This window comes from Gillisia sp. JM1 (assembly GCF_000424645.1).
Lineage (GTDB): Bacteria > Bacteroidota > Bacteroidia > Flavobacteriales > Flavobacteriaceae > Gillisia.
Genome location: NZ_KE384218.1, coordinates 1,812,808 through 1,870,478, shown reverse-complemented (window position 1 = coordinate 1,870,478; position 57,671 = coordinate 1,812,808). Strand labels below are relative to the sequence as shown.

The 57,671-nt window shown below is 34.8% G+C and carries 59 protein-coding genes and 2 pseudogenes (2 of these 61 only partly in view); 40 read left to right on the top strand and 21 right to left on the bottom strand.

Features of this window, described 5'->3' with window-relative positions:
- From H033_RS0111680 to H033_RS0111620, 11 genes are all read left to right on the top strand, one after another.
- Positions 1-502, top strand: partial view of an SDR family oxidoreductase gene (locus H033_RS0111680; protein WP_026838481.1) — the 3' portion only. It extends 260 nt beyond the left edge of the window; only the last 502 of its 762 coding nucleotides appear in the window; the start codon falls outside the window, past its left edge; its stop codon occupies positions 500-502.
- 174 nt (positions 503-676) lie between these two features.
- On the top strand, positions 677-2,179 hold the full coding sequence (locus H033_RS0111675) for a M20/M25/M40 family metallo-hydrolase (protein ID WP_026838480.1): 1,503 nt from the start codon (positions 677-679) through the stop codon (positions 2,177-2,179).
- Positions 2,180-2,360: 181 nt separating this feature from the next.
- On the top strand, positions 2,361-2,642 hold the full coding sequence (locus H033_RS20125) for a hypothetical protein (protein WP_051227897.1): 282 nt from the start codon (positions 2,361-2,363) through the stop codon (positions 2,640-2,642).
- Positions 2,643-2,787: 145 nt separating this feature from the next.
- Complete coding sequence (locus H033_RS0111665; protein ID WP_196809437.1) at positions 2,788-3,051, top strand: hypothetical protein; 264 nt, start codon at positions 2,788-2,790, stop codon at positions 3,049-3,051.
- A gap of 53 nt (positions 3,052-3,104) precedes the next feature.
- Positions 3,105-3,482, top strand: coding sequence for a hypothetical protein (locus H033_RS0111660; protein ID WP_026838478.1), 378 nt, complete (start codon positions 3,105-3,107; stop codon positions 3,480-3,482).
- Positions 3,483-3,639: 157 nt separating this feature from the next.
- Entirely contained in the window at positions 3,640-4,371 is a 732-nt protein-coding gene (locus H033_RS0111655; protein WP_026838477.1) for a flavodoxin family protein, read from the top strand.
- Between the two features lie 441 nt (positions 4,372-4,812).
- A complete protein-coding gene (locus H033_RS0111645; protein ID WP_026838476.1) occupies positions 4,813-6,558 on the top strand; it encodes a thiamine pyrophosphate-dependent enzyme in 1,746 nt (581 codons plus the stop codon).
- A 213-nt stretch (positions 6,559-6,771) separates the two neighbouring features.
- Complete coding sequence (locus H033_RS0111635; protein ID WP_026838475.1) at positions 6,772-7,647, top strand: cyanophycinase; 876 nt, start codon at positions 6,772-6,774, stop codon at positions 7,645-7,647.
- A 55-nt stretch (positions 7,648-7,702) separates the two neighbouring features.
- Positions 7,703-8,062 (top strand): carboxymuconolactone decarboxylase family protein, encoded by a 360-nt coding sequence (locus tag H033_RS20120; protein ID WP_051227895.1) that lies wholly within the window; start codon positions 7,703-7,705, stop codon positions 8,060-8,062.
- Between the two features lie 251 nt (positions 8,063-8,313).
- Positions 8,314-9,840, top strand: coding sequence for an FMN-binding glutamate synthase family protein (locus H033_RS0111625; protein WP_026838474.1), 1,527 nt, complete (start codon positions 8,314-8,316; stop codon positions 9,838-9,840).
- A 394-nt stretch (positions 9,841-10,234) separates the two neighbouring features.
- Positions 10,235-11,386, top strand: a complete 1,152-nt coding sequence (locus H033_RS0111620) for an ISAs1 family transposase (protein WP_081661816.1) — start codon at positions 10,235-10,237, stop codon at positions 11,384-11,386.
- 908 nt (positions 11,387-12,294) lie between these two features.
- Here H033_RS0111620 and H033_RS0111615 read toward each other — a convergent pair.
- Together H033_RS0111615 and H033_RS0111605 are read right to left on the bottom strand one after the other, a co-directional pair.
- The gene (locus tag H033_RS0111615; protein WP_026838473.1) at positions 12,295-13,014 is read right to left on the bottom strand and encodes a cysteine hydrolase; all 720 of its coding nucleotides are present in this window, start codon (positions 13,012-13,014) and stop codon (positions 12,295-12,297) included.
- Positions 13,015-13,707: 693 nt separating this feature from the next.
- On the bottom strand, positions 13,708-14,094 hold the full coding sequence (locus H033_RS0111605) for a DoxX family protein (RefSeq protein WP_026838472.1): 387 nt from the start codon (positions 14,092-14,094) through the stop codon (positions 13,708-13,710).
- 111 nt (positions 14,095-14,205) lie between these two features.
- Between H033_RS0111605 and H033_RS20115 the strand changes: the two genes are divergently transcribed.
- Genes H033_RS20115 through H033_RS21020 form a run of 3 tightly spaced genes read left to right on the top strand, consistent with a single transcriptional unit; the run spans position 14,206 to position 14,999 of the window.
- Positions 14,206-14,403, top strand: a complete 198-nt coding sequence (locus H033_RS20115) for a hypothetical protein (protein ID WP_034886193.1) — start codon at positions 14,206-14,208, stop codon at positions 14,401-14,403.
- A gap of 2 nt (positions 14,404-14,405) precedes the next feature.
- Positions 14,406-14,624 (top strand): hypothetical protein, encoded by a 219-nt coding sequence (locus H033_RS21025; protein ID WP_051227893.1) that lies wholly within the window; start codon positions 14,406-14,408, stop codon positions 14,622-14,624.
- Positions 14,625-14,675: 51 nt separating this feature from the next.
- On the top strand, positions 14,676-14,999 hold the full coding sequence (locus tag H033_RS21020; RefSeq protein ID WP_155827798.1) for an AraC family transcriptional regulator: 324 nt from the start codon (positions 14,676-14,678) through the stop codon (positions 14,997-14,999).
- A gap of 55 nt (positions 15,000-15,054) precedes the next feature.
- Here the strand turns inward: H033_RS21020 and H033_RS0111595 are convergent, their stop codons facing one another.
- Both H033_RS0111595 and H033_RS0111590 read right to left on the bottom strand, forming a co-directional pair.
- Positions 15,055-16,299 carry a cation:proton antiporter gene (locus H033_RS0111595; RefSeq protein WP_081661840.1) on the bottom strand — a complete coding sequence of 415 codons (1,245 nt, stop codon included), beginning with the start codon at positions 16,297-16,299 and terminating at the stop codon, positions 15,055-15,057.
- 33 nt (positions 16,300-16,332) lie between these two features.
- Positions 16,333-17,226 carry an IS1595 family transposase gene (locus tag H033_RS0111590; RefSeq protein WP_026838470.1) on the bottom strand — a complete coding sequence of 298 codons (894 nt, stop codon included), beginning with the start codon at positions 17,224-17,226 and terminating at the stop codon, positions 16,333-16,335.
- An 809-nt stretch (positions 17,227-18,035) separates the two neighbouring features.
- Here H033_RS0111590 and H033_RS22100 point away from each other — a divergent pair.
- From H033_RS22100 to H033_RS20100, 5 genes and pseudogenes are all read left to right on the top strand, one after another.
- Positions 18,036-18,581: a hypothetical protein gene (locus H033_RS22100; RefSeq protein ID WP_026838469.1), complete on the top strand. Its 546-nt coding sequence runs from the start codon at positions 18,036-18,038 to the stop codon at positions 18,579-18,581.
- Between the two features lie 108 nt (positions 18,582-18,689).
- Positions 18,690-19,784: pseudogene (locus H033_RS22095) on the top strand (flavohemoglobin expression-modulating QEGLA motif protein).
- Complete coding sequence (locus H033_RS0111560; RefSeq protein ID WP_026838466.1) at positions 19,781-20,827, top strand: glutathione synthetase; 1,047 nt, start codon at positions 19,781-19,783, stop codon at positions 20,825-20,827. Before H033_RS22095 ends, H033_RS0111560 begins: the two are co-directional and overlap by 4 nt.
- A 332-nt stretch (positions 20,828-21,159) precedes the next feature.
- Positions 21,160-22,221 carry an IS110 family transposase gene (locus H033_RS0111555; protein ID WP_026838465.1) on the top strand — a complete coding sequence of 354 codons (1,062 nt, stop codon included), beginning with the start codon at positions 21,160-21,162 and terminating at the stop codon, positions 22,219-22,221.
- A 175-nt stretch (positions 22,222-22,396) separates the two neighbouring features.
- Positions 22,397-23,233 carry a succinylglutamate desuccinylase/aspartoacylase family protein gene (locus tag H033_RS20100; RefSeq protein WP_231367634.1) on the top strand — a complete coding sequence of 279 codons (837 nt, stop codon included), beginning with the start codon at positions 22,397-22,399 and terminating at the stop codon, positions 23,231-23,233.
- A gap of 43 nt (positions 23,234-23,276) precedes the next feature.
- Here the strand turns inward: H033_RS20100 and H033_RS0111545 are convergent, their stop codons facing one another.
- Positions 23,277-24,443 carry a lactonase family protein gene (locus H033_RS0111545; protein ID WP_026838464.1) on the bottom strand — a complete coding sequence of 389 codons (1,167 nt, stop codon included), beginning with the start codon at positions 24,441-24,443 and terminating at the stop codon, positions 23,277-23,279.
- Positions 24,444-24,698: 255 nt separating this feature from the next.
- On the opposite strand from H033_RS0111545, the gene H033_RS21015 reads away from it, so the two are divergent.
- Positions 24,699-24,986 (top strand): hypothetical protein, encoded by a 288-nt coding sequence (locus H033_RS21015; RefSeq protein ID WP_051227889.1) that lies wholly within the window; start codon positions 24,699-24,701, stop codon positions 24,984-24,986.
- A 125-nt stretch (positions 24,987-25,111) separates the two neighbouring features.
- Here H033_RS21015 and corA read toward each other — a convergent pair whose 3' ends face one another.
- Complete coding sequence (corA, locus tag H033_RS0111535) at positions 25,112-26,194, bottom strand: magnesium/cobalt transporter CorA (RefSeq protein ID WP_026838463.1); 1,083 nt, start codon at positions 26,192-26,194, stop codon at positions 25,112-25,114.
- Positions 26,195-26,313: 119 nt separating this feature from the next.
- Here corA and recQ point away from each other — a divergent pair, with 119 nt between their 5' ends.
- The gene (gene recQ, locus H033_RS0111530) at positions 26,314-28,422 is read left to right on the top strand and encodes a DNA helicase RecQ (RefSeq protein ID WP_026838462.1); all 2,109 of its coding nucleotides are present in this window, start codon (positions 26,314-26,316) and stop codon (positions 28,420-28,422) included.
- A gap of 4 nt (positions 28,423-28,426) precedes the next feature.
- Here the strand turns inward: recQ and H033_RS0111525 are convergent, their stop codons facing one another.
- The gene (locus H033_RS0111525; RefSeq protein WP_026838461.1) at positions 28,427-29,212 is read right to left on the bottom strand and encodes a tRNA pseudouridine synthase A; all 786 of its coding nucleotides are present in this window, start codon (positions 29,210-29,212) and stop codon (positions 28,427-28,429) included.
- Positions 29,213-29,314: 102 nt separating this feature from the next.
- On the opposite strand from H033_RS0111525, the gene H033_RS0111520 reads away from it, so the two are divergent.
- On the top strand, positions 29,315-29,797 hold the full coding sequence (locus H033_RS0111520) for a DoxX family membrane protein (RefSeq protein WP_026838460.1): 483 nt from the start codon (positions 29,315-29,317) through the stop codon (positions 29,795-29,797).
- A gap of 127 nt (positions 29,798-29,924) precedes the next feature.
- Here H033_RS0111520 and H033_RS0111515 read toward each other — a convergent pair whose 3' ends face one another.
- Positions 29,925-31,439, bottom strand: coding sequence for a DEAD/DEAH box helicase (locus H033_RS0111515; RefSeq protein WP_026838459.1), 1,515 nt, complete (start codon positions 31,437-31,439; stop codon positions 29,925-29,927).
- Positions 31,440-31,693: 254 nt separating this feature from the next.
- Here H033_RS0111515 and H033_RS22090 point away from each other — a divergent pair, with 254 nt between their 5' ends.
- From H033_RS22090 to H033_RS21615, 6 genes are all read left to right on the top strand, one after another.
- Positions 31,694-31,846: a hypothetical protein gene (locus H033_RS22090; RefSeq protein ID WP_231367606.1), complete on the top strand. Its 153-nt coding sequence runs from the start codon at positions 31,694-31,696 to the stop codon at positions 31,844-31,846.
- Positions 31,847-31,975: 129 nt separating this feature from the next.
- On the top strand, positions 31,976-32,380 hold the full coding sequence (locus H033_RS22085; protein ID WP_231367605.1) for a Crp/Fnr family transcriptional regulator: 405 nt from the start codon (positions 31,976-31,978) through the stop codon (positions 32,378-32,380).
- A gap of 71 nt (positions 32,381-32,451) precedes the next feature.
- Positions 32,452-33,624 (top strand): IS4 family transposase, encoded by a 1,173-nt coding sequence (locus tag H033_RS0111500; protein ID WP_196809452.1) that lies wholly within the window; start codon positions 32,452-32,454, stop codon positions 33,622-33,624.
- 351 nt (positions 33,625-33,975) lie between these two features.
- On the top strand, positions 33,976-35,409 hold the full coding sequence (locus tag H033_RS0111495; RefSeq protein WP_026838288.1) for a transposase: 1,434 nt from the start codon (positions 33,976-33,978) through the stop codon (positions 35,407-35,409).
- Positions 35,410-35,689: 280 nt separating this feature from the next.
- Positions 35,690-36,043 carry a hypothetical protein gene (locus tag H033_RS21010; RefSeq protein ID WP_051227887.1) on the top strand — a complete coding sequence of 118 codons (354 nt, stop codon included), beginning with the start codon at positions 35,690-35,692 and terminating at the stop codon, positions 36,041-36,043.
- A 61-nt stretch (positions 36,044-36,104) separates the two neighbouring features.
- A complete protein-coding gene (locus H033_RS21615; RefSeq protein WP_155827796.1) occupies positions 36,105-36,263 on the top strand; it encodes a hypothetical protein in 159 nt (52 codons plus the stop codon).
- Positions 36,264-36,335: 72 nt separating this feature from the next.
- Here H033_RS21615 and cysM read toward each other — a convergent pair whose 3' ends face one another.
- From cysM to H033_RS0111455, 6 genes are all read right to left on the bottom strand, one after another.
- Positions 36,336-37,220, bottom strand: coding sequence for a cysteine synthase CysM (gene cysM, locus H033_RS0111485; RefSeq protein WP_026838457.1), 885 nt, complete (start codon positions 37,218-37,220; stop codon positions 36,336-36,338).
- Positions 37,213-38,007 carry a serine O-acetyltransferase gene (locus H033_RS0111480; protein ID WP_026838456.1) on the bottom strand — a complete coding sequence of 265 codons (795 nt, stop codon included), beginning with the start codon at positions 38,005-38,007 and terminating at the stop codon, positions 37,213-37,215. Before H033_RS0111480 ends, cysM begins: the two co-directional genes overlap by 8 nt.
- 427 nt (positions 38,008-38,434) lie before the next feature.
- On the bottom strand, positions 38,435-40,693 hold the full coding sequence (locus H033_RS0111470) for an FUSC family protein (RefSeq protein WP_231367604.1): 2,259 nt from the start codon (positions 40,691-40,693) through the stop codon (positions 38,435-38,437).
- Positions 40,694-40,867: 174 nt separating this feature from the next.
- Positions 40,868-41,272 (bottom strand): hypothetical protein, encoded by a 405-nt coding sequence (locus H033_RS0111465; RefSeq protein ID WP_026838454.1) that lies wholly within the window; start codon positions 41,270-41,272, stop codon positions 40,868-40,870.
- Between the two features lie 190 nt (positions 41,273-41,462).
- Positions 41,463-42,215, bottom strand: a complete 753-nt coding sequence (locus H033_RS0111460) for an SDR family oxidoreductase (RefSeq protein WP_026838453.1) — start codon at positions 42,213-42,215, stop codon at positions 41,463-41,465.
- Between the two features lie 907 nt (positions 42,216-43,122).
- On the bottom strand, positions 43,123-43,842 hold the full coding sequence (locus tag H033_RS0111455; protein ID WP_026838452.1) for an SDR family oxidoreductase: 720 nt from the start codon (positions 43,840-43,842) through the stop codon (positions 43,123-43,125).
- 272 nt (positions 43,843-44,114) lie between these two features.
- On the opposite strand from H033_RS0111455, the gene H033_RS0111450 reads away from it, so the two are divergent.
- The 5 genes from H033_RS0111450 (at position 44,115) to H033_RS20080 (ending at position 47,277) form a co-directional block, all read left to right on the top strand.
- Positions 44,115-44,489: a hypothetical protein gene (locus H033_RS0111450; protein ID WP_026838451.1), complete on the top strand. Its 375-nt coding sequence runs from the start codon at positions 44,115-44,117 to the stop codon at positions 44,487-44,489.
- 79 nt (positions 44,490-44,568) lie between these two features.
- On the top strand, positions 44,569-45,186 hold the full coding sequence (locus H033_RS0111445) for a YqaA family protein (RefSeq protein WP_026838450.1): 618 nt from the start codon (positions 44,569-44,571) through the stop codon (positions 45,184-45,186).
- An 88-nt stretch (positions 45,187-45,274) separates the two neighbouring features.
- Complete coding sequence (locus H033_RS0111440; RefSeq protein ID WP_026838449.1) at positions 45,275-46,042, top strand: DUF1206 domain-containing protein; 768 nt, start codon at positions 45,275-45,277, stop codon at positions 46,040-46,042.
- 280 nt (positions 46,043-46,322) lie between these two features.
- A complete protein-coding gene (locus H033_RS22500) occupies positions 46,323-46,520 on the top strand; it encodes a DUF1206 domain-containing protein (RefSeq protein WP_155827844.1) in 198 nt (65 codons plus the stop codon).
- Between the two features lie 13 nt (positions 46,521-46,533).
- Complete coding sequence (locus H033_RS20080) at positions 46,534-47,277, top strand: DDE-type integrase/transposase/recombinase (RefSeq protein ID WP_196809436.1); 744 nt, start codon at positions 46,534-46,536, stop codon at positions 47,275-47,277.
- 10 nt (positions 47,278-47,287) lie between these two features.
- Here H033_RS20080 and H033_RS20075 read toward each other — a convergent pair.
- Positions 47,288-48,180, bottom strand: a pseudogene (locus H033_RS20075) (IS1595 family transposase).
- Positions 48,181-48,546: 366 nt separating this feature from the next.
- On the opposite strand from H033_RS20075, the gene H033_RS22080 reads away from it, so the two are divergent.
- Positions 48,547-49,044 carry a DUF1206 domain-containing protein gene (locus tag H033_RS22080; RefSeq protein ID WP_231367603.1) on the top strand — a complete coding sequence of 166 codons (498 nt, stop codon included), beginning with the start codon at positions 48,547-48,549 and terminating at the stop codon, positions 49,042-49,044.
- Entirely contained in the window at positions 49,041-49,229 is a 189-nt protein-coding gene (locus tag H033_RS22075) for a DUF1206 domain-containing protein (RefSeq protein WP_316928648.1), read from the top strand. Before H033_RS22080 ends, H033_RS22075 begins: the two co-directional genes overlap by 4 nt.
- A 5-nt stretch (positions 49,230-49,234) precedes the next feature.
- Here H033_RS22075 and H033_RS0111420 read toward each other — a convergent pair whose 3' ends face one another.
- Complete coding sequence (locus tag H033_RS0111420) at positions 49,235-50,344, bottom strand: DEAD/DEAH box helicase (protein WP_034886192.1); 1,110 nt, start codon at positions 50,342-50,344, stop codon at positions 49,235-49,237.
- Between the two features lie 157 nt (positions 50,345-50,501).
- Here H033_RS0111420 and H033_RS0111415 point away from each other — a divergent pair, with 157 nt between their 5' ends.
- On the top strand, positions 50,502-50,657 hold the full coding sequence (locus H033_RS0111415) for a YqaE/Pmp3 family membrane protein (RefSeq protein ID WP_026838447.1): 156 nt from the start codon (positions 50,502-50,504) through the stop codon (positions 50,655-50,657).
- A gap of 64 nt (positions 50,658-50,721) precedes the next feature.
- Here H033_RS0111415 and galE read toward each other — a convergent pair whose 3' ends face one another.
- Positions 50,722-51,753: a UDP-glucose 4-epimerase GalE gene (gene galE, locus H033_RS0111410; protein WP_026838446.1), complete on the bottom strand. Its 1,032-nt coding sequence runs from the start codon at positions 51,751-51,753 to the stop codon at positions 50,722-50,724.
- 179 nt (positions 51,754-51,932) lie between these two features.
- Here galE and H033_RS0111405 point away from each other — a divergent pair, with 179 nt between their 5' ends.
- The 4 genes from H033_RS0111405 to H033_RS0111390 all read left to right on the top strand — a co-directional run bounded on the left by H033_RS0111405 (position 51,933) and on the right by H033_RS0111390 (position 55,683).
- Complete coding sequence (locus H033_RS0111405) at positions 51,933-52,217, top strand: DUF3817 domain-containing protein (RefSeq protein WP_026838445.1); 285 nt, start codon at positions 51,933-51,935, stop codon at positions 52,215-52,217.
- A 1-nt stretch (position 52,218) separates the two neighbouring features.
- Positions 52,219-53,529 (top strand): mechanosensitive ion channel family protein, encoded by a 1,311-nt coding sequence (locus H033_RS0111400; protein WP_026838444.1) that lies wholly within the window; start codon positions 52,219-52,221, stop codon positions 53,527-53,529.
- Between the two features lie 20 nt (positions 53,530-53,549).
- Complete coding sequence (locus H033_RS0111395; RefSeq protein WP_026838443.1) at positions 53,550-54,641, top strand: endonuclease/exonuclease/phosphatase family protein; 1,092 nt, start codon at positions 53,550-53,552, stop codon at positions 54,639-54,641.
- 112 nt (positions 54,642-54,753) lie between these two features.
- Positions 54,754-55,683, top strand: a complete 930-nt coding sequence (locus tag H033_RS0111390; RefSeq protein ID WP_026838442.1) for a mechanosensitive ion channel family protein — start codon at positions 54,754-54,756, stop codon at positions 55,681-55,683.
- On the opposite strand, the gene H033_RS0111385 is transcribed toward H033_RS0111390, so the two are convergent.
- From H033_RS0111385 to H033_RS0111370, 4 genes are all read right to left on the bottom strand, one after another.
- Positions 55,680-56,069, bottom strand: coding sequence for an acyl-CoA thioesterase (locus tag H033_RS0111385; RefSeq protein WP_026838441.1), 390 nt, complete (start codon positions 56,067-56,069; stop codon positions 55,680-55,682). The genes H033_RS0111390 and H033_RS0111385 overlap by 4 nt on opposite strands.
- A 10-nt stretch (positions 56,070-56,079) precedes the next feature.
- The gene (locus tag H033_RS0111380; RefSeq protein ID WP_026838440.1) at positions 56,080-56,505 is read right to left on the bottom strand and encodes an NUDIX domain-containing protein; all 426 of its coding nucleotides are present in this window, start codon (positions 56,503-56,505) and stop codon (positions 56,080-56,082) included.
- A gap of 178 nt (positions 56,506-56,683) precedes the next feature.
- Positions 56,684-57,427, bottom strand: coding sequence for an SOS response-associated peptidase (locus H033_RS0111375; protein ID WP_026838439.1), 744 nt, complete (start codon positions 57,425-57,427; stop codon positions 56,684-56,686).
- A 55-nt stretch (positions 57,428-57,482) separates the two neighbouring features.
- A protein-coding gene (locus tag H033_RS0111370) for an NAD-dependent succinate-semialdehyde dehydrogenase (protein WP_026838438.1) crosses the window boundary here: on the bottom strand, positions 57,483-57,671 show its 3' portion. 1,164 nt of this gene lie beyond the right edge of the window; only the last 189 of its 1,353 coding nucleotides appear in the window; its start codon lies off the right edge, out of view — the gene reads right to left on this strand; the stop codon is at positions 57,483-57,485.

Below are 57,671 nucleotides of genomic sequence, written 5' to 3'. Positions count from 1 at the left end.
AATTTTAGTAACCAACACGGGTGGTCCCGCATCCGGAGCATTTGAACAGTTCAATTTAGAGGATTGGAAACACCTTTACAATTTATTGTTCTTAAGCGCTGTTGATATTATTCAACAGGTGTTGCCGAGTATGAAGGAGAAAGGTTTTGGACGTATTTTAACCATAACATCTGTTGCTGTTAAACAACCTGCCGACAACCTTATTTCCTCAAATGCTGTACGAACAAGTTTATTAGGTTTGGTAAAAAGCCTGTCTAACGAAGTAGCTACTTATGGCATCACAGTAAATAATTTGATGCCAGGATACACTCATACAAACCGGCTCGAAAGTTTAATTGAGAAAAATCCAAAAGTAAACGAGGTAAAAGATTCCATTCCGATGAAGCGGTTTGGAAAACCCGAAGAGTTTGCCGCTGCTTCCGCATTCTTAGTAAGTGAACGGGCAAGTTATATTACAGGGCAGTCATTAGCAGTTGATGGCGGGTGGATTAAGGGAAGCTAAACTATAAACTATAGTACCAAGTTCTCCGAAATGTTGAACCGTTTTGAAATATATTTTCACTAAATAAAGGCTTTCAAAAAGATAAAATACAAATTCACGAGAGTCAAATCTGGAAGAGAAAATGCATATTTTCTTACTAGAAAGCTTCATGTCAAACAAACAACAAAATCATTTATGAGAATCACTTATCTATCCTTTTTAGTTTTCTTTCCATTTATAATTTTGGCGCAAGGCAATACAGTCACCATAAATGATCAAGATTTTAAGAACAGCTTATTACTACATAAAGAATTAGTAAGCATCCCTAACCTTCCTGAAAATAATGAATTGATGCTTAAAAATATCAATTGGGTTGCTAATCAGTATAATAAATTAGATTTTAAAACCAGCCTATTAGAAACGAATACCCTTCCAATATTACTGGCTGAAAAAGTATATAACCCGAAATATAAGACGGTTCTGTTCTATTTTCACATTGATGGGCAGCCTATAAACCGCGATTCCTGGGATCAAGAAGATCCATTCATACCTATGTTAAAGGAAAAAAATTCAAATGGAGAGTGGCAAAATATTGAATGGGATGCTTTAAATGGAAATATAGATGAGGAATGGCGAATCTTTGCACGAGCAGCAGCCGATGATAAAGCACCTATAATTATGCTCTTATCTGCACTTAAGATTCTTAAAGACAAGAATGATTATCCAAAGTTCAATGTGAAAATAATTTTTGACCCAGAAGAAGAATACGGTTCTGATGCATTATTATCGACTTTAGATAAATATAAAGAGCGATATGCTTCTGATATTTTTATAGTGATGGATGGTCCAGCTCATAATTCTAATAAACCAACGCTCACTTTCGGATGTAGAGGAATTGCAACTTGTTCAATTACCACTTTTGGTTCCAAACTACCTCAGCATAGTGGACATTTCGGAAATTATGTGCCAAACCCTGTCTTCAGCTTGGCCAAACTTTTATCAAGTATGAAAGATGAGGATGGGAAAGTTTTGATTAAGGATTATTACGAAGGCATCAACATAGATAATGAAGCAGCTGAATTATTAAAAGCTGTCCCATTCGATTCCATTGCTTTCAACAATGAATTAGGAATCCATGCTTCTGAAAAAGTTGGCAGAAATTACCAAGAATCCCTGCAGTATCCCTCTTTAAACGTTAGGCAAATTGGTACATCATGGACAGGAGAAGGATTAAAAACGGTTATACCAGAATATGCAGTAGCAAGTATAGATGTTCGGTTAGTACCGGAAATAGATGGCAAAGTTCAGTTGCAAAAGATTAAAAAACATATAGAACAAGAAGGATACTATGTTATAGACAGAGATCCTACGGATGAAGAAAGAAGAACCTATCCAAAAATTGCAAAGTTCAATGCATCCCCTGGTCTGAATGCCTTTAGAACTAGTCCTGATCTTGATTTCGGAAAAAAAATCAGAGCACGATTTACTGAAGACTTTGGCTATGAGCCTATTGTAATGAGGATGATGGGCGGTACTGTTCCTATTGTACCGTTAATAGATGAATTGAATGTGCCTACCGTAATTGTTCCAATGGTAAATATGGATAATAATCAACATAGTCCAAATGAAAATATAAGACTTGGAAACATGAGACAAGGAATAAAAATATGTCTCTCTATTTTAGAAATGCAGCTATAATATTTCATGCCGATATTTGGCTGATATTTTGGAAAATTAAACCTAAGTCGGTTATTTCAAATAATAAGCATTTGTATAAAAAAGTGATATTTTAGAGATTAATTAAAAAAAACTAAGTCTACACTTTCGCGTCCCTACTCCATGCTACTTGCGAACCAAGACCGTTGAGAAAAATAATATAATGAATAACAAATTGAAAATTATCAGAACTTGGAAAGGCTGGACTACCATAAAAAATGCTTCCATCTATGAAGACATGTTAATTAATGAGGTGTTCCCAACTGTGAAAAAGAATGGAGTAACTGGCTTAGAAAAAGTTAGTATTTCTACAAAAAACAAAAAGGATGAGGTAGAATTCTTTCTGATTCTTCAATTTGATTCTCTTAATTCCGTAAAATCATTTGCATGTGAAAATTATGAAAAAGCTTATATTCCTGATGATGCAAAGCAAGTAAATAAATAATCCTCGAGGCAGAGCCATCGAGGTATTCAACGGAAGAAAGTTTTAACATTTTATGAAAACCAACCGTTTTCAAACTTTCCTCTAATACCTCCGATGCAGAGCATCGGGGAATTCTAATGATATAAAAAAGCCTTATGGGAAGGATGTGAATAGAATTCACCGTCTTTTAAAAAACGATGTGCCTCTTAACGAGTATCTTTTACTTTCTAATCCAGCATTTTATCATTTTAACTTAAATGCTGAAACTTCGGGGTTTATAATATTAGAAAACAATTCTTATGATATCAAAATTCTTCCTTATTTCTATAAGGACTTGAAGTCTTATAAACTAGAAAATTCTCGGGAGAAGCCTGAAAATTCAAAAATTGAATTAAAAGAAAAGCTGATCTCACTATTGAGAGAAAATTAGCGGTACCTATAGAGTACCTACATAATTTAATTCGTAATTTCAGATATCGCAAATTGTGGGACGAATCACTTACAGATATAAAATTTGATGGGGCAAAGGTCAATCGTATAGGCTCCGGGCATACCTGTATAATTGGTGATCTAAAAATGGATTTTAAGACTATAGAAAACAGGCATTATAAAGCAGAACAAGCCTACGGAGAAAGGACGGAGAACCTGCCAATGACTAAGGCTTATAAATTTTATATTCTATTGGATGCAGTTGATTCAAATACAACTAATGTTCGCGTGATCAATATTATAAAATTGACCTGGCTTGGATGGCTAATGAAGAAATCAGTTTTTAAAAAGATAAAGAAAAATTGGGCGGGAAAATTAAAAAATCTAGAAGAATTAGGGCAAAAATCTCAAACTAATTCAATTAAACCATAAAATATTCACAAATGGGTAATTTTTTAGTCATTAAACCGACTTAATAAAAGAATATTAACCAATCAATTATGAAATGAGCATAACGCGAATACGATACAAACATCGATGAAAGATATGAGAACTGTAAATGATCATTATAAACAATAAATATCTATATATGAAAAATGAATTTACAGGAATAAAAGCAATCTACGTAAATTGTACTTTAAAAAAATCCCCGACAAAAAGTCACACCCGTGATTTGATGGAGGTTTCAGTTAAAATTATGGAATCCGAGGGAGTAAAGGTAGATGTCATACGTTTAGCAGATTATGATGTACCGGTAGGTGTTCAACCTGATATGACCAAGGAGGGCGAACAAAAAGACGACTGGCCAAAATTGTATGAAAAAATAATTTCTTCAGATATACTGGTGATAGGTACTCCTATTTGGCTAGGAGAGCGTTCATCTATTGCTTCCAAATTAATAGAACGTTTATATGCAATGAGCAGTTTTCAGAATGATAAGGGACAATATGTTTATTATGGTAAGGCCGGGGGCTGCATGGTTACCGGGAATGAAGATGGTATAAAACATTGTTCCATGGGAATTCTATATGCGCTTCAGCATTTGGGGTACAGTATTCCGCCGCAAGCAGATGCCGGTTGGATTGGGAAAGTAGGCCCTGGGCCAAGTTATGGTGATACCGAATGGAATGGAGAAAAGAAAAATCCACCTGTAGGCTATGATTCAGAATTTACAAATCGTAATACAACGTTTATGACCTATAACTTATTGCACTTGGCTAAAATGTTAAAAGATAATGGAGATTATCCGGCTTATGGAAATTCCAGAAAAAAATGGGATGATGGTACCCGCTGGAATTTTGAAAATCCTGAATATAGATAGAAGTTTATAAAACCGTCCAGAACTTCAAATCCTGCTTTTAGAGACCAATCAATACACCGATTATACCCTGCTTTTTCTCAGAATAATTATAGCGATCCTCTTATTTTCTAGAAAAAAAGGTTTAGTTACCAATCCTAAAGAGCGTGGTAAAAGTGGGGACATGTCCAAATCAATGGCATTTTTGCTGGGAATTATTGAAATGATTACTGCTATTTTCTTGACTTTTGGTATTTTTACTCAGATAGGCGCAGGCCTTATTATCGTCTCTATGCTTGGTGCAATCTATATGAAAATATACGTCTAGAATACGCGATTATACTGAACAAGGGTTTGGATGGCACTATGACCTCTTAATCCTATTAAGTGCTTTAGTGCTTTTTACCACCTTTGAAGGTGCTTAAGTAATCCTTTAAAACTTAATCTTTTTTAAATAATAATTATATGGCTAAAAATGTATCTGAACAATTATTGGACATTCTGGTAAATGTTGGCGTAAAACACGTATACGGAGTTACGGGGGATGCCCTTAATTTTTTTGTAAAAGCGATTGAAGAACGTGAAGATGTGGACTGGATAGGAATGAAGCATGAAGGGAATGCCTCTTATGCAGCCTTTGGTGAAAGTCAGACATCCGGGAGACTAGGTGTATGTGCCGGAACGGTGGGGCCAGGAGCCCTTCATTTAATCAATGGGCTTTACAATGCCAAAAAAGAACGGACCCCAGTTATTGCGATTACTGGGCAGGTGGACCAAAGACAACAAGGCACCAGCTTTTTTCAGGAAGTGGATTTAAAAAAGGTGTTTGATGATATTTGTGATTATCAGGCCATTATTAAAACACCAGAACAAGCTCCTATGATTATTCAACGAGCAATTAAGATTGCATTGGCCAATAATTCGGTTTGCAGAATAGAATTACCGGCAAATGTGGCAGAGATGAAAGCTGAAAATCAACAATTTATACATCCTATAAAAAAATATTCCTCACGTCTGGTTCCCCGGGAAGAAACAGTTATAGAGGCTGCTTCGCTTTTAAATAAGGCAAAAACAGTAGGTATTTTAGCAGGGGATGGTTGCCGTGAAAGTCGGGATGCAGTACTGGAACTATCTAAAAAACTGAAAGCACCTATAACCCATAGCCTTCGTGCCAGCGATATTTTTGACCACGATACAGAGAATGTGGTTGGGCTTTCCGGACTCATAGGAAACCCTTCGGGTTACAATGCGGTGATGAAGTGTGATTTGCTGCTCATGTTGGGAACCGATTTTCCCTATATCGACTTTCTGCCACATGACACTGAAACCATTCAAGTAGATATAAGACAAGAAAATATTGGAAATAGGACGGCTGTAGACTTAGGGGTTTGGAGCGATATCTCCTCTTTTTTAGAAATGCTCCTTCCGAAAGTACATGAAAAAGATGATTCTGATTTTAATGAAAAATTGAAACAAAGTTTTAACGATTGGAGAAATAACATGAAAGATCAAGCTTCTCCAGAACGTGATAATGAACCTTTGCATCCGCAAATCTTTGCGGGTTTCGTGAATGAACATGCATCCAATGATGCTATTTTCACAGTAGAAACCGGAACTTCCGCAATTTGGGCTGCTCACCATATTTCTTTTCATAGCCAGAGACGTGTAATTGGCTCTTTTAACCACGGTTCTATGGCAGTAGGCTTGCCCGCGGCCATTGGAGCGCAATTTGCCAATCCCAATCGGGAAGTTTGGTGTCTAAGTGGAGATGGGGCTTTCAACATGGCAATGCAGGATTTTATAACAGCCGTTAAATACAACCTACCTGTAAAAGTGCTCATCTTTAATAATTCTGAACTTAGTTTTGTAAAACTGGAAATGGAACAGGTAGGATTGGCTCCAAGCCTGGACGCGTTACATCAGAGCAATGTTAATTTCGCTGAATACGCCAGACTATCTGGTGGGGATGGCGTGAGGGTAGAACATGCCAAGGACATTGAAGCAGCTATTATTCAGGCAAAAAATAGTAAAAAAGCATTCATTATAGACGCTGTGGTTAGTAGCGGTGCGTTATCCTTACCTCCTCATATAGGTCTTAAAGAAGCAGTAGGTTTTGGAACCTCGAAATTAAAGGAAGTAGGACAGGTGATAAGCGGTGATAAAAGCCAGTGGGAAAATTTGAAAAAGGAGCTACAATCCTATTTTGATTAATTTAAATTATACTATGAATAATAGATTTCTTGATGTGCATAAAGTAGTTCATGAAATGAGTAGGGAGACCTGGAGAAATCTTAAGGATTTATATTTTAAAAACCCACAGGTAATTTTTCAAAAAAAGTTGTCAATGTTCCCTCTATAAAAATGATATTTTTAAATAAAATCTTTAACTCAAAAAAGGTCAACCTATTTTAGGACAAAACAGAGATGGAACCAAAAGGAAAAATCGTGGCAATAGGCGGAAATGAAGAAAAAGGAAGTGATCTCCTACCCTATAACAAAAATCAGTCTCAGCGGTTCGTGTTCTTTGAGCAGGGGATTCTAAAGCGTATACACGATGAATTGTATGGTATCGGCACGCGCATTGAAGTCGTAACGACAGCTACTAGTATTCCCGACGAACTGTACCAGGCTTACCTGCATGGGTTCATGATATTAGGCTGTGACAATGTGGGGCACCTTGACATCAGGAATAAAAAGCAAGCTAATAGCCAGGAGATGCTGCAGCGATTAAAAAATGCTGATGCCGTGATGTTTACAGGTGGCGATCAGCTAAGATTAATCGCTGCTTTCAGCAACTCAGAAGCCCTAAAACTGATGACTCACCGCTACTTCCACGAGGAGAAATTCTTAATTGCTGGCACCAGTGCTGGTGCCATGGCTCTGTGCCAGGTTATGATAGAAGGTTCTACTGAGGTAAAGCCCCTAATAAAAGGTATTGTGTCAGTGGGTTCAGGACTCGGCTTACTGCACAGCGTAATCATCGATACTCACTTTGTAAAACGAAGACGCATCCCCCGTATGATTGAAGCGATTGCCATGCACCCGAAATTGTTGGGTATTGGCCTGGGGGAAGACACCGGTATCCTTATCTCAAAAGGGAATGAAATAGAGACGATAGGTTCCGGTCTGGTAGTGATCCTGGACGGCCGAGAGCTTCAGGAAAATAATTTCTCTCAGCTTAAAGCTGGAGAACCCCTTTGCATGGAACACCTTATCATGCATGTACTCCCTAATGGCAGGAGCTATTTTATTGATAAGGCTGGGAAAAAAGTTGGAAATCGAACGCTCCGGAATGGCTAAGCAGGGAAAACTCTGAAGGGAAAGGAAACTTTTAAGTAAAATACTGGAATAGGGAATGGCAGCAAATCATCTGTGGAAATGTATCTTCTTATGTAATAAAATAATTCAGCCCAACGAGTCCGAGGGTGCCTTGAAAGAAATATATTCCCAGCTAGAAAAGCAGCGTGGGCAAATAGCCGAAGTGCATAAAATTCAAAGCCTTAGGCCAGAAAGTATTGTAAAACATATGGATTTGTATATGGAGATTATGTATTCCAAATTTGAACTTTCTAGGACCCAAAGGGAAATGATGGCTGTTGTGGTCTCTAAAACCAATAATTGCAACTATTGTATAAAGCACCATGCCAGTGCCCTTCAGATGTATTGGAAGAATGAAAACAAGATTGAACGCCTGAAAAAAAAATTCTCAGTATAGAGCTTTCTGTCGAAGATCTGGCGCTGTGTCTTTTTTCTTGAAGCCTAACCAAAACCTTTTATAATCGATGCGATTACGAATCCGGGCGAGCTTTCCCTGCCGCCAGATATTACTTTAGAAGAAGCTTGGGGTTTTGGCAAATTCAAAGTCAAGGAAATCCTGTTGGCTGTTATAGGCACAGAAAAACAACCTTATGGACGAGTTTAAAATTCTAAAAAAAATATAACCTTAATTCTTACAAAATTTTATTTATGAGAGAAGCTATAAAATTTACCTTCATCGCCCTACTAATTCTTGGTGTCATAGTTTTTACGGGCATTTTTCCCATTTGGGGATTTTCAATTATGGGTATTGCCGTATTTGCATTAGGTATCTACGACCTTACGCAAACAAAACATACCATTCTTCGAAATTTCCCTGTTATTGGCCATATGAGATATCTATTGGAATTGATTGGCCCAGAGTTGCATCAATATTTTGTAGAGAGTGATACGGACGGAAAACCGATAGATCGAAACCACCGATCCTATATATATCAACGGGCAAAATTGGAAAAAGAAACACATCCATTTGGAACCGAACTCAATGTGGAAGCCGAAAATTTTAAATGGATGGAACATAGTATCTATCCTGCTAAAATATTGGATGCGCCACCACTTATTACCGTTGGTGGCCCAACCTGTACGCAACCTTATTCGGCCAGTTTATTGAATATTTCTGCTATGAGTTTTGGTGCAATTAGCAAGAATGCCGTTTTGGCGTTGAATAAAGGTGCGAAAGCCGGAAACTTTTTTCATGATACGGGCGAAGGTGGGATTTCAGAATATCACCGTCAAGGCGGAGACCTTGTTTATGAAGTGGGAACGGGATATTTTGGATGCCGAACCGAAGACGGTAATTTTTCCGCAGAAAAATTCAAGGAAACGGCCGCTTATCCCGAAGTCAAAATGATCGAGATTAAAATTTCGCAAGGAGCAAAACCGGGACACGGCGGAGTTTTACCCGCGGCTAAGAACGATGAAGAAATTGCAGAAATACGTGGTATAGAACCACATATCGATGTGATTTCGCCTCCAGGACACAGCGCTTTTAGCGATGCCAAAGGACTTTTAAGGTTTGTACAGCAAATGCGTGAGCTTTCCAACGGAAAGCCTATAGGTTTTAAATTGTGCATCGGTAAAGAAGAAGAATTTATCGAGATCTGCGAAAAAATGGTAGAGACGGGAATAAAACCAGATTTTATCACCGTTGACGGTGCAGAAGGTGGAACTGGTGCGGCGCCTATAGATTTTACCAACTATGTTGGTATGCCTTGGGAAAAGGCTCTTATTTTTGTGGTTGACCAATTGAATGGGTATGGACTTAAAAAAAACATTAAGGTATTAACAGCAACCAAAATAATAACCGCCTTTGATATTTTTAAAGCGCTGTGTCTTGGCGCCGACGTTTGTAACTCGGCTCGAGGAATGATGATCGCTTTGGGATGTATTCAATCGCTTAAATGCGATACCAATAAATGTCCAACGGGCGTTACAACCAACAATCCATCGCTAATGCGCGGTCTAGTGGTCGAGGATAAATGGGAACGGGTAAAAAACTATCATTACAGAACGCTTCATGATTTCTTAGAGCTCTTTGCAGCGGCAGGTTGTACAAGCTGCGATCAACTTCATAGAAAATTTATTCATAAGAAAATTGGAGATGAAATATTTTCCTATGAACAGCTCTATCCAACGGTTTCCGATAGTGCTTATGTAATAAAAAATAGTGGGAAATAAACTTAAATAATTGCAGCGTGGGCAAATAGCCGAAGTCCATAAAATACAAAGCTTGAGGCCGGAAAGTATTGTAAAGCAATTGGAGCTTTATATGGAGATCATGTTCAGTAAATCTGAACTTTCCAGTCTTCACATTTAATATATAATTGTTGGATGGTCAAACTCCAGTTTTGAAGTGTGCTGGTCAATTTCTGGTCAATGTTCTTTGTGTCCATAAACACCAGTTTTAACAATACCATTTCACTAGTGAATCCTCTGGTCTTGGTCACCTTTCACACTTGTAGATGGAAGTCCTCAGGGCAAACGCATTAAAAAAAGTTTAAGTTAATTGGGTAAAAAAGAGTGCCAATCACTTAAAAAACCAGCAGAATATTTGCTGTTTTCAGTTTAAAATATTGTATATTATACTGATAATCAATATTTTACACATTTAAAAACCGCCCAAAAACTAAAGACCATATTTGGTCAAATACCCGACTTTAGACGTTCCCACAAGCAACTTTATGATTTGGAAAGCATCCTTCTCATCGGGATCATTTCAGTAATCTGTGGGGCAGATTCATGGAACGAAATGGAAAACTATGCCAACTCAAAAGAAGAATTCCTTAGCAGCTTCCTTGATCTGCCCAATGGCATCCCTTCGCACGACACATTTAATCGCGTTTTTTCCAATATTGACAGTGATCAATTTGAAAAGTGCTTTATACAATGGGTCAGTGATCTTGCACAACTCCAGCCCAGGGAAATCATTGCCATAGATGGCAAAACAATCAGGGGTGCCAAAGCTGGCGGTAAAAAATCCCCGGTGCACATGGTCAGTGCTTGGGCAAACGACAATAATTTGGTCTTGGGACAAGTCAAGGTTTCTGAGAAGTCAAATGAGATTACTGCCATTCCAGAATTATTAAAGGCCTTGTCCATAGAAAACACCATTGTAACCATTGATGCCATGGGATGTCAGACAGAAATAGCCAAGGCCATCGTCAATAAAAATGCAGACTATATCTTGGCCGTAAAAGACAATCAACCTCAGTTGCTGGAGCATATTGAAGATGAATTTAGATTTGGGAAAACCATGGAATCAAACCTTGTCCAAGAACTGGACCATGGCAGGATAGAAACCAGGACATGCAGTGTGATCGACAACTTTCAGTTTATTGAAAAGACCAATAACTGGGAAAACCTGACAAGTGTTATAAAAATAGAAAGCAAACGTGAGTTTAAAAACTCAGAAAAGCCTGCACAACATGCAATAAGATATTATATTTCAAGTATAAAGGCCAGCTCCCAAGATTTCCAAAAGGCCATTCGTTCCCATTGGTCCATAGAAAACAAGTTGCACTGGACTTTAGATGTTGCTTTTTCAGAAGATGCTTCTAGAAAAAGAACAGGCAACTCCACTCAAAATTTCTCGATACTCAATAAAATCGCATTGAATTTGTTGAAAAATGAAAAATCATCCAAAATAGGCGTTAAAAGCAGAAGGCTCAAAGCGGGATGGGACAACCACTATCTGATAGAAGTGCTGAATCTAATGAAAGTTTAATGCGTTTGCCCTGTGGAAGTCCTCTATATCATCGGCGGTCGACGCATTTTTTGCTACATTTAGTGGCATCATATCTATTAGTAGGTTGCTTTTGGGAATGGCAAGTGTTGGCGAACTTCCAAGTTTGTGGCAATTCCCAAAAGTATCCTAGAGCGCAACTACTGTGGGCTATAGCTGCCGAAGCAGGCTTTTTTTTATTGGGCGATTTTAAAATTGTGGCAGGAATATCATCACAGGGAGCATTAATTGTTTTTTATCGCTGTAAATATTGCACTTATTGTACTTCGGTTTAAAGCAACCGCCGAATTGTCTCATAGGTCAGCTAGTGAATTCCTCTTCAATAATAGGAGAAGAGATAGTAGGTCTCTTCTTCTATATTTTTTAAACTAAATCTTATTCCTTTAAAATACCTTTAGTATAAAGACTTATACTACAAAAGCTGGATCTAGTGCGAAATCTTTTTCTGCCCTCCTGTTTATACTTTTAAAGCTCAAAGTCCTTTATTTTGGCATCAGGATTAAATTCGTCCATTTTATTCCCATTTCCAGCTTTTAGCGGCCATTCTTTGTTGGCTAAAAGCAGCTTTTCCTATTGCTACTACATCAATTTCATTATTTGTTATAACCTGATTGGCCAGTTCCGAAGTGTTAATGTTTCCATTTTCGAAAACAGGTAAATTTGTCCTTTTTTTTGCCAGTCAGGCAAGAGAAGTCACTTTACCATCAAACGCAGGTGCATCAGCATGATTTTCAGTAACATGCAAAAAATCTATCCCAAAGGACTGAGCTATTTAAAAATGATCTCAGCATCTTTTTCAACATCTGCCCATTTGTGCTTAAAAAGAAGCAAATTTTAAACTCCAATGCTCTTATGCAATCTACTGCTGTCTAAAGACGAAATTCCTGTGATCAAGAAAGTCTTGCAGATTTTAATGCTTCCTCAAATTCCTCTGTGGTGAAAACATGACTGGTAATCATTCTCAGGTTTATAAGGGCAGCTTTAAAAGAATCGATTCCCGGAAATTTTGCACTTGCACTGGCATCTGCAATCACACCTACTTCAAAACCTTCTTCCAACAGGTGCCTGGTATGCGATTCTACACATAAATTGGTAGACATTCCTGCCATTAATACCTTTTCAATTTTATATTTTCTGAGTTGCAGGGAAAGATCTGTAGTCTGTGGACCATAAATTTTATGAGGATTGCAAATAACAATATTTTCCTTTTCCAGATGTATTTTAAATTCATCTAAAAAATCGGCTCCGGAGTTCTCAAAACCCTCCATATCCAGTCTGCCCTTTCGTTCATACATTCCTTTAGATTCCATAAATTTCTCTAGTGCGCCTCCAAATTTCCAACCTTTATCTGAAGGAAAGAAATAATGTGGGGAGATAAAGACTTTGATACCATATTCTCCGGCAAGTCTGAAAACTGTACTCATATTTTCGATCGTATTGTTCTCTTTAACACTTTCCTTTACTACCGGCCAAGCCACGCCATCGTCTCTCAAAAAATCGTTTTGAGGATCTGTAATAACAATTGCTGTATTTTTATCTATCTCAAAACCTGGATCAGGTAATCCATTTTCTTTGGCTGCTTTTATGGTTTCCCATTCTGTACTTTTCATAATTTTCTTTTTTTATTATAATTCATTATCACTTCTTATAAATATAAAGATTACAGGAGAAAAAAACTATCTAAAATTGTTAAACTGTAGGAATTCAATCTTAATGTAGGTTTAAGGAATTAATTTTCTCCTGTTCTAAACGGCAATTCTCAAGGTCTTCTAGGTCATAACTGTGTTTAGATGATACTCATAAGGAGTGGCTTTGTGACATGTCTATTTCCACAACGCCGTAGTCAATTATACACATGGCACCATCACTCCGAAATAACCAATATATTCTGCCACCATGATTTTAGTATTCATTAAAGCATTAAATCGTTTTGAACATAAAACTAAAATGAACACTATAATTTAGTTTGTAAATAAGATCTTTAAATTTCTAGTTTACTACAAAGTCTCTTATTCGGTCATTTTCATGCGTAACTGTTTATAATCATGTAGCCTTTGTTAAGAACGAGTCAAAATTTACTACGTCGTTTATTTTCTCTATTAAACCCGTGTCATCTTCATCCATATCAACATTTATAAATTCAAAATCTATGTTGTAGATTTTCTCTTCTGCAATCCGGACACCAATCTGCCCCATGAAATTTAAGTGAATTCATAGTCTACTAGATTAAAAATGATTACGCTTTCGTAAAAGCGTAATCATTTTTAAGAAAACCTGTAAGTATAAAAAAATAGGTCAAACTACTATACTACATTTTGCTTTTCTTTAACAGCAAGTCCTGCCAGAATACCAAATAGTGCAATGTGGATCATTATATTTATCCATTTACCTGAGGGAATGTGTACAAGGATTAATGCCATAAACATGACAAATGCGAGGAAACCATAGGCATACATAAGCTGCTTGCCTAAAAGCACCAAGATCCCAGCGATTAGCTCTAGTGCTGCAAGGATTGCGCCTAAAGCGTACGTACCTGTATCCCCCAAGAAAGCGAGACCACTTCCTTTCAACATGTCGGCCACAGCTTGGAGGCCCACACCGCCCAGAAAACCTTCGATAAATTTTTCCACGCCGCCCCAGACGAATAACAGTCCGATGCTTATTCTTATAATTAAATTTCCTAAATTCATATATTATAATTTTTTAGGTTAATTACAAATGTAGAAAATTTAATTTAAGAGATTACTATATATAATTCCTAAAGTATTATACATTTTTCCATTTTATTAGTTTCTTTGTATATGACTTTAGAATACCAAGATATTGCTGAGGGTGGATCTTTTATACTCACAAATTACAATAGCCAGCCAGGACAACGATTATTAAAGAAAAAGGATTTTTATAAAATAATCTGGGCGCAAGACCGGGACCGTACGCTTACCATAGATGGGTACGAGATTCATTTAATGAAATACCAAATGCTTTTTTGTACCCCCTAAATGTGTTACAGATTCCAAAGGAAACAGGGATAACATCTATGGTTTTCAATAAAGAATTTTATTGTCTTAAAGAACACGATGAAGAGGTTTCCTGTAACGGCTTATTGTTTATGTCGCATCCACAACCCTCCGTGATCAACTTGGACGAAATGCAGATTGAAAGTTACGAGCGGATGTTTGGGATCTTTAAAGAAGAATTTGAAATTAGGGAAAAAATTTAGGGCGAGATGTTGCAATTGATGCTAAAGCGTTTACTTATAAAATCGGTACGTTTGTTAAAGGGTAAAAAGGCCATCCTGAACGTTCCGAAGAATGAAGTAGACTTGATACGTAAATTCCATATCCTTGTTGAACAAAATTTCAGGGAATTACATCAAGTGGCAGATTATGCCGAAAAACTTCATAAATCTCCCAAGACACTTTCCAACCTCTTTAAGAAGTCCGGATATCCTTCACCACTTCAAGTTGTTAATGACAGGCTTGCGCTGGAAGGAAAACGATTATTACTATTCTCCGATCTTTCTGTAAAGAAGTTGTTCATCAATTGGGGTATAAGGAAGGTACACACTTTTCAAAGTTCTTTAAATCGCAAGTAGGCCAGCAACCTATAAAATGGAGGGAAGAGCAGAAAACAATCACAGATCATTAATTTTATTGTCCAAACATTTTCTTATAGATTTTTCCAATAGTAAGCCCTTGCACTACAATACTAAAAAACACAACAAAAAAGGTAATTAATAGCAAGAGGTTGCCGTGATGCATTTTACTCACTCCCAGAGCGAGTGCAATGGAAATACCGCCCCGCAAACCACCCCAGGTAAGAATGAATGAGGCTTTGTTTCTATTTTCGGCCTGATGCCCTAAAAACGAAAAGGGTATTAAAATCCCGATATACCTTGCTATAAGCACAACTATAATTACAATTCCAGCCAATAGAACCGTATGCCAATCGAATTCCAATAGGAGCAAAATAAGTCCCATCATAAAGAAAACGAAGGCATTTAGGATTTCATCAAGCATTAACCAAAAATCTGCAACTGTCTTTTGTATGTTGTCACAGGTGACATCTATATGTATTTTATTACCTATTATCAATCCAGCAACTACCATTGCCAATGGCCCGGAAATATGTAACAAGTGTGTTATTGCATAACCTCCTACCACAACAGCCAAGCTCACCATAGTGGCCAATCGCGGGTTCTCCTTGACCAATAACATAGACCTATAACCTCCAAAACCTAGTATCGTCCCAAAAGCTAATCCACCACCTATTTCCTTTAAGAATAACGCTCCAATGTCACTTATAACCATATCTGAAGAACCATCGGAAAGGGAATTGACAACAAGCAACATCCCCGAAAAAAGGATGACTCCAATACCATCGTTAAAAAGAGACTCTCCCTTAAATTTCACTAAAAGGGATTTGGACAATGATGATTTGTCCAAAATGGATAGAACAGCAATGGGATCTGTTGGCGAGATCAATGCACCAAAGAGTAATGCATAAACAAGCGGTAGCTCCATGCCTATTAGAGGTGCGATAAAATATAATACCGTACCCACAACGCCAGCAGTAATAGACACCCCTATTGTGGCAAACAATAAAACCGACCATTTAGAACAGTCTAATTCTTTTAAGTTAACATGGATGGCACCTGCAAAGAGTAAAAAACCCAATAACCCGTCAAGGAGTAGACTTTTAAAATCAATTCCTTCTATTGTTTGACTCACAAAATAATAAATCTTCGGGAACATTTCTTCAGTTATAATTATAATTACGGCAAGAATAATTCCAATTAGGAATAAACCAATACTATTGGGCAACTTCAGGTACTTATAATTAAGTACACTAAAAATTACGACCAAGGAAAACGTGATGCTATAAGTTTCAATCATGCACAGTTTGAATTATTTTATAGAGGTCGCTACTTAAGTACATATTAATTTGCTATGGTATAATTTTGGTTTATCCATCATTCTAGAAATAAGATTGTGCAATATAGTTTTCTTGCTTCCACTTCTGTTCAATCTGTAAAAAAATTCGTCAAAATATCCATTGATATGAAAAGGGCTCACATAGGAATAAGTTGTCCGGATCCAAGATTTGACCTGATGAATCATAGTGTGCAGGATCTTGAAGTTCTTCCCCGTATCGCTGGGTATCTGTTCAATTTTATAATCCTTGGCTATTGGCCTATAACCACGCCACAGATCTGTAGTGACATTGGCAGACCTTGAAATATGCCTATCGAATATTGGACGCAGTTCTTTGGCAGAAAAGTCATTTATCTGGTTTACATACATTCTTTTCACTTTTTCTTTATCTGTTAGCTCAAGTGCAACGACAGCCTTCTTTTTCTTGCTATCATAGCTTCTTCCGACTTTACCATCCTCTTTACCGCCTACCACAAATTCATCTATCTCCACTCGATTGACCATCGGGAAATTCCCACTGGACTTCATGGCCTCACGGACCTTATACATGAACATTCGTGCGGTATATGGGGTGATGCCCAGTCGCTTTGCCAAGTAACTTGCAGATAGGCCACGGGTGGTGGTCGCCATTTCAAAACAAATAATAAAAGCCTTGTCCAGTCCGAATTTCACTTTATGGAATAGTGTATTTGCCGAAGGTGACTCCGTGTGGCTACACTTATTACAGGTGCGACTGTAGTTGGCACGTACCTGACACCTGGAATGACTGCATTTCACGCATATAAAGCCTTTTTTCCACTTGATCTCGGATAGATATTCCTTACAAGAATCCACAGAATTGAACCGAGCATAGAACTCTTGGGCATTTTGTCCTTCAAAATTAATCATAATATCTCTTGTTTATCGGTTACGAGGATATGAAACTAAATAGCGACCTCTATTATTTTAAATAATACTGAATGTTTAAATTAAATTAGATTGGCATTCGTAATCACTTTGTAGTCCCCGCTCGCTATGTTCATTATTATTTTATCCGTGGAAACAAGGTCTTCCAGTTTCCCAAACCGAATATCCAGAGCAACGCAAGTTTTAAGCATATTGGGCAAATTCTCCATCACCTGAAACGGATCAGATTGAGCTATCACTACCCTGCTGCCAAAGCTCCCATTTCCGCCGCAAGGGCAAAGCTTTCAATCCTGATCACATCACAGTTTTTATATATCCCTTCGCGATACCAATGCTTAAACGGTCTTGCCATTTCTCTCCCTTCATTCTTGACATTATAAGGTTTTAGCTGCTTTCTTTATTTTTTTTAAATTATTACATCTAAAAAATTGTTTGCTCATTACCTGTTATTTAAGACTAAATCTTCTACTCTTTTTTTTACCAATAACTTAGTGTCAATCTTTGATTTTCAATCCCTTTAAAATTTTGAACTCTCTTCAATAAATTTCAAAGTGGACCTATTTAAGTAATAAGCTTCGATCAATTTCTAAATTTAAGAATATAATTTTTATCTAATTCGTTGTAAACCTTATAAACAAAAGGTTTTGAGTTTTTAAACAATTAAATTTTTCTAATTTATGATCTCAGACTTAACCGAAATATCAGAATTATCAGAAAAATAGATTAAGCTAATATTAACAATAGTTGAAAATGAAATTGAAATTAATGCATCTCTTCCCGGAGGAGGGATTTTGCATATAGAGAAAGAACTTCCTTATTTAATTATTTACCGGCAGATACCAAATGATCCAGAAACTTATAGAATGGTTATTAGTGAAGCTTCATACTTAATAATTGGCACGTCAGATTTTACTGGTTATCAAAAATTGCTATTCGAACTATCTAATTTATTGTCGACCAAATTCAAATCTTACTTATTACTAGAGCTCTATTCTGGAGAACAAACTAGTACAAGTTTTATTCTAAAAGGTCCAGAAAAAAAATTACCGACAACTCTGAAAGTACTTAAAGAAGAATTGGATTCTATAAATTCAACATTTTCTGGGCTATACCTAAAAACTGAAATCAAAGACACCACCCATAGACAAGCGAAGGGCGATAAAGAGCTTTTAAGATTTGAGGAAGCCAAACAATGTGGAGCGCTGGTACTGGGTCTTGAAATCCCTCCTATTTACCGAGGTGAAACTTTTAAAACCTATCCTGTATTCTTCAGAAATTTCAGGGATTTTATAAATAGAGCAGTACACATTGCTATTTTTGATTACATCAGGGTGTAAACTTCCTGTGGTGTAGCAAGTTTTAATGCCCTTGGAAGAAAATATTTAAAAGAGAAAGTTTTCGAGATCGATAAAAAACTCGCAGACATTGAAAATTCATTTCAGTTTTTGTGGCTGGTCTCTCCAATAAATATTCATGAAATTAAGGAGACTTTTATTGAAAGTAAGTACAAGAAATTATTGGATTATCATTACAGATTGCTCCCAATAGATCCGGATGTCCTTAAGCGTAAACTTTACAATCTCAAGATCGAAGATATAGACGATCCTGCAATGTCTTATCTCTTCAGAGAAAAAAGAGAGGAGCTAGATCAGCAAATTACCATGCTAAGCGAGCGGGGTACTAAGAATTTCCTATATGACAGTGTGAGGTTATACCAAGGAATAGATCCTCATTTATGTAGCGAGGCAAAACAAATTCTTGAAAAAATACCCGAAGTAGCATTTACTGAAGACGATAAAACCTTGGATTGCAGAGCTTTTAGTAGTCTCGCCAGAAAAGAATTTGATTTTTTCAGAAATCAGGATGAAAATTTTAAATGCAAAGTACACATCCGCAAAGATGTGAACATTATGATGGTCTCGCAAGGGGAACTTTATATTCCATAAGACTATAAATTAAGTGAAATTGATGCCAAAGGTCTTATCCAGCATGAAGTAGGAACCCATGTCCTTACCTATCATAATGGTTTATAACAAGCCTTGAAACAACTAAGTATAGGACTGGCAGATTGTGACCCGCTACAAGAAGGATTGGCTGTAATGTCTGAATATCTTGTGGATGCACTTACTCCAAATAGGCTTAGAACACTTGCGGGAAGAGTGATAGCTGGAGAGGCAGTTAAACAAGGAGGCGATTTTCAAGAGATCTTTAGGCTACTTACTCTTACTTACAATTTTTCTTCGGAAAGAGCTTTTAATATCACTTCCAGAATTATGCAAGGAGGTGGTTTTTTAAAAGATATTATTTACTTAAAAGGATTGGTAGACTTAAGAAAACACTTGCAGGAAGGTGGCGATTATGAATCTTTACTTACTGGAAAATTTGCTTTAAAACACACGAAGATCATTGAAGAACTAACAGATAGAAAAGTGCTTAAAACTGGCACGTTACGCCCAAGCTATCTCCTAAATGAAGAATCAGCTAAAAGAATTAAATTAATCAGAGACGGGCTACCTATCTCGCAAATGATAACCAAATGAAAATTTGTTTTGTAGTAAATGGTATTGACACAGAAACCTGTGGTACCACAGTATATATTATGTTTGAAGCTTTAAAAAGAAAACATGAAGTACATATGATGGGAGTCGGGGATTTCAACTTTAAACATGACGAGTCAATAAGTATTAATAGTGTTTCACTATCCAAAAATATAGATCCAAAATCTCCGGAAGAATATTTGGAGTTATTGCAAAGTGAGAAGGCTAAAAAGAAGACTATTGTTGCAAAAGATCTTGATGTATTGTTTATCAGAAATAATCCTACAGAAGAAGGAAGTTCCAGACAATGGGCAGAACAATCAGGAGTTGCTTTTGGAAGAATGATACAACAAGAGGGAGTCTTAGTTTTAAATGATGCCTATGCCCTATCCAATGCATTTATAGATAAGCTTTATTTTGAAGAGCTTCCAAGTAGTATAAAACCATCTTCTTTAATTACAAGAAAAAAGGACGATATTTTAGATTTCTTCGAGAAGCATAAGAAAATGGTTTTAAAACCACTGGAAGGTTCCGGAGGAAAAGATGTGTATTTAATAGATAAAAATGAAAAAAACCTGAATCAGATAATCGAAAATATAACACAACAAGGATATGTAATTGCTCAGGAATTTCTTCCTGCAGTTAAACATGGAGATGTTCGTGTTCTACTTATGAATGGTCGGGTAATGGAAAAAAATGGTACTTATGGTATAATTCGTCGTGTTGCGGGAGAAGGTGAGTTTAGAAGTAATTTCGCCTTAGGAGCTTCTGCAGATAGCAGTCCATTAACAGATGCTATAAAAAAAATTATAGATATTACAGCTCCAAAATTAATTAGAGACGGTTTGTTTTTTGTTGGTTTAGACATAGTAAAAGATAAATTGATTGAGATCAATGTTCTAAGTCCTGGTGGCCTGAATCATTTTAAAGATATTGGTTTACCAGATTTTAGTGATGTAATTGTGGAGTCTATCGAGAAAAAAGTGGAATATAAAAGATTATATGGTAACACAATTTCCAATAGGGAATTAGCTACTATGACCTAAATCAAGAAACTCGGGGCAAGCCCGCCCGAACGGTACGGGCGGGCCCACGAGGTGTGAATTGAAAAATTACTTTTAAAATTCGAGGCATCCCGATGGCTCCTATGTTTGCATTTGGAATAAATTTCTAGTTTTACAGATATAAGTGAAAGAGGGTAAGAGTCAACCGATGGCTAGATAATCATAAGATATATCGACCGATAGATAGGACCTTATCCTTTTATATCTCGTAGAGTTTGAACAGAATGTAAGGAACCTTAACGGTATCCAGAATATCCAACCAGGAGAAAAGACGAACAGAGATTTTTCACTTTTAATTTAAAAAATTTGAACACGTGAAAAAAGTTTTAAAGGAAGTTGCAGGTATTGATGTAGCTCAAAAGGAATTAGTTGTATCTCTAGGAAGGCTCTATGAGAATTTGGACATTGAAATCATATCATACAAAGTGTTTAAAAATACTGAAAATGGTATAAAATATTTTATCGATTGGGTAGCTAGCAACAGTAATAATGCAAATAGCGTTAGATATGTCATGGAAGCTACCGGAGTTTATCATGAAAAACTCGCCTATGCCCTTGATGAAAGTGGTTTTGATTTAAGTATTGTATTGCCTAATAAGATTAGTAATTTTTTTAGGACATTGGACATAAACACTATTACTGATAAGACAGCATCTCAAGCTATAATGAGGTTCGGTCTTGAACGTAAGCTAGATAACTGGAATCGTCCAAAAGAGGCTTATAGACAGCTCAAGCAATTAACCCGAGAGCGTGATCAAATAGTAGATCAGAGATCAATGGTCAAAAATCAGCTACACGCAGAAAAAGCAGAAGCTGTGCCAAACGAAAGAAGTCTAAAACGCATTGCAGAGAGAATCAAATTTCTCAACGGACAAGAGAAAGAAATCAAAATGGATATAGCAACGTTGCTAAAGGATTATCCTGATATTATGGAGAGAGTAAAGAATATATGCACTATACCTGGCGTGGGAGAGCTGACGGCGGTCATAGTATTAGCTGAGACTAATGGGTTCGAGCTAATAAGAAATAAAAAACAGTTGACTGGTTATGCGGGTCTAGATGTTAGGGAAAAACAATCAGGTACATCTGTAAAGGGTAAACCGCGGATATCGAAAAAAGGAAATAGGCATCTTAGAAAATCATTACATCTACCTTCTCTATCATCCGTTAAGTATAATAAATCTCATAGAGATCTATATGCGAGAATAGTTGCCAAAAGCGGGATTAAAATGAAAGCACTGATAGCTGTTCAGAGAAAAATGTTAGAACTTATATTTGTAGTAGATAAGAATAAAACTAGGTTTGACAATGATCATCAACAAAAAAGGACACTAGATGCAAATGCAGAAAGTATCCTTTTACAGACTAGCTTATAGCCGTCTTGAGTAACAAAAATAATAAAATAAAAGAGAAAACCTTTTGTTAGTTAACACAGAATCTATCGGGACCGGGAATTAAACCCTCAATGAAGGATTAAATCATTGAACTATGGAAAACAACTCCAGAATAATAGGAAAATAATCAAGTGGCAATAAAGGAGCATTATTATTTATAACTGCGGCGGTTCATGGTAATGAGGCTTCTGGAGTAGAAGCATTAAAGCGAGTATTTACGGCTTTACAGAATACTAAGCCAAAAATAAATGTTTGTGTAGTTGGGGTCATTGGAAATAAATCGGCGCTAGAGAAAGATGTGCGCTATATAGACGAAGATTTAAATAGGACTTGGACTGAAGACAACATTAGTAATGAGAAAAAAGAAACCAGTGAAAAAACCGAAATGCATGAGATAATTGAAGTTTTAGAGCAATTCCCAGAAGCTAAATATTCCAAACGCTATTTTATGGATTGCCATAAGACCTCTTCAGATAGTTTGCCGTATGTTTCGGTTCAATTGGTAAACGACAATAATAAATGGGCTCAAAATTTCCCTACCTATATTGTTCAAGGATTTAGTGACATTGTATATGGGGCGATCGATCACTATTTAAGTAGAAGCGGTTTAACAGGTTTTACCTTTGAAGCCGGCCAACATACTAATAAAAATTCTACTGAAAATCATGAAGGTATGATGTGGCTTGCACTAAAAGAAGCTTGTGATTTAGACCTTACCCAAATCCCCCAATATCCTTTATGTGTCGAAAAGTTTTCAGTGAAAAATGCACCAGATCAAAAAACCTTTAGAATAATATATAGACACGGACTTGAAGAAAATAATAGCTTCGAAATGAAATCTGGATTTAAAAATTTTCAGAAAATATATAAGGGAGATCTAATAGCTTTACAAAATGGCAAAGAAATAAAAAGTGAGTGGGATGCTCGAATATTTATACCACTATACCAATCTCAAGGGAATGATGGATTTTTTGTTATTGAGGAAGTAAAATAAAAATGGTTTCTTATTAAAAAGAAATATCCATAGCATGTTAGGATTAATAATTTAAAAATTCAATACATACCGGAGTCAGAACATCGAGTTTTTTACCTGTTTCGGTTAATTTTCCAGTTTCTAAATCAATTTTAAAACTTACCAGGTCGTTGGAATCCTGATTGGCCACATACAAAAAATTTCCGTCGGGAGAGATGGCGAAATTTCTTGGAGTAGACCCCTGGGTATTAGTAAATTCTATATTCTCTAAGCTGCCTGTTATCTGGTTTACAAGAAAAGCTCCAATACTATTATGCCCTCGATTGGATACATATAGAAAGTCACCTGAAGGATGCACATGTATGTCTGCTGCAGAATTTTCTCCTTTGAAGTCTTCAGGTAAAGAAGAAATTTCCTCGAGGTGAGTTAGCTTCCCATTTTGCTCTATTTTAAACGTACTTATACTTCCGTTGAGCTCATTGATAGTATAGGCGTGATCATTCGTCTTGGAAAAGGCGAAGTGTCTTGGTCCACATCCTTCAGCAAGTTGAATGAAAGGAGTTTTGTTTGGTTTTAATGATTTTGAATCGGGATCCAGATCAAAAATCCAAATACGATCATTCCCAAGGTCTGTGATATAAACAAATTTATTATTTGATGATATATTCACCGAATGGGGATTGGATATTCCAGGATTTTCAAGTGTAATCTTCTGTAGCTTTTTCAGACTTCCATCTTCATTTTTTTCATACACCACCACCACTCCCCCAACATAATTGGCAACAAATACAAAGCGACCAGATTGATCTTCAGCAATATAACAAGGCGCGAAACTTTCGGTAGAAATACTTCCTGTTTGCTCCAAGCTGTGATCTTCATTAATTTTATAGGAATAGATCAATCCCGCCGGCCCATCGTTAGGGCCAAGTTCACTTACCGCATAAAGATATTTGTTGTCACCAGAGGTTTTCACAAAAGAAGGATTAACCACCTTAGCAACCGTTTTACCCATCTCCAGCGATCCGGTCTCAGGCTTTTGATAAGCCAAATAAATTCCTTCTGCCTGACCATTTACATGGCCCTCTTTTTTAGTGTAGGTTCCAATATAAATTGGATTCCTTGTGGAGGTGGAATTAACAGCTACATCAGCTTTTTGTTCATCTTTTGTTTCGTTCTTACAGGAAGATAAAAAAAGTAGCATACATAAACTGCCTAAGAAAATTCTTTTCATTGTGAAATAATATTAACTAATTAAGCTGAGGCCTTTGATTCACCTCAAACAATAAATACTGCCCCAAGATATAATTTTGATAACTGAGGATGAGATTTGCAAGCAGTAAAATCGTTAAAAAAATGATAAATAATATTCAATTAATGTTAAAAAGCAAAGATATTATAAAATAAAAGTAATTAGGCGCTTGGGTTATTCGCTAATATCGATATCTTTAAAAGATATTAAATATAACATATAATTTAAACCACAATTATGAAAAAAACATTTTTAAGTTTAGCAATTGCAATTTTAGTTACAACAGGTTTTACTTCTTGCAAGGATGAAACTAAACTCGACAATCTCGAAGATAAACTTGAAAATCGTTCAGATGATTTAGAAGATGCTTCCAATGATATCGGTGATGCTGCTGATGACGTTGAAGAGGCTTTGCTAAATTTGAGAGACGCTTTAGAAGAAATAGATAATTCAGCAGATAGAGAAATAGTACGTAAAAGAGTGAATAAGATTTTTGATGAGATGGAATTAAATACGAATAAATAGTTTTTATTTTATACCAAAATACTTTTTTGGGTTCTGCAGATTTATTGCCAATTTTGAAATATGAAACTAGTATTTATACTATATAACTCTATTTAAACCCCTTGTAAAAATAAGGGGTTTTTATTTTACAACCATTTCTTACGTTTAAAATATAAGATCATACCTAAGAATACTAAGATCATAAGACCCCAAAGCACATAATAGCTGTATTTCCATTGTAATTCTGGCATATACTCGAAATTCATTCCGTAGATACCGGCCATAAAGGTTAAAGGAATAAAGATAGATGCCATAATGGTTAACACTTTCATTACTTCGTTCATTTTATTGCTAATGGTAGTCATATACATATCCATTAACCCCCAAGTCATTTCTCTGTAGATCTCAATATTCTCTGAAACTTGGATGATATGATCGTACAGATCCCGAATATAGTTCAGTGTTTTTTCCTGAATGAGTGTACTATCTATTTTCTCCAACCTACTAATTACTTCTCTCAAAGGAAATACTGCTCTCCGAATCCTGAGCACTGTTCTTTTTAGTTCCTGAATCTCAAAAGTAATATCATCGTTAGGTTGAGCAGTAAATAATTGCTCCTCTAAAGTTTCTATTTTATCGCTTATCTCTTCAATAACTACAAAATAATTATCTATAATAGCATCCAAAAGCGCAAATACAAGATAATCTGGCCCACTGTTTCTTAAACGACCTTTAGAGTTGGTTAAGCGTTCGCGAACAGCATTAAACACGTCGCCATCTGCTTCTTGGAATGTTAGAACGTGATCTTTCCCTATAACAATACTAATATGCTCATGTTCTAAAATGCCATTTTCCTTATGGTATAACATTTTGGCAACGATAAATAAGTAGTCCTGATATTCATCAATTTTAGGGCGCTGATTAGTATTTACAATATCCTCAATGATAAGGGGATGAAGTTTGTAATATTTCCCTAGCTTTTCAATTTCAGCAGTATTACTTAAACCATCTACATTTATCCAAGTAATATTTTCCTCATTTTCAAATTTAAACGTGGCTTCCACATTATCAAAAATAAACCGTTCGTAGTTTACTTTATTATAGTCTATAACCTCCACTTTAATTTCTGCAGATTCCTTTCTACCAACATAAGCAACGGTTCCTGGAGCTTTATTAAGTGCATTGGTAGATTTAGGTCTTCGCTGTAGGTGCCTATGTCGTTTTGCCATAAATTATAAGTTTGCATAAAAATAACAAAGTTTTTCGTTTAAAGTGGTTCTAGAACTTTTTAGGCTAAGTTTTGCGATTCTACTTCGGAATACTTAAACCTATCTCCTATTTTTGCCACATGGAAGAAAAGCAACTTTTTGGTGCGTTAAAGGAATATTTTGGGTTCGATAGCTTTCGTCCTCTTCAGAAAAAAATTATAGATGCCGTCTTTAAAGGGAAAGATAATGTAGTGATCATGCCAACTGGTGGTGGTAAATCTATTTGTTACCAGTTGCCGGGAATCCTTTTGCCAAATATCACTCTTGTGATCTCTCCTTTGATCGCTCTAATGAAAGATCAAGTAGATGGTCTAAAAGTAAACGGGATCGCTGCAGCCTATTTAAACAGCAGTCAGTCTGAAACCGAACAGCAGGAAATTATTGCTAGTGTTGAAAAAAATGAGCTAAAATTACTTTACGTTGCTCCAGAAAGTTTACAGTTTGTAGACAGATTTCTTACAGATGGAAAGGTGAGTTTAATTGCCATAGATGAAGCTCATTGTATCTCTAGCTGGGGGCATGATTTTAGACCTGCCTATACTCAATTAGGTTATTTAAAAAAACGCTTCCCCTCTACTCCTGTTATTGCCTTGACCGCCACTGCAGATAAAGCAACGAGAAAAGATATTTGCCAGCAGTTAAATATTCCCAACGCAAAAATACATGTAGCCTCTTTTGACAGAAAGAATCTTTCCCTGGAAGTGCGGCCTGGAACAAAGCGACTGGAACAAATTCTACAGTTTACTGAAGGTCGAAAAAATGAAAGTGGAATAATATATTGTTTAAGCCGAAAGAATACTGAAGATGTTGCAGCTAAGTTAAAAGCGAATGGTTTAAAAGCCGAAGCATATCATGCAGGTTTAAGTCATTTAGAGCGAAGTAGAATTCAGGAGGATTTTATAAATGATAAACAACAGGTTATTTGCGCAACTATAGCTTTTGGGATGGGGATCGACAAATCCAATATTCGCTGGGTGATCCATTATAATATGCCGAAAAATCTGGAAGGTTACTATCAGGAGATCGGCCGTGCAGGGCGAGATGGATTGCCTTCAGAAACCATGCTTTTTCATAGTTATGCAGATGTTATCCAGCTTCAAAAATTTGCTGCTAACGCAAAAAATGAAGCAGTACAAATGTCCAAACTGGACCGAATGAAGCAATATTCTGAAGCACTTACCTGTAGAAGAAAAATTTTACTGAGCTATTTTGGCGAGTTAAAAAAAGAGGATTGCGGCAACTGTGATATTTGTAGGAACCCACCACAGTTTATGGATGGAACCTTAATCGCTCAAAAGGCGCTTTCTTGTATTTATCGGCTAAAAGGAAAAGAACCTATAACTGTATTGATAGATGTCCTTAGAGGTGCTCAGAATGAGGGAGTTTTAGGAAAAGGCTATCAGGAGTTAACAACTTATGGAATTGGAAAAGATATTTCCTGGAAAGATTGGCAACTGTATATAATTCAGCTTATCAATCTTGGGTATGTAGAGATCGCTTTTCATCTTCATAACCATCTTCAGCTAACTCCAATGGCCAAGGATATTTTATTCAACGGAGGAAAATTAGAGTTAGCTAAAAATCTGGATCAAAAAGAAATTCAGGCAGAACAGTCTAAAGCAACTAAAACTAAAGACAATAGTCTTTTCGAAAAACTTCGCCAACTTAGATTAGGTCTCGCACAAGAGGAAGGAATTCCAGCATATCTTATTTTTAATGATGCTACTTTAAAGGAAATGGAAAAAGAACGCCCAATGACCGATGAAGATTTTATCCAAATAAATGGAGTTGGGAGAAAGAAAATGGAGGATTATGGATATCAATTCATTAAAGAGATCATAGCTTTCAATAAAGAGAAGCGCTTTAAGAAGAAACCTAAAAAATCTGGCAACACACATAAAGAAACACTACAACTTTACACGGATGGACTTAGTGTAGAAGAGATCTCTTTATCTAGAAAATTGGCTCCTTCTACCATTTATTCTCATCTTGTAAAACTATATGAGGAAGGTGAAAAAATAGATCTACTGCAATTAATTTCTAAAGCTGATGTAGATGCAGTAAGGAAAGCTAAAGATGAAATTGAAGATCCCAAAGGTTTGAAAACCTATTACGAATACTTTGATGAGGCCTTAGATTACTGGACCATTAAATTTGCATTAACGATTTTAGAAAAAGAAGATAATTAAGAAATTATATAAATTCTATTTTGTGTAGAATTAATCCGGAAGCAGGTGCGATGTAAGTCATTTGATTGGCTACATCTGCTTTCAAACTTCTCTCTATGTCCGCTAAGCTCAATTCCCCTTTTCCAAGTTGAATAAGCGTTCCCATCATTAGCCTTATCTGGTATCTTAAAAAACCACTTCCTTTAACTACAAGAACATAACTTTTTTCTGGAAAGAAATTGGCCGTATAAATGGTGTTTTCTTGAATTTCAGAAAACACTACATCCCTTTCATATAGACTATTCCCAGAGGAGCGAACGCAGAAATTTAGAAAGTGATGCAAGCCTTCAAAAAGCTTAGCACCTTCCTTCATTAATTCTATATCCAAAGAATCTTGCAAATTGGTCATAAGCGGTGCGCAAAAAGGATGGTTCTTTTCTCCAAAAGAAAATAGATAGTGATATTCCTTTTGTTTTGAATGCTGAATAATATTGAACTTCCCATCTACTTCCTGCATTCCTAAAGCTTTAATATCTGGAGGTAAATTCTTATTCAATAATTTTAGAAATTCGGGAAGATCTTCTAGCTGTTCCTCTTCTAAAAACAACTCGAAAGCAGATTCGTTGGCAGATACCATTGCATCTGTTCGGCTAGAACCAAGAATCTTAAACCTACGATCTGGAAGAATAAATTTAAAAGTTTTCTTAATAAGACCTTCTACGGTTTTAAAACCGGGCTGGCGTTGCCATCCGTGTAAACGATATCCTAAATATTGAACTTTTATTAGGTAATAAAAACGAGTAGGTTGCAAATTTTATGATTTTTAGCGAAGATAGAGAAAAACAAAATATCGCTTTAGACTGATATAATTGTAATATATTTAAAAGAGTTAACTCATCTCAATAAATTACATATGTCAAAGATCTCTAAGTTAAAGTTGGATTCCATGGATTATGCTATCTCTAAATGGATGTATAGTTATGGAAAACCAATTCTAAGGTTTTCTTTAGCAATTATATTTATATGGTTTGGATATTTAAAAGTGATCTTGGATAGTCCAGCTCAAGAATTAGTTGCTAATACCGTCTATTGGTTAGATCCAGAAGTGTTTATTCCAATATTGGGTATCTGGGAGATGCTTATTGGGATTTTCTTGTGTTTCAGATTAACAATACGCTTAGCAATATTACTTCTGGTTTTACAAATGCCAGGGACTTTTTTACCATTAGTGATTTTACCAGAAGTATGTTTTGTTAAATTTCCTTTAATATTAAGTATGGAAGGTCAATACATCATAAAAAACCTTGTACTTATTAGTGCAGGTATCGTAATTGGTGGCACCCTCCGGGAAAAGGAAATGATATCAAAAAAATATACATCTGCAGATGCAGGTTAAATTGTTTTCATCTGTTTATATTGAATCCTCCAATTTCTAATTTTAAAGTTATTCAAAGAACAATGGCGCCATTTCAATGAAAAACTGAAAGAATTCTTGTCATAAAATTAATTTTAATATTAAAATCTTAAAATTCAGAATTTATTTGCTGACGTAATTTTCTGGCATAATCTTCCTCTAACCAGTCCCTATAATTTTTCGTGCTTTTACTAATACAATAGGAATATTGTTTTATTCTAGAAGAAATATCGTCCTTTAATTCTTTTGCAAGAATTCGTGCATCAAAAACATCCTCGCTATTCTCTACGCACATTTTCACATGTTGATCCATAGACCATTCTAAAACAGCTTTAGACCTAAGACCTTTTCGAATTACAACATCATATGCAGCTTCCACATCAAAATCGACAATTTCAGATTGCTGAAATTGCTCTCTCATTTCAGGAGGCATTACATATTTAAATTCACGCTCAATTTCTTCATCGCTTAGTAGATTCTCAAAATAAAAATCTGGAGATCTGAAAAGCTGTTTCCAGTCTACTGGTGCACTCCAATGTCCAAATCTTACTACATTATTACCAAGATCTATTACATTAAATTCAGATTTATTTTTCAAGATTCTAGACCCACGTCCTATCATTTGAAAGTAAAGGGTTAATGACTTTGTTGCTCTGTTTAAAATAATGGTTTCTACGGAAGGTTCATCAAATCCTGTAGTTAATATACTAACTGAAGTTACAATGGCCTCTGGAGTATGTTTAAACCATTTTAAAATATCCTTCCTATCCTGTTTGCTCGTAGTATTGTCAAGATGTCTTATAGGAAACCCAGCATTTCTAAAAGTTTCATATACTTCTTTAGAGGTATTGATACCATTATTAAAAATAAGAGTCTTTTTATTTCTGGATTTATCCAAATAGGCATTCAAGAGTTTTTCCTGCATGCTCATATTGGAGTAAAGCTCTTCAGAAGATTTAACTGTATAATCTCCGTTGATCCCTACTTTAAGTGACTGCAAACCTACATCGTAACTAAATACCTTAGCTTTTGCCAAAAAACCTTTACCTATTAATGAGCCAATAGAATCTCCTACAATAAGTTCTCTGTAATTATCCTTCATAGGAAGCTTAATATTAGAGCTCAAAGGGGTTGCAGTTACTCCTAGAATAAAACACTTTTCAAAAAATTTAAATAATTTTCTAAAAGAATTATAATGCGCTTCATCTATAATAACCAATCCTATGTCCTGAATTTCCAATTTTTCATCATGTAGCCTGTTATTTAGTGTTTCGACCATAGCCACAAAACACATATAATCTTCTTGATCTGGAAGTTCCTTTACTTTACTATTAATTATTTTATTAAGTACCCCAAACTCTGAAAGCATTTTCGAGGTCTGTTTACACAACTCAATTCTATGAGTTAGAATCAAGACTTTTTTATTAGTACGTTGGATAAATTCTCTAACAATAGAAGAAAATATTACCGTTTTCCCTCCGCCGGTTGGGAGTTGATATAATAAATTATAATGGTTAGGATGGGTATCTATTACATTAAAAATCTTATCTATATCTACCTGTTGGTAGTCATAAAGTACTTTATCATTTTTTTTCTCTTCAAGTCCAAATGTTTCAACAGCCATATTTTTGATTTCAACAAGTTTGCAAAAATAGCAGATTTTTAGGTTATACTAAAATGTTTAAGCATATTTAAGTTTTATCTTTTTTACTTCCTGAAAATGCAAATATTGATTATTTTTGATATGATTTAGAAATCCAAGGATATTTTTAAGATATCCACCCCCCCCCCCAATCATAATTTCATTCTCACTTAAATGTCCACTTGGATAATGACTTCACTCCCCCAATTCCCCAACTGTAATTAACAATTAAAATTATGGAAAGGAAAGAAAAAAGATTGGCAGATTACAAAGAAAATTTGAAGGATTGTGTATTAATAAAGAATATGCATCCAGATTCAATTGATTCTTTTCTGTCCCTATTCCATAAGGAATCTTGGCCAAAAAACACTTGCATTCTTAGTGCTTAAAAATTATCCTATCACTTTTATATTCTACTCTCAGGAAGGATTAAAATGTATCACGTAAATGATTGGGATGGTAAATAAATAACCTTATTCTTACTCACCAATTGTGATATTTTTGACCTCTATTGCCTCTTGGATGGCAATAAACATGCAGTATATTATGAGTGTTCAGACAAAGCAAAGCTTATTTCCGCACCTACGGAAGATCTTCGAAAATGGTTGGATGAAAATCCTGAAAACTATAAACAAATTCTGCCCTATGCAGGTAGGCATTTAAGACTCTTAGAAAATTTTGTTTCCGATATAACCTTTGCCGATATTTCAACCCGATTACTTAATCTTTTACCTAGAAACATAATTGAAGAATCGCAAAACCTGAAGTTAAACAATGATCTTCCAGATAAGGAAATTACTAATCTAATAGGATCTACAAGAGCGTTAGTAAATAGGCACCTTCAAGAGCTCAAAGAAAACGGATCTATTAAAATCTTTAGAAAAAAAATGGAGATAAAAGATTTAAAAACAATAGCGTCCTAAACGTTTAAAAAAGAGAAAGGAAATTTTGTTCCACAAAGTTATCTTTATGGTGCAACACAAAAAACCTTTCTCTGATGATAAATATAACGCTGTTTTCTCAAATTATCTCAAAATTAGACACATCAAAATTCAAGAAATTAGCACAATTGCATCAAAGTGATAAACATCAAAAAGGATTTGATAGTTGGTCCCACTTGGTTTCAATGCTATTCTGTCAATTTGCCAAGAGTCAATCTGTACGTGATATAAGCAATGGACTACGTTCTGCCACAGGCAACCTGAACCATTTAGGGATGCTGAAAGCACCCTCGAAATCTACGATTAGCTATCAAAACAAGAACCGTAGCTGGGAGCTTTTTAGGGATTACTATTTCGTATTGTTGGAGAGTCTGGGACAGCAAGCGCAAATGAAGCGAACCAAGTTCAAAATAAAGTCAAAAATATTCTTATTGGATGCTACCACCATAAGTCTTTGTCTAAGCCTTTTTGATTGGGCAAAATACAAGACTAAAAAGGGAGCTGTAAAAATGCACACCCTTCTTGATTATGATGGTCATCTACCTGCCTATGTAAATATTACAGATGGCAAGACAGCGGATAACAAAGGGGCTTATGATGTCCCACTTTTAAAAGGAAGTGTTATTGTTGCCGATAGATTCTACAATGATTTTGCCTTGCTGAATGTTTGGGACAGCAACGGGGTTTATTTTGTGGTCAGGCATAAGGACAACATAAAGTTCAAAACCATCAAAGAGCTGGAATTGCCAGAAAACAAACACCAGCATCTTCTAAAAGATGAGATTATTGAACTGACAGGTACCAAAACAAAAGAAAAATATCCCAAAAGATTGCGCAGGGTTGCCCTATGGGACGAGAAAAATCAGCAGGCCATTGAAGTTATTACCAATCAAACGTCTTGGACAGCAAACACCATAACCGAACTCTATAAGGCCAGATGGGAAGTGGAAATCTTTTTTAGGGACATAAAACAACAACTGCACATAAAGTCATTCATTGGAACTAGCCAAAATGCGGTCATGATACAGATTTGGACTGCGCTGATTACCATTCTAATCCTGAAAGCACTTAAAACACAGGCAAAACACCCTTGGTACTTATCAAATTTGGTAGCCTTTATTAGACTTAACCTTTTTGTGAAAGTGGATTTATACCAATGGCTCGATAATCCTTTTGCGAAGGAACAACCGCCTCCAAATAAATGCATACAAGGGGTTCTTTTTTGAAAATATACAAAAACAGCCGTGAAGACCAGTAAAATGATTAATTTTTAGGTGGCTAAAATTTATTTAGGACAGGATTGATTTAAAAACACTTATTAGAATAATGGCAGACAAGAAAAAGTATAATCTTTATTAATTTTATCAGCCTAAAATTCATTTATAGACAATTATAATAGAAGGTTGTTCTACTTAGGACATATTAGAATGGCTTTATCTCCTTTACCTTTAATATAGTATTAACTCAAGTTTCGCACCCATTGTTTACAGGCTTTGAGCGATAATAAATAGCATGAAAACCAAGGGAAACCCTTGGTTTTACTGTATCTTTAGGTTACCACACATAAAGTACAAAACATGCTACAACACGAAGATATTGCAAAAACCCAAGAATTAAAAGGAAAGTTTACTAAGGTTTGGGTGAGTTCAGAATATTTACAGTCACATCTGAATATTTTAGGTTTTGATAAAATAAAAAGCCGGTTCAGTTGGTGCAAGAAGGCAGGTTTTTCATTCGAGAGCTTGATCTCTACGCTTTTAATTTTACCACTTCTTGGAGTCAATTCCATTTATGGACTTACAGCCAATAAGGGCACGGAATTGAGTAAATGTGGAAAAGATTCGTACTATCGGATTCTAGCTAATCAAAAAATCAACTGGAGAGCTTTTTTGGCTCAGTTCGTAAAGCAGTATTTATTGAAAGATGAACTTTTCACACCTTCGGCAGCCGCTACAAGATGCTTGATCTTTGATGACACGGATCTTCCAAAAACAGGAAAGACCATTGAGGGGGTCTCAAAGATCTACAACCATGTATCAAAAACCTACTACTTGGGCTTCAAACTATTTGTGGCAGGGTATTGGAACGGAAGTGTTTTTATCCCCATCGATTTTAGTTTGCACCGTGAGAGCAAGACATCCAAATTAAAATATGGCCTAACGGCAAAGCAGCGCAAGGCCCAAAAGAAGACACCAAGATGTAGCAAGACAGTTGCGGCAAAGAGGTATAAGGAACTCAATAAAAAGAAGACAGACCTAGTAGTGCAAATGTTCTCAAGGGTTGTAAAGCGTAAAATCCCAGTAGACTACATTTTAATGGATACCTGGTTTACAAGTGTAGGGTTGCTTAAAAAGTTGCGAAGTATTTGTGAGACGGCCCATATTATTGGGATGTATAAATACAATAGTAAAATTGAAGTTAAATCAAAGGTTAGAACATTGTCACAGCTCAAAAAACAGAAAACAAAACCAAAGCGGTGCCGTAGATTTAATTACCACTACCACCACTACATAACTGAAATTGATGGACTTAAGGTTGCCGTGTTTATTTCAAGACGTGGAAAAAACGGCAAATGGCACACGTTGATAACGACTGATACAGCATTAAAATTCGTAAAAGCAATTGAAGTATATAGTATTCGATGGTCAATTGAAGTCTTCTTTAAAGAAGCCAAACAGCTCTTTGGGCTAGGGAAATGCCAGTCCACCAATTTTGATGTTCAAATTGCGCAAATAACAATTACAATGACCCAGTATTTACTCACAAGCATCCGATACAGGATGGAGGCTTATGAAACCATAGGCGGATTGTTCAGAGATTTGAAACAAGATTATATCGAAAACAAGTTAAATATCAGGATATTAGCAGTTGTCGACTTAATACTGACCGTTTTGGAAAAACTAGTAGAATCAATTGATATTGAATATATTACCTGCCAAATAATATCAAATATTGAAGATTTTGGATTAATAACAAATACTCATGAATTTAAATATCAAGCTGTTGCATAAAACTACTCTGGTGCGAAACTTGAGGTATTAACCTAAATATTTATATTCATTGTCGTCCGACAAAAGATATAAGATCGCTGCGCTGCTAGATTCAAGACGTAAGACTTTATCCCAACTAATTGAAAATCAATATTTTAATCTGTATAAATTTTTGAAAAAGGAAAAAATAATTCTGTGTTCCAATAGCAAGCTCCTAAACATTGAAAACAGTCTTAATCCGCGTTACTTCTAGCCTCACCGAAATCCTGAATTTTTTTACCGGATAATACTAATTTATATTATGAAAACTATGCTTTTATTTGTATTTCTGCTATTAAGTAAGGGTGCAATGCCGGCACAAAAAGTTATCCAATCGGGTGAAGCGCCTATAAGCTATGATCCCGATGCTATAATAGTAAATTCCGATTTGTATTCTGTCGTTTTTACTGTTAAAGAAAACTACATTGGAGAATTTTATAAGAATCCCATTCAATTTATGAAACAAAATTTTGATTTTAAAGGCTTATTATCATCCCTTAATAGTTCAGATGATTTTGATGAGTTTTTAGTGACCTTCAAAAGTAAAAAAGGGCATTTAAAGGCTACTTATAACATTGATGTTGAGTTAGTTATTTATTACCTATCAAAAATTTAGTAACAAAACACTTCCATTAGATATAAGACGACAAGTTTATACACAGAATCAAGGATAGACAATGGCGAGTAATAAATATGGTGCCAGTGGAAGATTTGATAGATTTGATAAAGAGTTCTATAAAATTAAACTTGCAAATAATAACAAATTAAAAAATAAAAAAGTTGTTTCAGGTTCTACATCAGATGCAGGTTTAGCTAGTGTTAAGCTAAATATTTAAAAAATGGGATTCTTTTATAAAAATGACAGGATGATTCAAGGAACTTGATAAACCATCAAGCTCCTTGATTTTTTACATAAATAGATCTGATGATAAATAGCGATCTCCACGGTCACAAACAATACTTACTACAACTCCTTCTTCTAATTCTTCACATAATCTTATCGCTGCACTTGCAGAACCTCCACTACTCATCCCTGCAAAAATCCCTTCATCTTTAGCCAGTCGTTGTGTCATTATTTTTGCTTCAACATCACTCACCTCTATAACCCTGTCTACTTTTTTGGGATTAAATATTTTTGGTAAATATTCTTTAGGCCATTTTCTTATCCCGGGAATTCTAGAATTATCCGTAGGCTGTACACCTACTATTTGAATGCTATTATTTTGCTCTTTTAAAAAGGTTGAAGTACCCATAATAGTTCCTGTGGTTCCCATTGAAGAAACAAAGTGAGTTACTTTATTGTTGGTATCTCTCCAAATTTCAGGCCCTGTGGTTTTATAATGTGCTTTCCAATTGTCGTTATTAGCGAATTGATTAATCATATAATAATCGCCGGTCTTCGTTTTCTCTTCGGCATAATCTCTAGCATTTTCTATACCTCCATCTGCATCAGTTAAAGTAACTTTTGCGCCATAGGCTCTCATCGTTTGTACCCGCTCAATAGTTGAGTTCTCTGGCATTACCAGTTCTATGTCAAGTTTGAAGATTCCAGCTATCATTGCTAGAGCTATTCCTGTATTCCCACTTGTAGCCTCAATAAGCTTAGACTCTTTGTTGATGTCTCCCCGCTCCAAAGCACTTTTTATCATATTATACGCAGCACGGTCCTTCACACTGCCTCCTGGGTTTTGCCCTTCCAATTTTAAAAAAAGACTAACCTTAGGGTTTTTGATTAAGGTTTCCGTCTTAACCAATGGCGTATTACCAATTAAACCTAATATAGAATTATTCATTTTTTACTGTATTTTTAATTTTGATTTGAGGCTTATGAGATACCATAGAATTTGATGGTACTGAAGCTGTTAACCAGACATTTCCTCCAATAATACTATTTGCTCCAATTACCGTTTCCCCTCCTAAAATTGTTGCATTCGCATAGATGGTCACATTTTCTTCAATTGTGGGATGTCTCTTTATATTTCTAAGATCTCTGTGAACAGAGAGCGCACCTAAGGTAACACCTTGGTAGACCTTAACATTATTTTTGATAATACATGTTTCACCTATTACAACTCCTGTTGCATGATCTATAAAAAAAGGAACTCCAATATGAGCTCCGGGATTAATGTCTGTTCCAGTTTGTCTATGAGCACATTCAGACATTAGTCGTGGAACCAGAGGTAATCCAAATTTATTGAGCTCATGACTTAGCCTATAAATAGCGATTGCAAAGAATCCAGGGTAAGCCAGATAAACCTCCTCAATAGAATTCGCTGCAGGGTCATTTCTCATAATTGCATTTGCGTCCTTATTTAATTTCTCCAAGATCTCTGGTAATTTCTCTAAATAGGACTGCCATATCTCTTTGCAAGGTTTTCCCGGTTCCCAGCAAACAAGATCTACCAATTCTTGAAAATCTAATTGAAGTTGGTCTATATTCTTTTCCACCGGGGTTGCTTCATCAAATAAAGTATAGAATAATTTATGTGTGAATGCTTCAGATTTTTCACGAATAGCATACTTCAAATGTGGAAATTGCTTTTGTTCCTGAATTTTTTGAATAATAGTCTCTCTCTTCATACTTTATAGATCCTGTATAGTAAGAATTAGCCTTTTTAAAAAGGCATATTTTTTTGTGCCGATTAATTTCAAAGTTATGGATTTATTAATGAAGAATTATAGATCTATGTTAAGGGATACTCTTAAAATAATGACCAAAAAATTTAACTTTTCATCAACGTTAAAAATATATTAAGAGAAAAACACTGTCTTTTATATTTCTGTAAATTAGTGTATTAATCATACTAAATATATAATCATGGCACAATCACAAAATCCTCAAAAGGGACCAGCAAAAAAAGATGAAAAAAAATCTGAACCAAAAAAACAGGATCAGAAAAAAACACAAGAACCTAAGCATTAGTTAGATGAAAGATTTTAATTAATTTCGAAAGCCACCTTAAACAGGTGGCTTTTTGATTTAATTTGTGTCTGTAATTAAACTTTTTTAATCCTTCGGAAATGGAATTAATGATATTCTTTTAATTATTTTTTCACTTAAAGAATATAGCCATTTTAGTTGATCTGTTACTAATTGTAGTTCTTGTAATTGCTGGGCATTGCTCATGTTGCAAGAGCCGTTATGGGACTCCTTTTCTTTAATATTCATATTTATAGATTCAAAGCGTTGCTCAAAATAATTCTGTGCTTCTTCCTTATTGTCTGAATCAAATGTTTTTAAATAGTCGTTATTAGAAATAAAACTTTCGGCGATATCTAAATTATGGGCTATTCCTTCTATATAATTATTAAAATAATTGGAAGCCTTGGTGGTTGGGTGATTCTGAATATAAGTACCTAAAGATGCTAAAGAGGAAAGCAATGTATTGTTTAATACCACAACTTCATAGAATTTATCCAAATGCAACTGTTTAGATTTAGGCTCCTGAGTCATCCTTTGAAACGCCATACTTAAATTACCAGTGGCCAAGAAAGCTGCTTTTCTAGACAGCTTATAGGAAGTTGGCAAATTTCCCTTTTCTTGATAATACATTTGTATAGTTAAAAGGTATTCCTTGTTTGCTCTTAAACTAGCTCCTACAATGGTTTTAATACCTAAAAATTCCCAGGATGGCCACAATATTAGATTTCCAATTGCTGCTAGGCCTGCACCAATAATTGTATCTACAACCCTAAATTGGATTACACTAAGTACATCTGGAGTTAATAATGCATATATAAATACCACACTTAAGGTTATAAAAGTCGCCGATGTTTTATAATTTCTTTGAACCATCGAAAAAGCTAAAACCAAACTGCAGATAGCTAAAATTGCATAAACTGTAGTATTTTGAATTATTAATACGATCCCAGTTGCGATGGCACCACCAATCAAAGTCCCAATTATACGTTGTTTAGATCGTTGTTTGGTAAGACCATAATTTGGACGCATTATAACAATTATAGTTAACAGGATCCAATAAGTGTTTTGTAATGAAAAATAGGTTCCAATGGCAAAACCTATCATAACCACTAGTCCCAATCTCAGGGAATGTTTAAAAATAGCAGATTTCAAACTAAAATTTTCCGTTAGAATCTTTAGATCGTATTCCTGATGTACAAGAAAGCGTTGAGCCTCTGTTCTTTTAATAAAATGAAGATCTTTAAAATCTTTATCACTTAAAATACGCTCAACCTTATTAATTTTCTCAACCTGCTTATGCTGATAATCATATAAATTCTTAAGGAGGATTGAACTTTCTAAAGACTCTTGCTCTTCAGAAAGATCCATAGATACTATTTGATCTCTTATTTTCTGAAGACAATCTCCTAATAGATTAGAACTGGGTATTTTTTTGGATTGTATGAAGGTTTCAGAGATATAATTTATCCTTGAGGCCATGTCAAAGATTAATTGCTGGAATAAGTTAGTTTTCTCGGGATACTTGGATAGAATTTCATCCATTTTTTCGTAGTTCACTGGATTTGCCATGGCCAATTCCAAAATATCTACTAGTTGGATAAAAATCAGTAATCGTTTGCGTTGATAATTTGAGCTACCGGAATTTTTCCGGGAAGAGATAAGAATATCTCTTAAAGTTTCATGATTTGCATTCAGGTTAGCCTGCAAATCCAATAGTTTCCTTTGCAATATCTCCCTATCTGTATTTGGTGCCAATAACTGCCCTCTAACTTTTAGATAACTAGAAGTTAAATCTAGTGCTTGAGATAACAATTGCTCGGTTTGTGCTTTAGGATTTAATTTATGCCATATGATCGTTAATATTAAATACCATAATCCCCCTAAACCAATTAAAATAGCACGTTCATAAAATTCAAGGACGTCTGAAATAGTTGCGAAACTGAGTACCAATGCGAATAATCCTGAAAAACTTATTAAAGATGCTCTAAACCCATAAACCGAAAAATAGGAAAATATGAACATAAGAATCCCAACTATTGGAATAGTTAGCCATACTGTAAAATTCAATAAACCACCTGCTAAACTGGCAACTACAGCAAATAGTGCAGAAAGTAATATACCAAAATTTTTATTCCGAAAACTCCCGGCAACATCACTTGGAGAAGCTAACAGAGCCCCAACAGCTATTGCAAGTCCAATTTCCAATTTATCCATATAGACACCAACAATTATGGGAAGGGTTATTCCTATCCCAAGGATCATGGCTTTCGTGAAATCGGAGCTTTTTAAGAAAAGTAAGCTTTCCTTATAGAAGTCTTTAAAATCAATGGTTATATACTTCAAATTCTGATTTAGGTCTAGTAAACAAAGGTAATAGCTTAAGCGTTGGAGAGCGTTAAACTTTTCTGAAAAAAATTCGTTTTATAAATATGTAAACCAAGTTGGAGATATTATTCGATAATTTTATAAGAAGTATCGAAAGTCATTTTAAATGCTAATTAAAATTTTGAATTTTACTCAATCCCAAATAGAATCTCCTGTCATTTTTTTCCAAACTGTATCATCATCTAATCTTTTTATTTTGGATTTATTTATAATCTGAAAGACTAAGGTTCCTTCCGGCACTTCATGATTATCCTCAAAAGTCACAATGATATTTTTCTTCTTAACAGTATATTCTCCACGCCAAATAATATCTGTAAGCATTATTTCGGCTAAACCATTTTCCAAGAATTTTATTTCGGAGTGGCAGTTAATAAAAAAATCTGTTGTTTGTGCATCTAAACAATCCTGCTCAGTTTTAAAATAAAGATAAATAAATGTTTCATTTTCAACAGAAACCTTATCCTTGGGAAGGTCATTTCTCTCGCAAAAACTTGCCATCAAAAAGAGCGAGGACAAAAATAGTAGCTTTATTTTCATAATGTAACATTTAAATTAAGGCTTATTTAAATTACTAAATATCAACGAATTATCCTCAAAATAAAACCAAATAAATTCAACTATTTTGAGATTAAAAAATTAGTGCTTATTCAATAAAATGATCAAACAAAAAAATGCTGTGAGAACTATTAATCGCACAGCATCTTTAATTTTTGAATTTAAGTATTTATTACTCTTTTTGCTCGGTTGGCATAATATAAACATCATTTATATTAGCTCTATCAGGCTGAGACAACGCATAATAAATAGCCTCTGCAATATCCTCCGCTTCTAAAGTAGTAAGATCCTTAACCATTGGCATAAGCTCTTTTTTGATTTCTTCATCGGTAATTGTTTCTGTAAGTTCTGTTGAAACAAATCCTGGTTCTATGGAAGTCACCTTAATTCCATAAGTTGGAGCTAATTCTTGACGTAATCCTTCAGAAAACATTTTTATTGCAGATTTGGTTGCGCAATAAACCGAACCTCCTGGGTAATATTTTCTAGCTGCACTTGAGGAAATATTAATAATATGTCCACTTTTTTGTTCCATCATGCTTGGCAATACAGCTGCTACACCATTTAGAACACCTTTAATGTTTACATCGATCATCTTATCCCATTCATCTGTATGTAAATTTTTTATATACGATAATGGCATTAAGCCTGCATTATTAATAATCACATCTATGCTTTTAAATTCTTTCAAAGTGCCTTCAATGATCTTTTTATAATCTTGCTTTTTTGTGACATCAGCCGTTATTACTAATGCTTTTCCATGATCCTTCTTAGCTTCTATTTTCTTTTTTAGCTCTTTTAATTTGTCTTCCCTACGCGCTGTTAATACTACATTTGCTCCTTCTTTAGAAAGTTTCAACGCCGTTGCTTCCCCTATTCCACTTGAGGCTCCCGTAATAATAATTGTTTTTCCTTTAATACTCATAATTATTTTTTTTGAATAATAAGTTACAAAAAGGAAGGAGCTAATAAATAATCCATTTGAAGGTTTAGCTTATCTTTAACTATATGATCTAAAGCTTAAAAAAAAGTATTTGTCCGTAAAGTATCCTAAACTGACAAAAGACGTCATTCTGTCCCAATACTTCGGGTATTTCAGAATCTCATAATACTGTATATGAATATAATCAACAGAAACCTTGAAATAAATTACCATTGACGTATTTTGAAAGTTACTCCGAATAAGAGACCCTGAAACAAGTTCAGGGTGACGATACTGATTTTCACTTCCGCCATGCTGAGACCCGTGATAAAAAAGTTTATCTAGCGTAGGTTTTTGACGTATTATGGTTTTTAGTAGATTTATGTTCTTAAGAACTTCTTTTTTGCAAGTGTAGTACTTCCACGGCGTAAAATTTTCGAAGCCTTGGAGAAAATTTAGCCGTGGAAGTACGGTTCCAATTATGCGTTAGCGTATTTGGAAACACCTACAAAAAAGTGTCCTTTTTTTTGTTCGTTTTTTGGACAAACAAAAAAATGAACAATCTTAAAAATTAAACAAATCTTTATTTAATTCCCAAAATCTTTCGAGAGGGAGTGCATTCCATATTCTTGGAATTACGTCAATAGTAACTCGTTTAAGCATTTGCCAGGCTTCAAGGTTTTTTAACGCAAAACTAAATTTATACTGCGGAAAAAGATTTCAAAACGCTACTTTCGATCGTCAATACCCCCATTTTTCGAAGTTTTTGATTATGGTCTTAGGGTGACGAGATACTTTTAGGACAATAAACGGATATACAATAAAAAAATACCTGCAAAATAAATTCGGCAGGTATTCTTGTAATTTACTGTTATAAATTTTTTTTATAACAGTTCATAATATCTTAAAACTAAGATTTTGGGGGCATCGATGGGCGTACTTCAATTTTACTAGGTAAACTTCTAGGATTCATTTTTAAAAGATCTACAACCAGCTCTCCAATATCCTCTTTTTGAATTTTCCACGCATCTTCTTTACTTGGTTCATGGTCATTAAAATGAGTTGCAACAGATCCTGGCATTATAGTACTAACTTTAATTCCGTGCTTTCTTAGATCTAACATGGCGGCTTGAGTAAATCCTGTTACCCCAAATTTACTTGCATTATACGCAGTTCCGCCAGCAAAGAAATTTGTGCCTGCCAGACTTGAAATTGTAATAATATATCCTTCAGATTTTTTTAAACCTTCTATACTAGACTTTATGCTGTAGAATACACCTGTTAAGTTGGTATCTATGGTTGCTTGCCAATCTTCTATACTCAACTCATCTATGGGAGCAAAATGACCTACACCAGCATTTGCAACCAAAACATCAAGTTGACCCCAAGTATCAATCACTTTCTTAACTGCCTTTTCTTGACTTTTATATTCTCTAACATCTGCTTCTAAAGCTAAGACCTCTCCACTTCCTATATTTTTCAACTCTTTAGCCGCCTTCTCTGCGGAATCTAAACTTCTGCTAGTAATAGCTACCCTCATTCCAAGTTTTAATAAAGCTTCTGCTACTCCAAAACCTATTCCTTTACTTCCTCCTGTTATTAATGCTACTTTCTGTTTATAATTTTCCATTTTCTGTGTTTTTTAGAATAAGTTTAAAACTACTAAACATAGATTGCTACTGAAAATATTACAGACTAATAAATTGTTAATTCTTAGTATAAATAAAGCAATCTCGCTATGAATGAACACTTTAAATAAGGCAATAAAATCTTTTATAAATATTAGCCAAAATGGTTTCAAAAAAACTTTAAAGGAGTAACTTTGCGATCACCCTAAAAAAGCCTTTAAAATAAGCTGTTATAGGGTTTTAGAATTTGAAAGTAACACAAAATATATATAAGTTGAAAAATCCAAAAGCTCAAAAACTAATAGATAAAATTCAACGCGATTTAATGCGTAACGGATTAGTTATTAATACACTTGTAGAGGATCTGAAACAATTAAGACCTTTTGCTATTGAAGAAGAAAACCCTCTTTTAGCAAAAGTGATCCGTTTAGCCTTTGAACATCTTGAAGCTACAAAATCTTTTGAAATTCATATTCCTGATGATGAACCATTAGAGGAGAATGAAGAACAAGCTAAAGCTATTGAATCTTCTCCACAGGAAAGTTTAGATTATCTTTTATCATTGATGCATGACACTTCAATTAAAAATAATGTGAGCGATTTACGTGAATACAGTAGTGCCTTAGCTGAATTTGCTGAAGATAATTAATTGAATTTGAGTGCTATTATAAAAGTAATTGAACTGTTTTTATAATAGCATTTTAATATCCTAATTAAATTAACAATGAATGAAAAAGGAAGCGAAATCTAAAAAGAAATCGCGAGCGCGTTTACTTCATCAGTATTATAGTTATACCGGTTTTTATAAGTTTGTGGCCAAAAGTGTAAAAAAGGCAATTATCCCAATACTCCTTTTTATTGCAGCTATTTTTGCCGTGGATTATTTTGTCCTAGATCTTGATAAATTACTAGTTACAGTTACAGAAACCTATTCTCCAATTGGTATTCTTGGCGTATTCTTTGCTTCAGAATCTTTACTTGGAATTATCCCTCCAGAGTTATTTATTGCTTGGGCAGGAAAGTCTGAATTCCCTATTTTCTATTTATCTTTATTGGCAGCTGCATCATATATGGGTGGGATTGTCTCCTATTTTATCGGTGTTGGAATCACTAAAATTCCAGTGGTACATAAACAGATCGAAACTAATATGGCAAAACACATTAAAAACACACGGAAATGGGGTGGTTTTTTAATAATTGTTGGAGCCTTACTTCCTATACCTTTCGCAATGACAAGTATTGCTGCAGGAATTATACGATTCCCTTTTTTGAGCTTTCTTATGTATGGTTTACTAAGATTTGTAAGATTCTATGCATATGCTTTGGTGATCTTTGAAATGGTTTAAAATTTATGTGTTCGTAATTTAATTTCTTCTTAAATTAATCTGAATTTCCTTTTCTTAAAATTATAATCTTCATTTCATTTCTAATTAAATGAGCGCTTTAAAAAACATTGCTAGAACTGGGTATATTGCTAAAGGGCTAATTTATTTAGTAACAGGTATTCTCACATTTATGGCTACTATAAAATTAGGCGGACAAAAAGCAGGGAAAGAAGAAGCTTTAGGTTTTATCAAAAAACAGGATTTAGGTAGTACGTTATTAATCTTATTGTCAATCGGCCTTCTCTGCTATGCTATTTGGAGATTTGCTCAAGCCTTTGTAGATCCTCAAAAAAGGCATGGTAAAAGTAAGAATAAAGGTCAACGTTTTGCTTTATTTATAAGTGGAATCACCTATGTGAGTTTAGCTGGACTTTCAGTTTTAATAGCAGGCGGATCTAAAGGAAATTCTGAGATGAAGCATTCCAGTATATTAACTACAGAAGCTGGCTTATGGGTTTTAGCTGTGGTCGGCTCAGTATTCTTTGGGAGAGGAGTCTATCAGATCACTAGATTATTCAAGACAAATTTCGATAGAAAATTCGACCTGAAATCTATGACAAACGAGAAAAAAAGAAAGATTATAAAGAACTCTGCCTACTTGGGAATGTCTGCAAGGGCAGTGATTTTTCTTATTATTGGCTTTTTTGCCTTAAAAGGTGCTATTACTGCCAATCTAAACGAAATTAAAAACACCTCAGATGTATTCTCTTTTATTGAAACCTCCTTTTGGGGGTCTTTTCTATTAGGAATAGTATCCCTTGGTTTTATTTGCTATGCTATTTATATGTTTCTTTCTGCTAAATATCGCAGCTTCTAGGATTTAAAATTACTCTAGCACCTTATTATTAATTCTTAAGGATAGAACCTATATTCTACTACACAACTTCTAAAAAATCATTATTATATTATTAAGGTCCTAGAGCATTCTATATTTTCTGATATATTTAAGTACCAACTAAAAATATCATGAATAATATTAAACCCTCAATGAGGGATTAAAAACATAGCTCGAACCGGGATTGCTGCAAAAGGAATCATTTATGGCATAATTGGGATGTTAACTTTTTTTTAGCAGTCGTTGACGTGGGCGGTCAAAAATCGGAAAAATTACAGGTATTGGATTTTTAGAAAAGCATACCTTTGGAAATATACTTTTAATAATAATTGGATTAGGATTTTTATACTATTCATTTTGGCGCTTATTCCAAAGCATTAAGGATCAACGTTTCCAAACAAACTATTTCAAAATGGAAAAACAGGGATTTCGTCCAAGATGTTTCCTGTGCGCCCCATAACATTATATATGCTTTGACCGATTTGGAAAAAGCGCTTGCCATAAGTTTGAGGAGTTCCACGTGGCTACCCATTGATGAGGTCTGGGAATCTTTGTTGGAGGGTAACCCGGCAATTTCAAGAAGTTCTGTCTACCGTTGTTTTGTGAAGGAAAACATCAATAAAGTACCTCAGGAAAAGAGGGATATTGCCAAAAAATTCAAAGCCTACAAACCAGGGTACCTACATATAGATGTAACCTATTTGCCCAAATTCGAAGGGCAGTCATATTATTTATTTGTGGCAATAGATAGGGCCACCAGGACTATGTTCTATGAGGTCTATGAAAACAAAAAGGCTGAGAGCACAGAAGATTTCATGGACAAATGCCTGGATTTCTTTCCGGTCCATATCAGTCATATCTTAACCGATAATGGACTTGAATTCACCAACAGGCTTATTATGTCCAAAAAAGGAAAACTTTGTGACAAGCCTTCTAAAATGGATGTGAAATGCATGAAGAACAACATTGAACATAGGCTTACAAAACCAGCAACACCAAAAACGAACGGTATGGTGGAAAGAGCCAACGGAACGATTAAAAACAATACCATCCTAAAAATAAAATATCAAAACAAACAGCAGATGGGGAAGGATATGATGGAGTTCCTGTGCTACTATAATTTGTACAGGAGGCATGGTTCTTTGAGAAAAGAACTTAATGTGAAAACTCCTTTTCAAGCAGTTGAAAAATGGTACAAAATAGAACCTGAATTATAGAGGTCGCTACTTAAGTACATATTAATTTGCTATGGTATAATTTTGGTTTATCCATCATTCTGGAAATAAGGTTGTGTAATATAGTTCTCTTGCTTCCACTTCTGTTCAATCTGTAACAAAATTCATCAAAGTATCCATTGATATGAAAAGGACTCACATAGGAATAGGTGGTGCGGATCCAAGATTTGACCTGATGAATCATAGTGTGCAGAATCTTGAAGTTCTTCCCTGTATCACTGGGTATCTGTTCAATTTTATAATCCTTGGCTATTGGCCTATAACCACGCCATAGATCTGTAGTGACGTTGGCAGACCTTGAAATATGCCTATCGAATATTGGACGCAGTTCTTTGGCAGAAAAGTCATTTATCTGGTTTACATACATTCTTTTCACTTTTTCTTTATCTGTTAGCTCAAGTGCAACAACAGCCTTCTTTTTCTTGCTATCATAGCTTCTTCTGACTTTACCATCCTCTTTACCGCCCACCACAAATTCATCTATCTCCACTCGATTGACCATCGGGAAATTCCCACTGGACTTCATGGCCTCACGGACCTTGTACATGAACATTCGTGCGGTATATGGGGTGATGTCCAGTCGCTTTGCCAAGTAACTGCAGATAGGCCACGGGTGGTGCTCGCCATTTCAAAACAAATAATAAAAGCCTTGTCCAGTCCAAATTTCACTTTATGGAATAGTGTATTTGCCGAAGGTGACTCCGTGTGGCTACACTTATTACAGGTGCGACTGTAGTTGGCACGTACCTGACACCTGGAATGACTGCATTTCACGCATATAAAGCCTTTTTTCCACTTGATCTCGGATAGATATTCCTTACAAGAATCCACAGAATTGAACCGAGCATAGAACTCTTGGGCATTTTGTCCTTCAAAATTAATCATAATATCCCTTGTTTATGGGTTACGAAGATATGAAACTAAATAGCGACCTCTACTGAATTATTTAAAACAACACCCAATGAATTTAAAAATAAAATCCTAAGTTTACAATCTGATCTTAATCAACTTCCATCAACAACCTTGTGAAACTCGACACTTAAGGATAGAACCTATAGTCTACTACACAATTTCTAAAAAAAAATAATTATATTATAAAAGTCCTAGAGCATTCTATATTTTCTGATATATTTAAGTAACAACTAAAATTATCATGAATAATAATATTAAAAACATAGTTCGAACCGGGCTTGTTGCAAAAGGAATCATTTATGCCATAACTGGGGTGTTAACTTTTTAGCAGCCATTGATATGGGCGGTCAAAAATCAGGAAAATTACAGGTATTGGAATTTTTAGAAAAACATACCTTTGGAAATATACTTTTAATAATCATTGGATTAGGATTACTATGCTATTCATTTTGGCGCTTATTCCAAAGCATTAAGGGTCCTGAAAATATTGGAAATCTGAAAAAAGGGAAGATCAAACGAGCAGGATTTTTTATTAGCGGTTTGTTGTATCTAGGTTTTGGAGTTTTAGCCCTAATAAGTGGATTTGGATCATCTTCAGGTTCCGGAGGTTCTGGTAAGAAAACCAGCCTCTTAGCATCAGATTTTGGATTAATTGCATTGGGGATTGTAGGTGTAATTCTAATTGGAATCAGTATATATCAATTTACAAAGGTAAATAAAGATAAATTCGAAAAGCACTTTAGTTCCCAGGCTCTAAGTGAAGAAAAACGTAGAAAAACTATTTATAATTCCGCATATTTAGGATTAGCTTCTCGGGGGAGTTATAATTCCTTATAATCGGTTTCTTTAGTGTTAAAGCGGCAGTATCCTCCGATCCAGATAAAATAAAAACTACTACAGATGTATTCTCCTTTCTAGAAGATTCCTCGTATGGCTCCTGGTTATTAGGGATTGTTGCTACAGGATTAATAGCTTATGCCATATATACCTTTATGCTAGCTAAATATAGACGGTTCAATTAATCTTCTTATTTTATTTTGGTGAATTTAATACCAAGTTCCTTTTCCAGTTCAAATATTTTTCTGGCTTCTTTGGGATTTACTAATACTAAAGAAACCCCGGTATTACCTGCACGGGCAGTTCTACCACTTCTATGCGTGTAATATTCGGTTTGATCTGGTAATTGATAATGAACTACAAAAGCTAAATTGTCTACATCTATACCTCTGGCTGCAACATCTGTAGATACCAATAATCGTAAACTTTTATTTTTAAAAGCACGCATTACCTTATCCCTGTCTTTTTGATGCATATCTCCTTCCAATAAACCAACTTCATGATTCTTAGCATGAAGCTGCTTTGCAAGTACCTTGGCGGCTGCTTTAGTTTTTGTAAAAATTATACCTCTTTGTTTTCCTTGAGATTTAAGGAAAGAAGCCAACGTATCTAATTTATTATTATCATCTCCAGAAACATACTGGTGTACAATTCCTGTATTAACAGAATCATTTTTATCTATTGAAATTCTTAATGCATCCTTGGACACATAGTTTTCTATAATTTCATTTAATTCTTTTGGGATAGTAGCAGAAAATAACCAAACATTTCGATCTCCTTTTGTTTTACTTAAAATCTTAGTAAGATCATCCTTAAACCCCATACTCAGCATTTCATCTGCTTCATCTAGAACTAAAGTGCTTATTTTAGAAATATCCAATGCCTTTCGATTCATAAGATCTATAAGTCTCCCCGGAGTGGCAACTACTATATGGGTTGGTCTATTTAATCTGTTTATTTGAATATCTATCTTTTCACCACCATATACCGCTTCAGTAAAAACCTGTTCAGAATATTTAGTGAATTTAAATAGCTGTTTTGCAATTTGCTGTCCTAATTCTCTGGTAGGTGCCAAAACAAGTGCCTGAATATAATCTTTGCTGGTATCTACTCTTGCCAACAATGGTAAACCAAATGCAGCAGTTTTACCTGTTCCTGTTTGTGCCTGACCTACAAAATCTATATTCTCTGCAGATAATACAGGAATTGCTGCCATTTGGATTTTAGTAGGTGTAATTATCCCTAATTCATTTAATCCCTTATCAATATCTTTGGATACACCTATTGCAGTAAAACTCATAATTCTTATTTGAATTTGCAAAGATACCTTTTCTAATTCAGATTAAGTATTCTTAAGCTTAAGTTATAATTAGTTAATTTATAGCTAAACCAAATTCATAAATAGTAGTCTTTATAAGAGATTAGTTAATTTCGATTTAAATCAAAAAACATATATTATGTCTTTAATTACTATTATTTTAAATATACTATTACCACCATTAGCCGTTTTCTTAAAACACGGTCTTGGAGTTACTTTTTTAATTAGTCTACTACTTACTGCTTTAGGTTGGATACCAGGAGTTATTCATGCCTTTTATGTAAATGGTAAATAGAAAAACAAAAAAGCCACTTAATTATAAGTGGCTTTTTTGTTATCTAAAGAGCTAAATTTATTTCCTACTCTTCATTTTTAAAGACTTTTTTCTCCCATTTCCAAGCACTTTCCAAAGCTTCATCCAAAGTATGTTCTGCTCTCCAGTTTAATCCTGTATTTGCTTTATGAGTATCTGCATAAGCTGCAGTAATATCTCCTTCTCTTCTATCAACAATTTTATAAGGTAATTTTTTACCGGTAGATCTCTCAAAAGATTCTATAACTTCCAGAACAGAATTTCCTTTTCCAGTTCCCAGATTGAAAACATCATAATTTTTATCTAAAGCTTCATCCATCAACTTTTTAAGTGCTACCACATGTGCTTTGGCAAGATCCACCACATGAATATAATCCCGTACACATGTACCATCACTGGTAGGATAATCATTTCCGAAAACTGAAAGTTGTTCTCTTTTTCCAATGGCAGTTTGCATTATGAAAGGAACAAGATTCTGAGGTGTACCTATAGGCAACTCTCCTATTTCTGTACTTGGATGAGCTCCTATAGGATTAAAATATCTAAGAGAGATCGCTTTTAAATTTGGATAAACCTTACAGGTGTCCATAATTATCTCTTCCCCAATCTGTTTGGTATTACCATAAGGAGACATCGCCTTTTTGATCATTGCATTTTCATTGATCGGCAAACTATCGGCTTGACCATATACTGTACAGGAAGAGCTAAATATGAAGCTCGCTTTATCTTTTTTACTTAACTGCTGTAAAATATAGATTAAGGTGGAAAGATTATTCTCATAATATAACAACGGATTCTCCACACTTTCGCCCACCGCTTTGGAAGCTGCAAAATGAATTACTCCAGATATATCCTGATATTTTTCAAAAAAATCGATCACAGCTTCTTTATTTCGAAGATCAATATTTTCGAACTCTGGAGTGATCTGGGTAATTTTAGTGATTCCCCCTAGCACATCTAGAGAAGAGTTTGACAGATTATCTATTATAACAACCTCAAACCCTTGCTGCTGAAGTGCAACTACCGTATGCGAGCCAATAAATCCAAGTCCGCCGGTAACTAATATTTTAGATTTCATTTTTTCATTTTCTAATTCCCCGCAAAATAGTCAAATTGTAAAAAAAGAACCATCTTTAAATAAAATTCCTGAAAATTTTTGGTAGATTTTTAACAAGCTAAGCCTTTCAACAGCTATTTAATGAAAGTATTTTTTACCTACTCTAAGTATTAAATTTATCTTTGCAAAAATTCAAATTAATGAATGAACATATTCAAATCAAAGTTTTTAAATGGGTAAGTATCTTAGAAGGACTTTCTTTTTTATTATTACTTTTTATAGCAATGCCATTAAAGTATTTGTTTGATCTTCCTCAAATGGTTGAAGTGGTTGGAATGGCTCACGGAATCCTTTTTATATCCTATCTTGTAGGCGCTGTAATAGTTTATAATATATTGGATTGGAAATTTAAAACTTTACTACTTGCTGTTGCTTGCTCGGTAATTCCTTTTGGTCCATTCTATATAGAAAAAAAGTATTTATAATATGTTTAAAGACATTTTTGATATAAAACCTATTAGCTGCTTTCTTGAAAGTTATTTTATTGATCAAGGAATGAATACTGTTGCAGCAGGTTATTTAAATCTAGCAATAAATCTTCTCATCCTTTTTGGGTTAGTCCATTTTATAAATTATATCTTAAGAAGATTTGTAATAGAATCTTTTAAAGCCTTTACCAATAAAACTAAAACCACTTTCGATGATTTCTTAATTAAGAGTAATTTCCCAAAATATGTAGGGAGAATTATTCCTATTCTCGTCGTCTATGCTACTATTCCTGTTATTCTTATAGATCATCAATTCGTCTTAAAAGTTGTCATTTTCTTAACCAACCTCTATATAATAATTTTGGTGGTTTGGATCTTTAGGAGTTTACTTCGTACCAGTAAGAATTATCTAAAGACCAGAGAAGAATATTTTGACAAACCCCTAGATAGTTACATGCAGGTACTTATGATCTTTATTTGGATCGTGGGTATTATGTTTGTTTTTTCTGAAATAACAGGGAAATCTGTTATTAATTTTGCTATCTCTTTAGGTGCTGCATCTGCAGTTATCTTATTGATCTTTAAGGATACCATCATGGGATTTGTTGCGTCTATTCAGGTTTCAGTAAATGATATTGTGCGTATTGGAGACTGGATTACCTTTAGTAAATATGGAGCAGATGGAGATGTAACCGAAATTAATCTTGCAACAGTTCGTGTACAGAATTTTGATAATACTTTTACCACAATTCCAACTTATAGTTTAATTGCAGATTCTTTTCAAAACTGGCGAGGAATGCTAGAATCACCTGGTAGACGTATAAAGCGAGCTATCAATATCAAACAAAATTCCGTGAAATTTGTGACTTTAGAAGATCTAGAGAAACTTAAATCAATTACTCTTATTGCCCCTTATTTGGAACATCGCCAAAAGGAAGTAAATAAATACAACAAAAAAAATAATGTAGACACCACGCTTCCTATAAACGGAAGAAATCAAACTAATTTAGGGATTTTTAGAAAATACGCCGATGCCTATTTACATGATCATCCGGGTATAAATAAAGAATTATATCTAATGGTTAGACACTTATCTCCAACTCCTCAGGGAATTCCCTTAGAGATCCTATGTTTTAGTAGTGATAAACGTTGGGAAAATTATGAATATATTGCTGCCGATATTTTTGATCATTTAATCGCAGCATTACCTTATTTTGGTCTTCAACTTTTTGAAGTCCCTTCTGGAGATGATCTAAAGTTTTTAGCAAATAATATGAACCAGAATACAACTACTAATAACCAAATCTAACCAAACATCTAAACTAACTAATGAAATTAAAACCCTTCTTACAAGGCTTCGGTATATTTGCAGTAATATTAACTTTAATTCCTTTAGCTGCAGCCGATTTTTGGTGGATTAGAATGTTCGATTATCCTCACATCCAACTTACTATTTTAACTTTTGTCGCTATAGTAGTATATTTTATAGAATTCAATATTAAATGGGTAGAAGATTACTTATTCGTAGCAGTATTAGTAATGTGTTTTTCTTTCCAGATGTACAAAATCTTCCCCTATTTGCCGCATGGGAAGCATGAAGTAGCAGAAGTTTCAGATAATATAGATCCAGAAAATGTTTTTAAATTTTATGCTGCCAACGTATTACAGAAAAACACCAATCCAGCTCTTTTAATCAAGGAAATTGAAGATAAAGATCCGGATATTTTATTGTTAACAGAAACAGATAAACGATGGATGAATGACGTGCATGATGCTGTTGCAAAATATCCTTATCGTGTTGAAGTGCCTATAAGCAATACTTATGGGATGTTATTGTATTCTAAGTTTGAAATGAAGAATCCGCAAAAAAGATTTTTGGTGGATGACAGTATTCCATCTATTCATACAATTTTAGTATTAAGATCTGGGAAAGAGATCATGTTACACGCAATACATCCTACGCCACCAATGCCTCAAGAAAATCCAACTTCTACCGATAGAGATGCAGAAATGTTGATGGTAGCAAAAATGGCACTAGAAAGAGAGATGCCAACAATAGTAGCAGGAGATTTTAACGATGTGGCTTGGTCCTCAAGTTCTTCTTTGTTTAAGGATGTTAGTTCCTTATTAGATATTCGAAAAGGTAGAGGGTTCTATAATTCATTTGATGCCACTAGTTTTATTATGAAATGGCCTTTAGATCATTTTTTTGTTTCTGAAGAGTTTAGATTAGTTGAAGTTAAAACAGGAGAGAATATAGATTCAGATCACTTTCCTTTTTATATCAGTTTAAGTTTAGAGCCAGAGAAAGCTGCAGAACAAAAGATTGAAGGTCCTACAGAAAAGCAATTGGAGAATGCGAATGAGCAAATTAAAGATGCTTTAGAAGAACAAAGAGAAAAGAGAAGCAAAGGAGAATAATCACTTTTATAAGAAAAAACCACATTCACTTATTTGAAAAAATAAATGAATGTGGTTTTTTTATTAACTTCAATCCCTAATTGATAGCATAAGCCATTTAATTCTATAATAAATGCAAGAAATTACTAAAAACACCTTAAGCTTACAGGAATCATTCACTCACTTTTATGATGGTTTAATTGCGCAATTACCGGGAATCGGATTAGGATTATTAATTATAATCTTAGGTGTTTTAATAGGGTCTTGGGTTGGTAATTTTGCTAGAACAAGGATCTCAAAACGTACAAACGATCCTTTAATGAGCAAATTCTTAGGGAAAACAATTAAAATTATAGCACTAATAATTGCTATAATGTTGGCTTTGAGAGCAGCCGGTTTAGGTGGAATAGCTACCGCTATTCTTACTGCTGCTGGTGCAAGCGCAATAATATTTGGTTTTGCATTTAAGGATATTGGAGAGAATTTTATAGCGGGGGTTATATTAGCTTTTAATAGACCTTTTAATGTTCACGATACCGTAGAAATTGGAGAAAACATTGGAAAGGTAAAAACCTTGGAATTTAGATACACCAAGCTAAAAACCTTTGATGGAAAAGATGTATATATCCCAAATAGTGATGTTTTAACCAAGCCTGTTACAAATTACACTGAAGATGGATTCTTTAGATGGAGTTTTGTAATTGGAATTGCTTATGAGGATAATATTGAGGGAGCCAAGAAAACCGTAATGGAGGCTTTAAGAAAACAACCTAATGTTATTGAAGATGAGGAGCATGTTAATTTTGTGATTGAAGACGAATTAGCTACAAGTACAGTTAATCTAAAAGTGTTCTTTTGGGTAGATACGTTCGATTTTAGAAGAATGGCACTTATAACCAAAGGAAATGTAGTTAGAGCTGTAAAAGAAGCTTTGGAAGACAATGGATATTATATGCCTGCAGATATTCAAGAGATCAAGATCTATGGAGGTAATAAAGATGTGGATCTTCCAATAAGACTTTCCAATCCACCAAAAGATAAAATTGAAGATAAAAAAGACTAATCCTTAAGCCTGTCTTTTACAAACTCGATCTCAGACTTCCCGTGAGCTTGTGGCTTTCCATTTTTATCCAAGCTAACCATAACAATATTTTCGATAGAAATTATCGTTTCTCTTGTCATCTTATTACGCACCTCACAACGCAAGGTTAAAGAGGCATTGCCAAATTTCACTACATCTATCCCAATTTCAATAATATCACCCTGAACTGCTGAACTTTGAAAATTAATTTCACTCATGAACTTGGTAACTACTTTTGGGTTTTCTAGTTGAATAATAGAATATAGGGCACATTCTTCGTCTATCCACTCTAACAACCTACCCCCAAATAATGAAGCATTAGGATTAAGATCTTGTGGTTTTACCCATTTTCTAGTATGAAATCTCATGTTATTTTTTTTATAAATTATAATCCTGAAGATACTTCTTTGCATCTTCAATAATCTTGGAATGATCAAAAGCTAGTTCTGGTAGTTCATCTAAACTAAACCAATCTGCTTCTTTGGCATCATCCCCCGCTTTTATTTTAACTTCTTTATTTAGTTTGCCAATAAAGGCAATTGAAATTGTTCTGCCCCGTGGATCCCGATTCAAATCGCCGTAGGTTTTCAGTTGATTTAAAACTTCTACTTCTAATCCTGTTTCTTCCAGTAATTCTCGTTTTGCTCCTTCTTTTAAATTTTCGGTTTCTTCAAGAAAACCGCCTGGCAAAGCCCAGCTATTTTTGAAAGGCTCGTTCTTCCGTTTAATTAATAGAATTCTGGCTGAAGATAGTAAATCCTTAAGTATTACTGTATCTACAGTAATTGCTATTTCTTGTCTCATTTAGATTAATTTGTGTTTAGCATAGCTGGTTAAATCAAGAACCTCGGGGCAAGCCCGCCCGAACGGTACGGGCGGGCCCATGAGGTATGAATTACAAAATACTTTTAAAAATTCGAGGCAAGCCCGCCTGAATGTTTCGGGCAGGCCCGCCTGAATGTTTCGGGCAGGCCTCGGGGAATTAAACCCTCAATGAGGGATTAAATAAAGAAGTCGATTGAAATGGTTCTACTGGTTGTATTGTTGATTCATCGTTACTTCCCTTATATAATTGATTTGATACTGGATGAGCACGAAATTCATCACTTATAAATCCCTTTTTTACCAAATCAGAAATCACACTTTTAGACTGATCCTTCAAGATCCATTCTTCCTGTAAACGAGGATCAAGTACTAAGGGCATTCGTTTCTGTTTATTATGAATTTCAGCAAAGAAGTTATTTGCTTCGGTAGTTACTAAACTCACATAATAATCATCATGTATTTTGGAATATATTCCAGCTATAGTAAGTATTCCCCTATCTAAGACAGATTTCCCATCAGGAATATAACAGAAATAGGCTTGTTGAATTTTAGAAGAATAATAATGAGGCTCAAAAAAACCATCAAACAAGATCCAACATCGTTCATTGATCACGTGATCTTTAAAAGATTTGGTTTCATATAGATCTTCTCCCCTTGCATTATTGGTATATTGTTTTCCGCTTAAAAACCCTTGAGAGTCGTCTTTTTTCCAATTTGGAACCAATCCCCAAACACCTTCCTTAATCACATCGGGTTCATCTTGGGCAACAATATATAGCTTGGGATTAGCGAAAGCATTTATATTATAGGAAGGAGTATATTGGACCTTCTTTTTGAAATTTCTAGAAATCCTATCCTCTATTCTCCTCTCCTCAGCCGCTATACTTCCCTTATAACACATACGAATTCCGGTATGAATTTTTAAAATTAAATATTCTAAGGACTCTTTGTCCTGATTACTTAATATAAACTGTTTTCTTATTTACAAATTCTCTTATTCCATGAATGGATAATTCTCTCCCGTACCCAGATATTTTGGTTCCTCCAAAAGGCAATCTGGGGTCGCTTTTTACCAGCTCATTTATAAACACTGCTCCATCATCAAATTGAGGACATATCTTTTCAGCGAATTCCAAGTCTTCAGT

What these genes read in the sequence shown, in the direction of transcription:
- H033_RS0111675 (WP_026838480.1), top strand. Translation starts at nt 677, where the DNA reads ATGAGAATCACTTATCTATCCTTTTTAGTTTTCTTTCCATTTATAATT.
- H033_RS20125 (WP_051227897.1), top strand. Translation starts at nt 2,361, where the DNA reads ATGAATAACAAATTGAAAATTATCAGAACTTGGAAAGGCTGGACTACC.
- H033_RS0111655 (WP_026838477.1), top strand. Translation starts at nt 3,640, where the DNA reads ATGAAAAATGAATTTACAGGAATAAAAGCAATCTACGTAAATTGTACT.
- H033_RS0111645 (WP_026838476.1), top strand. Translation starts at nt 4,813, where the DNA reads ATGGCTAAAAATGTATCTGAACAATTATTGGACATTCTGGTAAATGTT.
- H033_RS0111635 (WP_026838475.1), top strand. Translation starts at nt 6,772, where the DNA reads ATGGAACCAAAAGGAAAAATCGTGGCAATAGGCGGAAATGAAGAAAAA.
- H033_RS20120 (WP_051227895.1), top strand. Translation starts at nt 7,703, where the DNA reads ATGGCAGCAAATCATCTGTGGAAATGTATCTTCTTATGTAATAAAATA.
- H033_RS0111625 (WP_026838474.1), top strand. Translation starts at nt 8,314, where the DNA reads ATGAGAGAAGCTATAAAATTTACCTTCATCGCCCTACTAATTCTTGGT.
- H033_RS0111615 (WP_026838473.1), bottom strand. Translation starts at nt 13,014, where the DNA reads ATGAAAAGTACAGAATGGGAAACCATAAAAGCAGCCAAAGAAAATGGA.
- H033_RS0111605 (WP_026838472.1), bottom strand. Translation starts at nt 14,094, where the DNA reads ATGAATTTAGGAAATTTAATTATAAGAATAAGCATCGGACTGTTATTC.
- H033_RS20115 (WP_034886193.1), top strand. Translation starts at nt 14,206, where the DNA reads ATGACTTTAGAATACCAAGATATTGCTGAGGGTGGATCTTTTATACTC.
- H033_RS0111595 (WP_081661840.1), bottom strand. Translation starts at nt 16,299, where the DNA reads ATGATTGAAACTTATAGCATCACGTTTTCCTTGGTCGTAATTTTTAGT.
- H033_RS0111590 (WP_026838470.1), bottom strand. Translation starts at nt 17,226, where the DNA reads ATGATTAATTTTGAAGGACAAAATGCCCAAGAGTTCTATGCTCGGTTC.
- H033_RS0111560 (WP_026838466.1), top strand. Translation starts at nt 19,781, where the DNA reads ATGAAAATTTGTTTTGTAGTAAATGGTATTGACACAGAAACCTGTGGT.
- H033_RS0111545 (WP_026838464.1), bottom strand. Translation starts at nt 24,443, where the DNA reads ATGAAAAGAATTTTCTTAGGCAGTTTATGTATGCTACTTTTTTTATCT.
- H033_RS21015 (WP_051227889.1), top strand. Translation starts at nt 24,699, where the DNA reads ATGAAAAAAACATTTTTAAGTTTAGCAATTGCAATTTTAGTTACAACA.
- corA (WP_026838463.1), bottom strand. Translation starts at nt 26,194, where the DNA reads ATGGCAAAACGACATAGGCACCTACAGCGAAGACCTAAATCTACCAAT.
- recQ (WP_026838462.1), top strand. Translation starts at nt 26,314, where the DNA reads ATGGAAGAAAAGCAACTTTTTGGTGCGTTAAAGGAATATTTTGGGTTC.
- H033_RS0111520 (WP_026838460.1), top strand. Translation starts at nt 29,315, where the DNA reads ATGTCAAAGATCTCTAAGTTAAAGTTGGATTCCATGGATTATGCTATC.
- H033_RS0111515 (WP_026838459.1), bottom strand. Translation starts at nt 31,439, where the DNA reads ATGGCTGTTGAAACATTTGGACTTGAAGAGAAAAAAAATGATAAAGTA.
- H033_RS22090 (WP_231367606.1), top strand. Translation starts at nt 31,694, where the DNA reads ATGGAAAGGAAAGAAAAAAGATTGGCAGATTACAAAGAAAATTTGAAG.
- H033_RS0111495 (WP_026838288.1), top strand. Translation starts at nt 33,976, where the DNA reads ATGCTACAACACGAAGATATTGCAAAAACCCAAGAATTAAAAGGAAAG.
- H033_RS21010 (WP_051227887.1), top strand. Translation starts at nt 35,690, where the DNA reads ATGAAAACTATGCTTTTATTTGTATTTCTGCTATTAAGTAAGGGTGCA.
- H033_RS21615 (WP_155827796.1), top strand. Translation starts at nt 36,105, where the DNA reads ATGGCGAGTAATAAATATGGTGCCAGTGGAAGATTTGATAGATTTGAT.
- cysM (WP_026838457.1), bottom strand. Translation starts at nt 37,220, where the DNA reads ATGAATAATTCTATATTAGGTTTAATTGGTAATACGCCATTGGTTAAG.
- H033_RS0111480 (WP_026838456.1), bottom strand. Translation starts at nt 38,007, where the DNA reads ATGAAGAGAGAGACTATTATTCAAAAAATTCAGGAACAAAAGCAATTT.
- H033_RS0111465 (WP_026838454.1), bottom strand. Translation starts at nt 41,272, where the DNA reads ATGAAAATAAAGCTACTATTTTTGTCCTCGCTCTTTTTGATGGCAAGT.
- H033_RS0111460 (WP_026838453.1), bottom strand. Translation starts at nt 42,215, where the DNA reads ATGAGTATTAAAGGAAAAACAATTATTATTACGGGAGCCTCAAGTGGA.
- H033_RS0111455 (WP_026838452.1), bottom strand. Translation starts at nt 43,842, where the DNA reads ATGGAAAATTATAAACAGAAAGTAGCATTAATAACAGGAGGAAGTAAA.
- H033_RS0111445 (WP_026838450.1), top strand. Translation starts at nt 44,569, where the DNA reads ATGAAAAAGGAAGCGAAATCTAAAAAGAAATCGCGAGCGCGTTTACTT.
- H033_RS0111440 (WP_026838449.1), top strand. Translation starts at nt 45,275, where the DNA reads ATGAGCGCTTTAAAAAACATTGCTAGAACTGGGTATATTGCTAAAGGG.
- H033_RS22080 (WP_231367603.1), top strand. Translation starts at nt 48,547, where the DNA reads ATGGGCGGTCAAAAATCAGGAAAATTACAGGTATTGGAATTTTTAGAA.
- H033_RS0111420 (WP_034886192.1), bottom strand. Translation starts at nt 50,344, where the DNA reads ATGAGTTTTACTGCAATAGGTGTATCCAAAGATATTGATAAGGGATTA.
- H033_RS0111415 (WP_026838447.1), top strand. Translation starts at nt 50,502, where the DNA reads ATGTCTTTAATTACTATTATTTTAAATATACTATTACCACCATTAGCC.
- galE (WP_026838446.1), bottom strand. Translation starts at nt 51,753, where the DNA reads ATGAAATCTAAAATATTAGTTACCGGCGGACTTGGATTTATTGGCTCG.
- H033_RS0111405 (WP_026838445.1), top strand. Translation starts at nt 51,933, where the DNA reads ATGAATGAACATATTCAAATCAAAGTTTTTAAATGGGTAAGTATCTTA.
- H033_RS0111400 (WP_026838444.1), top strand. Translation starts at nt 52,219, where the DNA reads ATGTTTAAAGACATTTTTGATATAAAACCTATTAGCTGCTTTCTTGAA.
- H033_RS0111395 (WP_026838443.1), top strand. Translation starts at nt 53,550, where the DNA reads ATGAAATTAAAACCCTTCTTACAAGGCTTCGGTATATTTGCAGTAATA.
- H033_RS0111390 (WP_026838442.1), top strand. Translation starts at nt 54,754, where the DNA reads ATGCAAGAAATTACTAAAAACACCTTAAGCTTACAGGAATCATTCACT.
- H033_RS0111385 (WP_026838441.1), bottom strand. Translation starts at nt 56,069, where the DNA reads ATGAGATTTCATACTAGAAAATGGGTAAAACCACAAGATCTTAATCCT.
- H033_RS0111380 (WP_026838440.1), bottom strand. Translation starts at nt 56,505, where the DNA reads ATGAGACAAGAAATAGCAATTACTGTAGATACAGTAATACTTAAGGAT.
- H033_RS0111375 (WP_026838439.1), bottom strand. Translation starts at nt 57,427, where the DNA reads ATGTGTTATAAGGGAAGTATAGCGGCTGAGGAGAGGAGAATAGAGGAT.